This is a genomic window from Streptomyces sp. NPDC005799, from assembly GCF_040630525.1.
Classification (GTDB): Bacteria; Actinomycetota; Actinomycetes; order Streptomycetales; family Streptomycetaceae; genus Streptomyces; species Streptomyces griseorubiginosus_B.
Genome location: NZ_JBEXXQ010000007.1, coordinates 57672 through 114956, shown reverse-complemented (window position 1 = coordinate 114956; position 57285 = coordinate 57672). Strand labels below are relative to the sequence as shown.

Sequence of the window (57285 nt, the reverse complement as noted above, 5' to 3'; positions counted from 1 at the left end):
GAGGCGCGTGGCGAGTTCGCCGGGGCGCAGTGGCTCGGAGTCGGCGACCTGCCGCAGCAGCGCCACGGCGGCGCGGTCGAGGGGCACGCCGGCCAGTGCCATCAGCCGCTCGTGCTGGCGGGCGCGGGTGCTCAGGTAGGTGATGCGGGTGAGCGCGCGCTCGATCTCGATGACCTCCTCGGACGCGGGACTGTCGGGGAGTTCGGGCAGCGGTGGAGTGGCCATGCGATCCACTTTACCATCTTGTTGCGTAACTCAAGTAACCTACTGCGTACGTTCGCTTCGTGTACTACGGGCGCATGATGCCGACCGTACGTCGCCCCTTCGGTCAGTCCGGGCATTCGGTGTCGGAGGACCGGATCTCGCGGCCCTCCGCGGCCGTGACGGTGACGGGCAGGGGCCCGACTCCGGGGGCGCCGACGCGCTCGGCCGCGAGGGCCGTGCAGATGAGCTGTGCCGCGGCGAGATCGGTCTTGCCGCCCATGGCGACGGTGAGCCGGATGTCCACGCGGTCCCTGCGTGAGGTGACCTGCACCCACTTCGACGCCTGGGCAGCTGCACGCTGGTCCAGGGTGGGCGCTTCGGTGGGGAACAGAGCCGTGGGAGGCGACGCCACGGAGGGCAGCAGCGACTTCAGGCCCGCGGACTGTTCGCCCGGGCTGGGACCTTTGAGCAGCACCTGGATCGCCGACCCGACGTCGGGTGGCGCCGCGGTCCGGCGGGAGACGCCGTAGAGGACGTCGCCGGTGACGTAGTAGACCCGGATGGTCGGCACGAGCCCGCTCGCGGGGACGCCGGCCTGCACCACCCCGGTGGTGGGTATGCCGCAGGAAGCGACCAGGCCCACGGCCGGTATCAGCATCACCGACGCCCAGCGGCGTACGGGTTTGGTCACCGGTTCTCCTCGTTGTGCAGCGGGAGTTCGACGGTGAAGACCGCGCCGCCCTCCGGCCGGTTGGCGACGCGCACGGACCCGCCGTGGACGCGGACGTTCTCGGCGGTGATCGCGAGGCCGAGTCCACTGCCCTCGGTACGGGTGCGGGCGGCGTCGGACTTGTAGAACCGTTCGAAGACATGGGGCAGGACGTGGGCGGGGATGCCGGGGCCGCTGTCCAGCACCTCGATGACGGCACGGCGCTCCGTCCCGGTCGAGCCGGTCAGGCGCAGCCGGACCGGGCGGGCGCCGTGCCGGAGGGCGTTGCCGACCAGGTTCGCCACGACCACGTCGAGGCGGCGCGGGTCGACGCGTCCACGCAGGGTGTCGGGCGGCGGAAGTTCGGTGTCCACCAGGTCGGTCCAGGCGCGGGCGGCGAGCGTGCGGCGCAGTGACTCGGCGAGGTCGATCTCGTCGAGGAGCAGGACCGCGGCGCCCGCGTCGAAGCGGGAGATCTCCATCAGGTCGTCCACCAGGCGGGCCAGTTTCACGGTCTCCTCGCTGATCAGGCGGACCGCGGTGGCGGTGTCCGGGTCGAGGCGGACGGCGTCCTCGTCGAGGACGTCGGTGACCGCCGACATGGCGGCCAGCGGGGTGCGCAGTTCGTGCGAGACGTCGGCGGCGAACCGGCGGGCGCGGGCCTCCATGCCCCGCAGTTCGGCCACCGACGCCTCCAGGGCGGCGGCCGTCTCGTTGAACGTGTGCGACAGGTCGGCCAGTTCGTCGGAGCCGTTGACGGCGAGGCGGGTGTCGAGGCGTCCCTCGGCGATGCTGCGGGTGGCACTGCGCAGCGCGCGCACCGGGCGCAGCACCCCGCGGGCGGCGAGGAGCGCGAGGAGCACGGCCAGTACCAGGGCGGGCACGGTGGCCCGTTCGACGGCCGTGACCAGGGCGTCGACATAGGCCTGTTCCGTGGCCTGGGGGACGGTCAGGAAGATCCGCAGGCCCGACGCGGCGCCGGTCGTGAACGCCACGGACATGCCGACGACGAGGGAGGTGTGGTCGCCGGTGCGGACCCGCTGGAAGACGGTCGCCACGCTGGACCGCACGGCCTCGCGCAGCGCGGGCGTCAGTTCCGCGAACCGGTCTCCGGCGGCGGACGTCGCGCTCGACTCGCCGTAGGTCACCATGACCCGCCAGGCGCCGGACGGTTCGGAGGCCGCGACGTCGGACGCGAACCGCCGCAGCCCGTCCTGGGTGGGCGGTATGTCGAGGTCGGGAGCGAGCCGGTTCGCCTGGGCGCGCAGCTGTGAGATCACCGCGTCCTGGCTCTGCTGGAGCACACCGGTGCGCGCCTCGCGGAAGGTCAGGGCGCCGGTCGTGGTCGCGGTGAGCGCCGCCACGAGCGCGAACGCCAGAACCAACCGGGTGCGCAGGCCGAGCAGTTGGGGCACTCTGGAGCGCCGGGCGGACAGCCCGCGGACGCGGGCCCTGCGAGCGCGGGTCACCGTGCGGCGAACCGGTAGCCGAAGCCGCGCACGGTCTCGATGTAACGGGGCTCGCCCATCTTGGCGCGCAGCCGCTTGACGCAGGCGGCCACCAGACGTGCGTCGCCGTGGTAGCTGTGTTCCCAGACAGCCTCCAGCAGTTGCTGCCGGCTGAAGACCTGCCCGGGCGAGGCGGACAGGGTCAGCAGGAGGCGCAGTTCGGAGGCGGCGAGCGCCACGGGCACACCGCGCAGGGCGACCGAGAAGCCGGCCCGGTCGACGGTCAGGTCCCCGTACGTGTCGAGTTTCGGTATGCCGCCGTCGCCCGGCGCCTGGGCCGCCCGGCGCAGCACGGCGCGGATGCGGGCGTCCAGGACCCGCGCCTGCACGGGCTTGACCACGTAGTCGTCGGCTCCCGCCTCCAGCCCCACGACGATGTCCTCGTCGTCGCCCCGCGCGGTGGCCATGATGATCGGCAGCGTCTGGTCGAGGTCACGCAGCGCACGGCAGACGTCCAGACCGGGCATGCCGGGCAGCATCAGGTCCAGCACCGCGACGTCCGGCCGGAAGGAACGGGCCTGTTGGAGCCCTTCCTCCCCCGTCACGGCGGTACCGACCTCGTGACCCTGCCGACGCAGGGCCAGGGCGACGCCCTCCCGCACGGCGCGGTCGTCTTCGATCAGCAGTACACGTGGCATGGGCTCAGTATCGGCACGTCCCGCGCCCTGCTGGGGGTTCTGTTACCGGATGATCACATGAGCACCCGACCAGACCGGCGTTATCTTTTCGTTATCCATCGGGCCAGGTTCGATCACAAAACGGTCACAACCTAAGCCACCATGACCGCTCACAAAGCAACTCGATCCAGCAGCCGCCGCCGTCCCAGTGGCCCCGCCCACGCCGTGGTGAGCGGACGGAAGGGACGGCTGTGGGGAGGTGTCGCCGCGATCGCCGTGCTGGGCGCAGCTTGCTTCGCGGCCGTGGGCTGGACCGCCCCCGGCCACGGCGACGACCAGGCGGACGCCCGGCCCCGCGAACACATCCAGGCCGGGTCCAAGCCCCCGGCGCCGTCCCACAACAGCAAGCCCTCCCCCAGCCACAGCCCCTCGGCATCTGCCTCCCCGAAGGCGATCCCGGCCACGGGCCCGGGCACGATCACCACCGCACCCGGCACCAGCCCCAAGGTCGGCACCGGCAAGGTATGGCGTTACCGGGTGGAGGTGGAGGACGGCCTCGACGTGTCCTCCCGGGCCGCCGCCGAGGAAGTCGAGCGCGTCCTCGCCGACCGGCGCGGCTGGACGGCCGACGGCCACTCGGCGTTCCAGCGCGTCTCCGACGGCACCGCCGACTTCGCCGTGAAGATCGCGACACCCCGGACCGTGGACAAGATCTGCGGTGCGTACGGACTGCAGACCGAGGGTGAGGTCAACTGCAGTGTCTCCAACGACGTGATGGTCAACCTCAAGCGCTGGCTGCTGGCCACCCCCGTCTACGCCAAGGACGTCACCGCCTACCGCGCACTGATCATCAACCACGAGGTCGGCCACTTCCTCGGCCACGGCCACGCCGGCTGCCCGGGCCCCGGAAAGCCGGCCCCCGCGATGATGCAGCAGATCAAGGGCATGCACGGCTGCGTCCCCAACGTGTGGCCGTACGACGAGCACGGCCGGTACATCACCGGCCCCGCCGTCTCCTGAGCCCTGACCCGTCCGGGGGACGTCGGCTGGACCACGGCTGGACCTCGGCTAGATCCGCATCGACGGCACGTGCCGCGGTTCGGCCAGCAGGCCGAAGATCACCAGGACGGAGATGGCCATGGTGGCCAGCGACCACCAGGGGAAGGTGGGCAGGAACATCATCTGGCCGACCAGACACAGCGAGGCCAGCACGATTCCCGTGCGCCGCGCCGCCCGGGAGCCCGCCAGGACCCCGACGCTCGCGAGGATCTGCGCGATGCCGACGAGGACCCAGATCCATCCCCAGGCGGTGTAGTTGAAGATGAGCAGGCGGTTCCCGTGGTCCGCCACCGTCTCGTAGTAGCCGTGGTCCAGGATCGCGACGAAACCGTTCAGGAGATCGAACAACCCCGCGATCATCAGCAGGGTCCCGGCGAAGGCCACCCAGTGCGAACGTTCCATGGGCGGCACGGCCTCATCCTGCGAAGAGATGTCTCTCTGCATGAGATCCATTCAGGGACGGTGGCGGCGCGCACCGCAAACAGTGCTGGCCCGTTGGTGTCAGGGGCTTGGCAGGCCTCGGGGCCCACGGCCCGCCGTCAGCAGGACGACCGTGTCGCCCGGGAGGGACGGCGGCTTCCTGTCCTCCAGGGCCGGAACCAGACGGCCGTCACGACGTACCAGGAACAGCACGTCGCTGCCCGGCGGCAGATCACCTTCGGTTGGCCGCGCCAGGACGGCCGCTCCGTCCTCGTACCTGCGGGTCAGGGCCGACCATGTCAGCCCCCGGCCGAACAGGACTTCCCCGCCGATGAACGGCCCCACGGCTCCCTGGCTGTCGGGCGGTGCGCCGAGTCGCCGTGAGGAAGTACACCGCCGTGACACCCTCCAGCTCGGCGGCTCCGCCCGGTGGCCGCCAGCATCTCACCGGACGCGAGTTCGATCCCGGCATGCCCGATCCGTTCACGCTGCTCATGCTCCCCCGCCCACATCAGCACCTCCAGCCCCGCCGCTCGCAGTGCCACGCCCAGGTCGACCACCCAGGGGTCGCCCCCCACCAGCAGCGGACGCGAACGGGCGGGGCGTACGACGCCCAGACGCCGGGCCACGGGCACGGCGGTCAGACCGTAGAGCGAGACGGTGGCCACGATGACCAGGAACGTGCCGCGGCGACCCGAGCACCGGTCCTGGCGCCGCGGTCCGCGCCTCCTCGGCTGTGTCGAGCGCGGGCTGCGGCCGCGGCGAAACCCGTCGGAGAGCGGCTCGCTCGGTGGATCCGGCGCCGTCGAACATCACTCCGGGAGAATCGTGACGCCGTGGGCGGCTCCCCACGGCGTGATCCCCCAGCGGACCGTGTGCCGCTCGCCGGGGCCGAGGCTGATGAGTCCGGTGCCGCTGCGGAAGGCGTCCGGCGGGCAGGTCATCGGCTCGATCGCGACGGCGCGACGACGCTCGTCCGACGGAAGGGTGTCGCCCGTGTAGAGCTGTACATAGTCGGCGCCCTCCCCGAGCCACACGTCCGTACCGGACTCACCCGACGGGTGGGCCAGGCGGACGACGGCTCGCCCGTCCGCATCCCGGTCGAGGTCACCGAACGGTGTGTCCAGCCGGAGGTCTCCTACCACCTTCGGCGCACGCAGGTCGTACGCCGTCCCGGCCACCGGCTCGGTGGCGACCGGCAGTCCGCGCTCGTCGGTGCGCAGCCACGTCCGTGCCGGGACGGTCAGCATCGCCTCGTCGACGACTGCCGTGCCGGCGGTGACGTAGGGGTGCTGGCCAAAGCCGTACGGCGCGGCCCGAACGTCGAGGTTGCGCGCTGTCACGGCGACCTCGAGACCGCTCTCGCCCAGGACGTACGCGGCGCGGACGGCGAGGTGGAACGGATAGCCCGGCTGGGGCCACAGCGTGACTTCCAGAACGGCCCGGCTGTCGGTCGCCTCCACGACACGCCACGCGACCCAGCGGAGCAGTCCGTGGATGGCGTTCCCGGCGGTCGGTTCGTTGAGCGGCAGTTGCAGGGCCTCCCCGTGCCAGGAGTACCGGCCGTCACCGATCCGGTTGGGCCACGGCACCAGGATCTGGCCGCGCCCGCCGGTGATCAGGGCCTGCTCGCCGAACCCGGCGATCACGGCGCGTTCACCTACGGCATACGACCGCAGAGCCGCACCCAGCTCGACGATCACCGCACGCTGTGCGCCGCGTCGAAGCGTCACCTGCCGTCCGGTGCGGCTCTCCTGCACGCGTGGCCTCCTCAGCCCGCGCGGGTGGTGCCCTCGTTCGCGGGTGTTGTCGTCGTGTCAGCGCCCCTCGTCGGAAGGGTGCGATCCTGCCTCGTGCCGGTCAAGCGCGACACGTCGCGGTGGACGCGATCACCCGGGACGTTCGTCCGGGTGGGGCACAGCAGCGGGTGGCGTCCCCCACGCCCTCGACCGGCCGGCCGGTTGGAATCTGAGCGTCAGCACGCCCATGAGGCTCAACAGCACGATGTTCGGCAGGAGTTGGGCCAGAGACCCGCATGCCTCACTGCCCACGGCGCGGCGCGCGGCACCCGCGCACCGGTGCCCGAGCCGCGTCGGCCACGGCCAGTAACGCCCGGTCGGTCATCGTCCTGGCCCGGATTGCCCTTCGCCGAGGTGCAGCGGTCGTCGGGGTAGCCGATAGTGGGCTGGGGGGCTCCTCTCGCCTAGGAGCAGCCATGGATCGCTACCCGCCCATCGGGGAACACGGCCTGGTGGGTGAACTGCAGACCTCAGCGCTCGAGTCCTCCTGGCTTCGACTCGCCCAGCGTTCCTCTCGCAGGTCGCCACCGGGACTACCGGTTCACTCGGGTGCGGGACGCCGCGCTGTCCGTGCGGGTGATGCTCGACTTCGGCTTCGCCGAGAAAGCGACCGCCTTCGTCCCACTGGCCGGTGGACAGGCCGCACGAGCGCGCGGGCAAGGGGGAGGAGCCGCTCCAGACGACGGCAACCAACCCTGGACGAGGCACTCGACGCGGAGGAGGGCACTGATCGATGGTCACGCACACCCGTCCGGCAGAGCCGCCGCGGCTGACCGAGAACGAGTTCAGCGCGCTGTACCGGCGCCTGGCAGCGCGCGCCGCCTGGGCCGCCGGTGACCGCGGTGCCCTGGTCGCGCTCACCGCCTCGCGGGTCGCGGCCGCCACGCGCGAGGTGCGTACCGGCCGCACGGTCTCGCTCGCGGCGCCCGTGGAGACACTGCGGGGGCCGGACAATCCCACGCCCGCGCGGCACCGGATGAGCGGGCAGCCGGGAAACGACGCCTCGGACGGCCTGCACTTCGCGACGGACAGCTTCGCGATGCACGTGCACGGCGACGCGGACAGCCACATCGACGCGCTCTGTCACGTGATCTACGAGGGCACACTGCACGGCGGAGTGGCCGCGAGCACCGTCACGACGGGCGGGGCGACCGCCCTGTCCATCGAGGCAGCCGGCGACGGGATCGTCGGACGCGGCGTACTTCTGGACATCCCGCGGCTGCGTCGCGTGCCCTGGCTCGAACCGGGTCAGGACGTCACCGTCGACGACCTCACCGCCGCCGAGACCGAGCAGAACGTCCGCGTGTCCGAGGGGGACCTGCTGTTCGTCCGCGTCGGCCACCGACGACGCCGCAGCGAACGGGGAGCGTGGCACGCGGCGAGCAGCCGCTCCGGACTGCACCCCTCCGCTCTGGAGTTCCTGGCTGACCGGCGGGTGTGCGTGCTCGGCGGCGACGGCAACAACGACACCGCGCCCAGTTCCGCCGAGGGCGTCGACTTCCCCGTCCACGTGCTGGCGATCCACGCCATGGGTCTGCACCTGCTGGACTATCTGCAGTTCGAGGACCTGGCGGCGGCGTGTGAGGCGGAGGGCCGCTGGTCGTTCCTCTGCGCGATCGCCCCGCTGAGACTGCCGGACGCCACCGGCTCACCGGTCAATCCGATCGCTGTTCTGTGACATGAAAGCCACGGTCCGGACCCCGCTCAAGGTGAAGGCGCACACGACGGCACCCACCGGACCTCGTCGGAGGAACTCATGGGACCAACCATCTCCACCCCCACGGTCGTTGTGGTGATGGGTGTCGCGGGATCGGGGAAGTCGACTGTGGGACGGCTGCTCGCACAGCGGCTCACGGTGCCTTTCCTGGAGGGCGACGAACTCCACCCGGCAGCGAACCGCGCCAAGATGGCCGCGGGCCGGCCGCTGGACGACGACGACCGCCTGCCGTGGCTGCGATCCCTCGCCGGCTGGACAGCGGAGGCGACTGAATCCGGCCGGGGCGGGGTGATGTCCTGCTCGGCTCTCAAACGCGCGTACCGGGACCTGCTGCGCGGCGCGAACGCAGGCGTGTGGTTCCTGTATCTGGCAATCGACCGGACGACCGCCGACCGACGAGTCTCGCAACGCACCGGCCACTTCATGCCCGCCCGACTGGTCGACTCCCAGTACGCCGCGCTCGAACCACTGCGGCCGGACGAGCCCGGCCTGACCGTGGACGCGGCCGCAGACCCGCTGACCATCGTCGACGAGGCCGCGAGCGCCATGCCGCCGAACCGCATTCGCCCGAGACTCTGACCGGCAACGACCCAGAACGGAACCACGCCATGGCCGGCGATCAGCACTACGACGTCATCATCATCGGTACGGGAGCAGGCGGCGGTACCCTCGCGCACCGGCTGGCCCCCACGGGCAGGCGGATTCTGATCCTGGAACGCGGCGGCTACCTGCCGCGGGAGCGCGACAACTGGGACTCCACGGCCGTCTTCGTCAAGGGCAAGTACCGAGCCCCCGAGTTCTGGTACGACAAACACGGCAAGGCCTTCCCGCCGGAGGTGAACTACTACGTCGGGGGCAACACCAAGTTCTACGGCGCCGCGCTCTTCCGGCTGCGGCCCGAGGACTTCGGCGAACTGCGTCACCACGACGGCGTCTCACCGGGGTGGCCGATCCGCTACGAGGACATCGAGCCGTACTACACGCAGGCCGAGCACCTCTACCTGGTGCACGGCCACCACGGCGAGGACCCCACCGAAGGGCCCGCCGGCGCGCAGTACGCCTATCCGCCCCTCGAGCACGAACCGCGCATCCAGCAGCTCAGCGACGATCTCGAGAAGGCCGGGCTGCATCCCTTCCACCTGCCGATCGGAGTGAACCTCACGCAGGACGACAGGGGCCGGGCCACCCATGACAGCGTCTGCATACGCTGCGACCGGGTCGACGGCTTCCCCTGCCTCTTGGGCGCCAAGTCCGACGCTCAGGTGATCTGCGTCGACCCGGCGCTGAAGCACGACAACGTCTCGATGGTGACGGGCGCCCATGTACGACGCCTGGAGACCGACACGACCGGACGCACCGTCACCGGCGTCGTCGCCGAACTCGACGAAAGCGGGACCACCGAGACCTTCAGCGCCGATCTCGTGGTGGTCGCCGCCGGTGCGGTCAACTCCGCCGTCCTGCTGCTGCGTTCGGCCAATGACAAGCACCCCGGCGGCCTGGCGAACAGCTCGGACGTGGTGGGCCGCCACTACATGCGGCACAACAATCTGGCGCTGATGGCGGTGTCGAAGGAGCCCAACCCCACCAGTTTCCAGAAGACCTTGGCACTGCACGACTGGTATCTCGGCGCGGACGACTGGGACTACCCGCTCGGCGGCATCCAGATGCTCGGCAAGTCGGACGCCGACCAGATCCACGGCGAGGCACCGCGATGGGCCGGGGCGGCGGCGCCCGACATGCCGTTCGAGGTGCTGGCGCACCACGCCGTCGACTTCTGGCTCTGCGGCGAGGACCTCCCGCTGCCGGAAAGCCGCGTCACCGTCGACGACGACGGAGCCGTCCATCTCACCCTCGACGAGAAGAACAACATGGCCGGACTGAAGCGCCTCAGGCACAAGCTGCAGGACATGCTCGGTCACTTGGGCATGCACGAGCACCGGCTGCTGTCGCACAGCATCTACCTGCACAAGGGCATGCCGATCGGCGCGACCGCGCACCAGGCCGGCACCGTGCGGTTCGGCGACGATCCCAGGAGCTCGGCCCTCGACGTCAACTGCAAGGCCCACGACCTCGACAACCTCTACGTGGTGGACACGAGCTTCTTCCCCAGCATCGGGGCGGTCAACCCGTCCCTGACGGCCATCGCCAACGCGTTGCGGGTGGGCGACCACATCGCCGCCCGGCTGGGCTGACGAAGCACCGTCCGCGGCGAAGGAGCCACCCGCCGCTAGTAGTTGTCCCCCTGTGCCCGCGCGGCGTGGGTGTCGGCGTCGGTGAGCGGCTCCAACTCGCCCATGGTGTCCAGCCGGTAGAGCACCACCAGCGCCGGACCGACCAGGACGATCGCGATCACCGTGACGATCACCAGCCAGCGCAGCGTGTGCGCGGCACCGGCTGCCTCGGCCACCGACAGCGAGGTGGGCAGCACGTAGGGCCGCTGCGCGAAGCCCCAGGCGCCGACGGTCAGAGCGACGCTCGCCACCGCGGTGTGCCGGGACCAGCGGAAGGACCGCCGTGCCAGGAGCGCCACCGTGGCCAGACCGCACACCGCGGCCAGGACGATCAGCAGCAGGCCCGCGCCCCGGGTGAGGCCGTCCCACACGTACCGGGCGTCGTGGTGGGTGACGGGCAGGCCGATGAGTGCCAGCACGACGACGGCGGCGAAGGCGGGCAGCGCCCGGCGGCGGAAGTAGTCGACCAGGTCGTGCGCGCCGAACCGTCGGGCATCGGAGCAGAGGAAGACCGCCCCGAGGAAGGCGCTGGCGGCGATCGCCAGCAGGCCCGCGAGGACGGAGGTCGGATTGGCCCAGGCGTCCGGGGAAGCGGTCGTCCCGACCTTGACGCGGCCGGAGGCGATGCCGCCGAGCACCGCCCCGAGGAAGAACGGGGTGAGCAGCGAGGAGACGGCGAACATCGCGCCGTAGACGCGGCGTCGGGCGAGTCGGCGGGAGGGCTTGCGCAGGGCGAATCCGGCGCCCCGCAGGACCAGGCCGACGGCGGCGAGAGCGAGCGGCAGCCACATGGCCGCGAAGACGGCCTGGAACATCGTCGGGAAACCGGTCCACATGACGACCAGGACGAAGATCAGCCAGACGTTGTTGACCTCCCAGACCGGCGCCATGGCATGGTCGATCAGCCGGCGAGGCCGCTTGCCGCGGTCCGCGCCGCCCGCCAGCAGGTCCCAGAAGCCGGCGCCGTAGTCGGTACCCCCGGCGCACGCGTAGGCGGCGATCGCCGCCACCAGGACCCAGGCGATGGTGTCGGCCATCATGACGCACCCCCGGAATCACGGTCGGAGCGGGTACCGGGTCCTGCCCCGGTGATCGCGGGCTCGGGTTCGCCCCTGGGTCCGTAGGGGGTGTCGGTCTCCGGCGGCAATGCGGCGCGCCGGGTGGCCGAGCCCTCGTCCGCGATGCGCCAGCGGATGCGCATCTTCAGAACGACCGCGAGAAAAGCGCCGAGGACGACCACGTACACGGCCATGACGATGCCCAGCATGGTCCACAGCCCGGCGGCTTGGGTGGGGGTGACGGCCTCGGAGACCCTCATGTGCCGGTAGACGATCCACGGCTGACGACCGACCTCCGTGGTGATCCAGCCGCACTCCACCGTGAACAGGCACGCGACTCCGGCGACCGCGGCGCAGCGGTAGAACCAGCGACCGCGCGGATTGTCCCGATGTCTCCACCAGGACCAGGCGTACCAGAGGGCCAGGAGGATCAGCAGGCTGCCGATGGTGACCATGAGGTCGAAGGCCCAGTGGGCGATGGTGGCCTGGACGACGGTCGGGCGGTCGGCCGCCGGCACGGACGTCAGACCGGTGACCTGGGTACTGGGTTCGAACCCGGCGAGGATCGAGTCCAGTTGAGGGATCTTCAGTCCGCCGGAGACCGACCCGCCGCTGTTGAGCCGTCCGAACATGTACTCGGGCACATGGGTGTCGGTCTTCCAGACGATCTCCATGGCGGCGAACTTGACGGGCTGTTTGTGGAAGACGGCGCGAGCGGCGGAGTCGCCGAGCATGAACTGAACCGGGGTGAGGATCGCTGCGACGGTGAACGGCAGCGTGAAACCAAGCCTGTGGTAACGGTCACGGCGTCCCCTCAGCCAGCCGACCGCGTACACGCCGGCGACGACGTAGCCCGCGGTGAGGAACATCGCGACCACGAAGTGCCAGTACTCGGGGCCGAACATCGGCGTGAAGACCGCCTGCCGCACATCGACGTCGACGGGATTGCCCTGCGCATCGAGGCGGAACCCCTGCGGCGTGTTCATCCAGGAGTTGGCGGCGATGATGCCGAACGCTCCCATGAGGGCGGCCGGCGGCAGCGGTAGCGCCAGCCAGAAGTGCGTCCAGGGCTTGAGCCGCCGCCATCCGTACAAGTAGACGGCGATGAGCACGGCCTCCAGGAAGAACGCCCAGGCCTCGACGCCGAACCCGAGGCCGAACACGTCTCCCCAGCGGCCCATCATGCCTGGCCACAGCAGACCGAACTCGAAGGACAGCACGGTTCCGGTGATGACGCCGATGGCGAACTGGACGGCCATCACCGCCGACCAGCGCCGGGCGAGCTGAAGAGCGACGGGGTCGTTGCGGCGAAGACCCCGATGGTGCATGAGGAGCGTGATGAACGGCAGTGCCACACCGAACGGAACCAGCAGGATGTGCGAGGCCAGGGTGAAGGCCATCAGCTCCCGGGCCGGCAGAAGCTGGGCGGGTGTGGTCGCCAGTTGGGCAGCGGTGGTGAGCATGCGCGCCTCGATCGGTCTGCCGCGCGGGGAGCGGGCCTGAGGAGGGACAAGGTGCCGGGTCGGTGGCGGAGAAGCCGGCCGGTGCCTTGTCAGGGCGGTGGTGCGGAGGCCTGTGGCGTAGCCGCCCGGCCGGCCGACGCTCCGGCCTCGGGCAGGTTGAAGGCGCGCTCGCGTCGCGAACCCGTCACGAACACGACGGCCCAGCTCAGCACCGCGCCCATCCTGCTGCGGAATCCGGTGAGGAACGCCAGGTGGACGAAGAGCCAGACGAGCCAGCCCGGCAGTCCCGACAGGTGCAGTGGGCCCGCCTTCACGACCGCGCGGCCGCGTGCGATGTAGGCGGCGCTGCCGAGGTCCAGGTACTTGAAGGGCTTCGGCTGCTTCGTCCTGCCTTCCACGCTGTGACGCACGACCCGGCCCGCGTAGGCGCCGGACTGCATGGCCACCTCGGCCAGGCCCGGCAGCCGGTTCAGGCTCATGACGTCACCCGTGACGCGGATCTCCGGATGCCCGGGGACGGTGAGATCGGGTTCGACGAGGACGCGTCCGGCCCGATCCTGTTTGGCACCGGTTGCCCGGGCCAGCGCCGCGATGACCGGCGGCGCCTCCACGCCCGCCGTCCACAGCACGGTGCGTGCCGCGACCCGGGTCGTCGTACCGTCCTGGCCCCGTACCGACAGACCTCGCTCGTCGATGTCGGTGACCCTGGTGCCGAGACGGAGTTCCACGCCGAGGTCCGTCAGCGTGCGGGCCGCACGATGGGCGAGCCGCGGGCCGAACGCCCCCAGTACCGCGTCGGACCCCTCGAACAGCAGCACCCGCGCGTTGGCCGAGTCGATCCTCTGGAACTCCCGGTCGAGCGTGTGGCCGGCGATCTCCCTGATCTGTCCGGCGAGTTCGACACCGGTCGGCCCCCCGCCCACGAGCGCGAACGTCAGCCATTCCCGCCGCTCCCGGTCGTCCGCGGCGGTCTCGGCCATCTCGAACGCCCGGTAGATCCGCCGACGGACTTCCAGAGCGTCGTCCAGGGTCTTCATTCCGGGGGCGTGCGCGGCGAACTCGTCGTGTCCGAAGTAGGACTGCCGCATGCCGACCGCGACGATCAGGTCGTCGTACGGCAGCCGAAGATCACCGCCGTCGGGGCGTCGGGCGTGGACCAGCCGGGCACCGGTGTCCACGTCGGTGGCCTCGGCGAGCACGCATCTCACGTTGTGGTGCCGGCGCAGCACCCCGCGGAGCGGTTGCGCGATCTGCCCCTCGGACAGGATTCCGGAGGCGCACTGGTAGAGCAGCGGTTGGAAGAGGTGATGAGCCCGGCGGTCGACCACGGTCACCGCGACCGGTGAGCGCCGCAGGGCGCGGGCCGCGAACAACCCGGCGAACCCGCCGCCGAGGATCACCACCCTGCGGGGTGTGACGTGGTCCTGCATCGGCGGTCAGCCCCCGGTGGCGAAGCCGGGGAAGAGCGTCATTCCGCCGTCCACGAAGAGCGTGGTGCCCACGACGTAGTCGAGCAGGTCGGAGGCCACGGCGACGACGGCGTTGGCGATGTCCTCCGGATCGCCCACCCGACGGTAGGGGATCAGACGCAGCAGGTCGTTCTCAGCCTCGGGAGTGGACCATGCGTCGCGGTTGATCGGCGTCCGGATCGCGCCGGGCGCCACCGCGTTGACCCTGATGCGATGGGGCGCGAGTTCCTGGGCGAGGGTCTGCATCATCATGCCCACGCCGCCCTTGGAGGAGGCGTAGTTCACATGCCCCGACCACGGCACGATCTGGTGGACCGAACTCATACAAATGATCTTCCCGGCCGACCGGGACACCTCCTCCACCACGCCGCGCCGCATGAACTCCTTGGCGGCCTCCCGCGCGCAGAGGAACTGGCCGGTGAGATTGACGTCGATCACCTTCTGCCACTGCGCGAGGGTCATCTCCGCCAGGGGGGCGTCCCGTTGGAGGCCCGCGTTGGCCACCATGATGTCGATGGTGCCGAACTCCTCGACCATCCGCGCGACCATGGCGACGACCTGGTCCTCGTCGGACACATCGGCCTGGTGGGCGTAGGCGCGGACCCCGAAGTCCTCGATCCGGGCCACGATCTTCTCGGCCTCGTCACCTCCGACGACGTAGTTCACGACGACGTCCGCGCCCGCCCGGCCCAGGGCGATCGCGGTAGCCAGGCCGATACCCGAGTTGGCTCCGGTCACCAGCGCTTTCTGGCCCTTGAGAAGCTGCGCGGACACTGGTTCGCGATCATCGGCATTCATCGCCACCACGGTCACTCCCTCGGCGTTTCGGACGTCATGGTCACCAGGACGGGCGGAACGCGTGAGGACGAACGAGTGCCGGCGGTCCACCAGGACGGACACACACGTGCCAAGCGGTGCCCAGCCTTCCCAGACGAAACCATCCTGAGCGGCGGACGGGAGAAACCGGCACGCCTGGGAAAGGTGTTCCGCCCCGGGATGTACACGATCGGACTATGAGCCCCTGCGGGCAGCCGCCGACCGCGCTGCTCCGCACGCCCGCGCCGGCTCAGCCGGAGGTCGGCGTCTTGTCCGGGTTGCCGTAGTAGGCGTTGGGGCCGTGTTTGCGGGTGTAGTGGCGTTGGAGGAGGTGGGGTGGGGGTGGGTTGGTGGGGTTGAGGGAGAGGGTGTGCAGGGCGATGTCGGCGACGGCCTCGCAGATGATGGCGTGTTCCAGGGACTTGCGGGCGTTGGTGCCCCAGGTGAAGGGGCCGTGCCCGGCCACCAGCGCGGCGGGGACCTCCGCCGCGCGTTGGTCGTCGCCGTGGAGGAGGTCGACGATGACGCGGCCGGTGTTGTACTCGTAGTCCGTCGCGCACTCGTCGGGGGTGAGGTCGCGGGTGACGGGGATGGGTCCGTTGAAGGTGTCGGCGTGGGTGGTGCCCAGGACGGGGATGTCGCGGTGGGCCTGGGCGAAAGCGACGGCGTGGGTGGAGTGGGTGTGGGTGATGCCGCCGATGGAGGGGAAGGCGAGGTAGAGGCTGCGGTGGGTCTCGGTGTCGGTGGAGGGTCGCAGGTGACCTGCGACCACGGCGCCGTCGGAGAGGCGCACGGTGACCAGGTCTTCGAGGGTGAGGCGGTCGTAGGGCACGCCGGAGGGCTTGATGACGAACACCCCGGCCTCGCGGTCGACGCCGCTGACGTTGCCCCAGGTCAAAGTGGCGAGGCCGACGTGGGGGATGGTGAGGTTGGCGGCCAGGACCTCGTCGTGCAGGCTTGCCATCACAGGGCCTGGGCCAGTCGGTGGTAGGCGGCGTTCCAGCGGATCTCCTTGGCGAACTGTTCGATGCTGGTGTTCTCGTCGATGGTCAGCAGCTCGACGCCGGTCATGGCGGCGAAGTCGCTCAGCGTCTCCAGGTCGACGGCGGAGGACAGGACGGTGTGGTGGGGGGCACCGGCCAGCAGCCAGCTCTCGGCCGATTCCGCCAGTGACGGACGCGGCTTCCACACGGCGCGGGCGACGGGCAGTTGGGGCAGGGGCCGGCTGGGGGCGACGACGTCGACGGCGTTGGCGGTCAGCCGGAAACGGTCGCCCAGGTCGGCGAGGCCGACGACGAGGGCGGGGCCGGGGGCGGCGTCGAAGACCAGGCGGACGGGGTCCTCGCGGCCGCCGATGGACAGGGGGTGGATCTCGCAGCTGGGCCGGGCGGCGGCTATGGAGGGGCAGACCTCGAGCATGTGGGCGCCCAGGATGCGGGGCTCTCCGGGGCCGAGGTGGTAGGTGTAGTCCTCCATGAAGGAGGTGCCGCCGGGCTGTTGGTGGCCCATGACCTTCAGGGTGCGCAGCAGCGCGGAGGTCTTCCAGTCGCCCTCACCGCCGAAGCCGTAGCCGTCGGCCATCAGCCGCTGCACCGCAAGCCCCGGCAGCTGGCGCAGGCCGCCGAGGTCCTCGAAGTTGGTGGTGAAGGCGGTGAAGCCACCCTCGGTGAGGAAGGCGCGCAGGCCCAGCTCCTGGCGCGCCGCGTACAGCAGGGCGTCGTGGCGGATGCCGCCGGGGCGCAGGGCGGGGACCACGTCGTAGGACTGCACGTACTCCTCGGCCAGTTCGGCCGCCGCCTTGGGCTCGACGGCATCGACGACGGCGACCAGGTCGTTGACTCCGTAGGTGTTGACCGAATAGCCGAAGCGCAGCTGGGCCTCGACCTTGTCGCCCTCGGTGACCGCGACCTCGCGCATGTTGTCCCCGAACCGGGCCAGGCGCAGGGAGCGGGCCGCGTGCCGTCCGGCGGCGGCGCGGGACCAGGCCGCGATGCGTCCGACGACCCGGGGATCGGTGGCATGCCCGGCAACGATCTTCCGGTTGACACCCACCCGCGCCTCGATGTGGGCGAACTCCCGGTCGCCGTGGGCGGCCTGGTTGAGGTTCATGAAGTCCATGTCGATGCTCGACCAGGGCAGCGACAGGTTGTACTGGGTGTGCAGGTGCAGCACCGGGCGGTCCAGCGCGCTCAGCCCCGCGATCCACATCTTCGCCGGGGAGAAGGTGTGCATCCACACGATCACCCCGACGCAGGTGTCGGAGACCGTGGCCTCCTGGCACATCCGCCGGATCGACTCCGCGTCGGTCAGGACGGGCTTGGACACGATCCGCAACGGGATCTCCCCCGCCGCGTCGAGGCGGTCGGCGATCTGCCGGGACTGCTGGGCCACCTGCGCCAGCGTCTCCTCCCCGTACAGGTGCTGGCTGCCGGTCAGGAACCACACCTCGTGGCTGTCATAGGGCTGCGGTTGCGTCGTCATGGCGATGTCCTTTCACAAGGGTGGTTCAGGCGGAGGCCTCGGCGCGCAGACGGCGCAGACGGTGCATCACGTCGTTGGTGCCGCGCCCGAAGTAGTCGTGCAGCAGGCGGTATTCGTCGTAGAGGCGGTCGTAGGCCAGGGCGCGTTCCGGGTCGGGCTGGTACACGCCCCGGTCCGCCTTGCCCATCGCCGCTGCGGCGGCCTGGATGTCGCCGTGGGCCCCGGCGGCGACCGCCGCGTGCATGGCGGCACCGAGGGCGGGGCCCTGGGTGGAGCCGATGATGCTCAGCGGGCGGCGGCTGACGTCTGCGTAGATCTGCATGAGGAGTGCGTTTTTCGTCAGACCGCCCGCGATGATCAGCTCGTCGACCGGCACCCCGGACTTCTCGAAGGCCTCGATGATGGTGCGGGTGCCGAACGCGGTGGCCTCCAGCAACGCCCGGTAGATGTCCTCCGGTCGGGTCGAGAGGGTCTGGCCCACGATGACACCGCTGAGTTCGTGGTCGACCAGGACGGAGCGGTTGCCGCTGTGCCAGTCGAGGGCCACCAGGCCGTGTTCACCGACCTTCTGCCCGGCTGCGAGATCGGTCAGGTACTCGTGCGGACCCTGGCCGGCCGCGGCGGCCCGCTCGGCATACCCGGCCGGGAAGCCGGTGCGCACGAACCAGGCGAAGATGTCGCCGACCCCGCTCTGTCCCGCCTCATACCCCCACAGGCCCGGCAGGATCCCCCCGTCCACCACCCCGCACATGCCCGGCACCACACCGTGCTGGTCGGAACTCATCACATGGCAGGTCGAGGTGCCCATGATGGCGACCATCTGCCCCGGCTCCACGGCGCCGGCGGCGGGTGCGGTGACATGGGCGTCGACGTTGCCGACACACACCGCGATGCCCTCCGGCAGCCCCGTCCAGGCCGCAGCCTCGGCGGTCAACGTGCCAGCCGCGTCGCCGAGTTGGCCGATCGACTGCTCCAGCTTGTCGGTGACGAAGCCCGCGAAGTCGGGGTTGAGTGCTTCCAGGTAGGCCGGGGAGGGGTACCTGCCGTCCTGGTACTGGCCCTTGTACCCGGCGGTGCACGCGTTGCGGACATACCCCCCGCACAGCCGCCACACGATCCAGTCCGCCGCCTCCACCCAGCGCTCCATACGCCGGTAGATCCCCGGATCCTCCTCCAGCACCTGCAGCGCCTTGGCGAACTCCCACTCCGAGGAGATCTTCCCGCCGTAGCGCTCCAGCCACGGCTCCATGCGCTCCGCGGCCAGCGCGTTGATCCGGTCGGCCTGCCCCTGCGCGGCGTGATGGCGCCACAGCTTCACATAGGCGTGCGGACGAGCGGCGTACTCGGGCAGATCACACAGCGGCGTGCCGTCCGCCAGCACCGGCAGGACCGTACAGGCGGTGAAGTCCGTGCCGATGCCGACGACCTGCTCCGGCCGGACGCCGGCGGCCGCGAGCGCCGCCGGCACCGCGTCGCGCAGGACGTCGATGTAGTCCGAGGGCACCTGCAGCGCCCAGTCCGGGGGCAGCCGCGTGCCGTCCGGCAGCTCACGGTCGAGGACCGCGTGCCGGTACACGTGCTCCGCCGTCCCCAACTCGGCCCCGTCGCGCACCCGGACCACCACGGCACGGCCGGACAGGGTCCCGAAGTCGACACCCACGACGCAGGGTTCCGGGTTTCCGGATGTCTCGTCCCCGTTGTTCACCATCAGCCTCCTCCTCTGTACAGGCGTATTCGATATGTCGACCGTCGTTCGAGTTTCTGAAGACGCCGAGAGGGCGACCGCGTCGTAGGCGGCGGACTCGCCCGGCGCGCCGGGCGCTCAGGCCCGGCTTCTGCCGAAGTAGCGGGCGCGCACCCGGTCGAGCAGGATGGCGACGCCGAGCACCGCTCCCTGGACGACCTGCTGGTCGTACGGGCTGACCTTGAGCGCGAGCAGTCCGTTGGTGATGAACTCCAGCAGGATCGCGCCGGCCGCGATGCCGGCGATGCGGCCCTCGCCGCCGGAGAGGGACATCCCGCCGACCACCGCGGCGGCGATCGCGGTCAGTTCCCAGCCCGCTCCGACCGAGGGGTCGGCCACGTTCATACGGCCGATCACCAGGATGCCGACCACACCGGCGAGCACGGCGCTGGCGATGTAGGTGGAGGTGATGCGGCGGGCGGTCGGGATACCCGCGAGACGGGCGGCTTCCTTGTTGCCGCCGACCGCGTAGATCTGGCGCCCCACGTAGGTGCGTTCGAGGACGAACCAGGCGACAGCGGCGGCGCCGACGAAGAACAGGGCGGGGACCGGGATCTGGCCGATGTAGTACTGGCTGAGGTTGCTGAACATCGGGTCGAGGTTGTTGATGGGCGAGCCGCTGGTGATGGCGAGCGCCATGCCCTGCGCGACGGTGTAGGTGACCAGGGTGATCACGAACGGCGGCACGTTGAGGCGGGTGACCATGATGCCGTGCCACAGGCCGACGCAGGCCGTGATCACCAGCGTGAGAAGGATCGCGAGGGGCGCGGGCATGCCCTCGTTGACGTTCATCCAGGCGGCGAGGATGCCGGCCAGGCCGGCCAGCGCGCCCACCGACAGGTCGATGCCGCCGGTGAGGATGACCAGCGACTCGCCGATGGCGAGGATCCCGACCTGCGCCAGGTCGCGCCCCATCACCTGGAGGTTGCCCACCGCGGTGTAGGTGTCGGCGTTGGCCGCGATCCCGACGAACACCAGAACGCAGGCGATGATGACTCCGGCCTCCGGAGAGGCGGCGAGCTTACGGGCGAGAGTCGCCGCGGCCGGGCGCGACTTGGGCGCGGCCTCCTCGGGTGCGAGCGTGCTCTGCGCGCTCATGCTGTGGCTCCGTTCGTCAGTTCTTCCTGGTCGGGGGTTTTCCGGTCGAGCGCGGACGTGCCGGCCGCGGCCGTCATGATCCGTTCCTTGGTGGCGTCGGCCCGGTCGATGACCGTGACGACCCGGCCGTGGTTCATCACCGCGATGCGGTGGCAGATCCACAGCAGTTCCTCCAGCTCGGAGGAGGCGGCCACCACCGCCATGCCCTGTTCGGCCGCCCGGTCGATCAGCTTGTAGATCTCGGCCTTCGCGCCCACGTCCACGCCGCGGGTGGGCTCGTCGAGCAGCAGCAGGCGCGGTTCGGCGGCGAAGGCCCGGCCGAAGACGGCACGCTGCTGGTTGCCTCCGGACAGGGAGCCGATCGGCTGCTCCACCGACTGCATCCGGACGTTGACGTTCTCGGCGATCTTCCGGGCCTCGGCGCGCTCGCGTCCCGGACCGAGCAGGCCCCGGGTGCTGATCCGTTTGAGCACCGAGACGAGGACGTTGGAGCGGATCGACGCGAACAGTACGAGGGACTGTTCCTTGCGGTCCTCGGGAATCAGGGCGATCCCGGCCGCCACGCCGTCGCCCGCGCCGCGCGGGTGGTAGGACTCGCCGCCCAGCAGCATCCGGCCGCCCGTGGAGGGCTGCGCGCCGGCGATGGTGTGGACGAGGCGGCTGCGGCCGGAGCCCATGAGCCCGGCGACGCCGAGGATCTCGCCCTCGCGCACCTCCAGGTCGACCGGTCCCAGACCGTCCGCGGTCAGGCCCTCGACCTCAAGCAGGACGGGGCTGGTCGCGGGCGGTGCCTTCGGCTCGCCCTGGGCGACCTCACCGCCCACCATCTCCCGGATCAGCCGTTCCTCGGTGGCCTCGGCCGGTTCGAGGTCGGCCACCAGCTTGCCGTTGCGCAGCACCAGGACGCGGTCGCTGATGTCGCGGACCTCATCCAGACGGTGCCCGATGAACAGCACCGTGCCGCCGCGCTCGGCGAGTTGCCGGGCCAGGCCCAGGACCATCTCGGCCTCGACCGGGCCCAGGGAGGAGGTCGGTTCGTCCAGGATCAGCAGCTTGGGTTCGCGGCCCCAGGCCTTGGCGATCTCGATCATCTGCCGGGTCGGCACCGGAAGGGTGCGCACCTCCCGGCTGACCGGGATCGTCCTGGCGGACAGGCCGATCTCCGCCAGCATCGCCTCCGCCTCGGCCCGTTGTGCCGCACGGTCCACCAGCAGCCGCCGCTTCGACTTGCGCGGTCGGCGGCCCAGCAGCAGGTTCTCCGCCACGGACAGCTGTCCGACCAGTGGGAACTCCTGCGAGACCATGGCGATGCCGAGCTGCCCGGCCGCCTCGGTGGACCCCGCGACGAGAGGTTGGCCGTCGACCAGGATCTCGCCGCCGTCCCGGTGGACCGAGCCGGCCAGCGTCCCCATCAGCGTGGACTTTCCGGCGCCGTTCTCGCCCACCACGCCGATCACCTGACCGGCGTACAGGTCGAGTTCGGGCAGGTCCAGGACGCGGACCGGCCCGTAGGACTTGTGGACTCCCCGCAGCCGCGCGGTGATCGCGCGGCCCGGGGCGTTGTTGGTGGCCGTCATGCTCAGCCGATCCCGAGCTGCGACTCGAGGGACTGGTAGGCGCTGAGGTCGGACTTGGTGACCAGGCCCACGCCGGAGCTCAGGGTCGAGCCGTCCTTCTCCAGGTACGGCTTGACGATCGCCGTGGTCTTGGCCTTGCCCAGCACCTTCTCCGCGGCGAGGAGGTACGCCCCGGTGTATCCCTGCTGGTACGGCATCTGCACGACGGTTCCGGAGATCACGCCGGACTGGATGAACTTCAGCGTCTGGGCGTCGGAGTCGTCGGAGACGATGTGCACGGACGCGGACTTGCCCGCCGAGGTGACCGCCTGCGCGAGTGCGGGTCCGTCGTAGGAGTACACGCCGTACAGGCCGTTGACGTCGGGGTTGTTGGCCAGGATGGTCTCGGCGTCCGAAGTCGCCGTGCTGGCCTGGAGGTTGTCGTTGACCTTCTGCGCGACCGTGATCTGGGTGCCCTTGAGGGCGGCCTCGAAGCCCGCGATGCGCTGGGTGGCGTTCGACGCGGTGAGCGAGCCGACCAGGATCGCCACCTTGCCCTTGCCGCCGAGCACCTGCTTCATCGCGGTGCCCGCCTGGAAGCCCGCGGTGTAGTTCGGGGTGCCCAGGTAGAGCGAGGCGGCGTCGGTGCCCGGCAGCGGCGAGTCGATCGCCAGGACGTCGATGCCCTTCTGCACGTCGGTGTGGATGGTCCCGGCGGCGGAGGTCGGGTCGATCGCGGAGATCGAGTAACCGGTGACGCCCTGCGAGCGCAGGGTCTCCAGCTCCGAGTTCTGCTCCGTCAACTTGCCGTTGGGCGGGGCGAAGTAGGTGCACTTGCTCTTCGCGATGCCGAGGTCGGAGCAGCCCTTGAGGAAGCCGACCTGGCCCGCCTTCCAGTAGTCGGCGGCCACGTTCACGACCATCGCGATGTCGACCTTGGACAGGTCCTTGCCGGCCAGGGCGGACTTCAGCGCCGCGTCGAGCTTGGCCAGGCTCGTCTGGTTGAAGGTGACGGACCCGGACAGGGCGACCGGGGCCGCGCTGGAGCTCGCCGAGCCGGCGCCGGCCTGGCTGGAGGAGCTGCCGGAGTTCTTGGAGCAACCGGCGGCGGCGAGCGAGATGAGCACCGCTGTCGCGGCGATCACGGTGCGGGACCTTCTGCTACGGATCATCATTGATCTGCGCCCTTCTAGGCGTTTTCGGGGTGGCGGAGCCCACTGCCGGAAGCGGAGGTGGGCAGGTGGGGATGACGGGGCCGCGAACGGGCATGCCGGAGCGTCCCGGCGAGGGGGATGGGTGGGTCCACGGCGGAGCGGTACGAGGCTCAGGAGGCGCTCGTCGCGGCGGTGGGGCGGGGCCGACGGCGCAGTGACAGGTGCCTGACGGTCAGTCAGGCAATTCGCTCAACTGGCAATGGCAACAGCCGAGTTGAGGTTGGGTCATGCTGATTGGCAGCAGTCCATACGGACTCCCTCATTCAGGGTCGGGGGCGGGTCGCCGAGGTGCGCACCACGAGGGTGGGCGGGATGACGATGTGGTGCGTCTCGTCGGCCATCTCCAGCCCCGCGTCGGGGTCTCCGACGATCTCGATCAGTAGCCGCAGGGCGCGCCGGCCGAGTTCGTCGAAGTCCTGGCGGACGCTGGTCAGCGACGGGCCGAAGTACTCGGTCTCCGGCATGTCGTCGAAACCCACCACGCTGATGTCCTCGGGCACCCGCAGCCCGGCCTGCTGCAGGGCCCGCAGCAGGCCGAGTGCCATGTGGTCGTTGGCGCAGAACACCGCCGTGACATCGGGGTCGGTGGCGACGCGTCGGCCGAGCTCGTATCCGGTGCGGGCCGTCCAGTCGACACCCGCGAGCGGCTCGGGCACCGGGGCGCCCCGCTTTTCCAGGGTGCCGCGCCAACCGGCCTCGCGTTCCTGCGCGTCGAGCCAGGAACGCGGTCCGACCAGGTGGTGCACCGTGCGATGGCCGAGGTCCAGCAGGTAGTTGGTGGCGAGTTCGGCACCCGCCTCGTTGTCCACCGCCACCGAGGCCAGCGCGGCGTGGGTCCCGCAGCCCACCGCGACCAGGGGCACGTCCGAGGGGACGTTGGCCAGTGCGGCGATCGCGGAGGTCTGCGGCGCGATCACGATGATTCCTTCGACGCCCTGGTCGCGCAGCCGGTCCACGGCGTCCAGCACGGACCGTCGGTCGAGTGTGCCGACGGCGGCCACGGTGACGAAGTACTCGTGCTGTCGGGCCGCCTGCTCGATGCCGTAGAGCATGCAGGCGGGGCCGTACAGCGTGGTGTTGAAGCTGATCACACCCAGGGTGCGGGTGCGGCGGGTCGCCAGGGTGCGGGCGGCCGCGTTGGGGCGGTAGCCGAGCTCGCGGACCGCGGCCAGGACCCGGTCGCGGGTGGCGGCCCGTACGTTCGGGTGGTCGTGGAGGACCCGCGAGACCGTCTGGTGCGACACGCCCGCGAGCCGGGCCACGTCCGCCATCACCGGTGCGCGTTCCGTGTCCATGCTCCACCTCCTCACTGGCTGTCGTGGGAATTGTTAACGCACACAATCCGGAGGGGTCAAGGCATGAGACAGACCTGTCGTCGAATGCTCCGACAGCGTTGCCATGGGCGGGGAATCCCTCGCGAACTGCGGGTTTCCCCCGGTGCAATCCGCCGCAGAGCCCTCAATGCACGGCAGAGGAAGCAGAGTTCAAAGCTTTTGTTTCCACTCTCTTGACCGTTCAGGAGAGTTGACCGGCTATTCATCGAAGCGTAGAAAGACGGAGTCGCGAGACCGGGCGATCACCCCATCCGCCCGAGTACAGAGCCGCACGTGAACCGCCACAGCCGCACCCCGCACCCCCGCTCCCCCGACGCTTCCGGATGAGTGACGGCGTCTGACGTGCTCGCTTGTTAACGCTCACAATCCCTCGTCCGCAGACAGCGGACCTCCCCCTGCCCCTGCGCACGCCGCGGGACCGGCACGCACGACGGAAGAGGTTCACAGTGACAGTCAGACACCTGAGAGGTCTCCGGCTCAGGGTGGTGGGCGCGGTCCTCGCCCTCCTCGCCGGCATCCTGGCCGCGGCCATCGGTACCGCGGGCACGGCCCAGGCCGCCTCGTCCCTCCCCTGTGACATCTACTCCGCCGCGGGCACGCCCTGCGTAGCCGCGCACAGCACCACGCGGGCGCTGTTCGCCTCGTACAGCGGCGCGCTCTACCAGGTCACGCGTCTGTCCGACAACACGACGACGAACATCGGGACGCTCACCGCCGGCGGCTACGCCAACGCGGCGGCCCAGGACTCCTTCTGCTCCGGCACGGAGTGCGTCATCACCGAGATCTTCGACCAGAGCGGCAAGGGCAACAACCTCACCGTCGAGGGCCCGGGCGGCAACGGCGGGCAGGACGTCGGCGCCATCGCGAACGCCCTGCCCGTCACGGCGGGCGGCCACAAGGTGTACGGGGTCTCCGTGCAGGCCGGCGTCGGCTACCGCGACAACAGCACCACCGGGATCGCCACCGGCAGCCAGCCGGAGGGCACCTACATGGTCACCAGCGGCCACCACGTCGACGGCAACTGCTGCTTCGACTACGGCAACGCCGAGACCAACAGCAAGGACACCGGCAACGGCCACATGGACGCCGTCAACTTCGGCACGGAGTGCTGGTTCACGCCCTGCTCCGGCTCCGGCCCCTGGGTCATGGCCGACCTGGAGAACGGCCTGTTCGCCGGCGGAAACGGAACCAACAGCAACAACACGGGCAACTCCAGCACGTTCGTCACGGCGCTGGAGAAGAACAACGGCACCACCACCTACGCCATCAAGGACGGCAACGCCCAGTCCGGCACCCTGAAGACCGACTACAACGGCAGTCTGCCGACCACCACCGGCTACATGCCGATGCACAAGGAGGGCGCCATCGTCCTCGGCACCGGCGGCGACGACAGCAACTGGTCCGACGGCTCGTTCTTCGAGGGCGTCATGACCTCCGGCTACCCGACCGACGCGGCCGACAACGCGGTGCAGGCCAACATCGTCTCCGTCGGCTACACCCAGGCCGCCCAGACCTTCCCGGTCACCGGCACCGCCTACCGGCTGACCAACCCCAACAGCGGCAAGGTGCTGGACGCCGTCAACTGCGGCACCGCCAACGGCACCGCCGTCGACCTGTGGTCCTCCCTCGGCAACACCTGCCAGCAGTGGAAGTTCGCCAGCGCCGGAAACGGCCACTACACCATCACCAACGTCAACAGCGGCACGGTGCTGGACGACAAGAACTGCGGCATCGGCAACGGCACCGCGGCGCAGCTGTGGGCGTCACTGGGCAACACCTGCCAGCAGTGGGACGTCACTCCGGCCGGCGGGCACTACACGATCACCAACGTCAACAGCGGCATGACCCTCGACGTGGCGAACTGCGGCACCGCCAACGGCACATCCGTGCGCCAGTGGGCGCAGCTGGACAACGTCTGCCAGCAGTGGGACATCGCGCCCTGACCTCAACGACCGCTCACCGACGGCCCGTCGGTCCTCCCCGCCGACGGGCCTGCGCGCCCCCGCCCTTCCCTCCCCGACCACGTCCCGGCCGATTCGTCTCACAAAGGAACCCCACATGCCTTCGGAAGCCGGACTGCCCCGCAGAACCGTTCTGACCGCCCTCGGCGCCGCCTCCCTGGCCGGCACCTTCGCCGCCGCAGCTCCCGCCCGGGCCGCCGAGCGCTCCGCCCCAGCAGCGGACGCAACCGCCACGGACCTGCCCACCGCGGCCGCACACTGGACCTTCGACGAGGGCTCCGGCACCTCCGCCGCCGACGCGTCCGGCAACGCCCACACCGTGACCCTCCAGGGCGGGGCGGGCTGGGACACCGGCAAGGTCGGCGCCCACAGCCTGAGCCTCACGGCGGGCGGCAACGCCACCGCGTCCGGGCCCGTCCTCGACACCTCCAAGGCGTTCACGGTGGCCGCCTGGGTCAACCTGGGCCAGCTGGGCGGCTACCAGACCGCCGTCAGCATCGACGGCAAGGTCGTCAGCGCCTTCTACCTGGGGCTGCGCGACGACACCGGCACCTTCGCCTTCGCCCGGCTCGACTCCGACGCCGATCAGGGTGCCGCCGTGGCGGCCGCCGCCTCGGCTCCCACCACCGGCACCTGGACCCACCTCGTCGGCGTCAGCGACCCCTCGGCCGGCGTCACCCGCCTCTACGTCAACGGCGTGCTGGAGGGCCAGGCCGACTACACCTCCGGCTGGGCCGGCACCGGCGACACCGCCGTAGGCCGGGCGCTCTACAGCGGCGGCCACGTCGACCAGTGGCACGGTCTCATCGACGACGTATGGCTGTTCCCGACCGCCCTCGCCTCCGACCAGGTCGCCACGCTGGCGGGGGTGCCGGTGGAGAGCACGACACCGCTGCTGAGCGTGGACGTCGCCAACCCGGCGCACGCCGTCTCCCCCATCCTGCCCGGCCTGATGTTCGAGGACATCAACCACTCCGGCGAGGGCGGCATCTACGCCGAACTCGTGCAGAACCGCTCGATGATGGCCGGCGACACCTCCCCCGTGCACTGGTCCGCGGTGGGCGGGACGACTCTGGCGCTGGACACCTCCACGCCGCTCAACGACGTCCTCACGCGGTCCCTCAAGGTCGTCCTGCCGACCACCACCGGAGCCGGCGGCCGGGCCGGGGTGGCCAACGACGGCTTCTGGGGCATCCCCGTGCGGCCCCGGACCACCTACACCGCCCGGCTGTTCGCCAAGGCGACCCGACGCCTCGGCCCGCTCAGGGTGGCCATCGAGTCCTCGGACGGCTCGACCGTGTACGCCTCGGCGCGCCTTCCCCACGTGGGCACCGCGTTCCGGGACCGGCCCTTCGAGCTGACCCTGCGCACCCCTTCGGGCGTTCCCGTGGTCGGTGACGCGCGGCTGACCGTGACCACCGACGACCCGTCCGCCGCCGGCCAGACGCTCTGGCTGCAGCACGTCTCCCTCTTCCCGCCCACCTACAACAACCGCCCGAACGGTCTGCGTGTCGACCTGATGGAGAAACTGGTCGCCCTCAAGCCGAAGTTCCTGCGTTTCCCCGGTGGCAATTTCCTCGAGGGCAACACCATCGCGACGCGGTTCAACTGGAAGAACACCGTCGGCCCGGTCTGGGAGCGGCCCGGCCACATGGACGACGCCTGGGGCTACTGGTCCACCGACGGCCTCGGACTCCTCGAATACCTGGAGTGGGTCGAGGACATGCGTGCCCAGCCGGTGCTCGCCGTCTTCGCCGGTTACTCGCTGCGGGGCGAACACGTCACCGGCGACGCCCTCAAGCCGTACATCCAGGACGCCCTCGACGAGATCGAGTACGTCACCGGTCCCGCCAGCAGCACCTGGGGCGCGAAGCGGGCCGCCGACGGTCACCCCAAGCCGTTCCCGCTGGAGTTCGTGGAGATCGGCAACGAGGACTGGTTCGACTCCTCGGGGTCCTACGACGAGCGCTTCGCCGCCTTCTACGACGCGATCAAGGCCAGGTACCCCCATCTGAAGCTGATCGCCTCGACGACGGTGACGAGCCGCACGCCGGACCTGATCGACGAGCACTACTACCTCGCGCCGTCCGCCGCCCAGGCCGCCACGCACAAGTACGACAACCGTGACCGCGGGTCGACGAAGGTGTTCGTCGGCGAGTGGGCCGCCCAGGAAGGCCGCCCCACCCCCGACCTCAACGCGGCGCTCGGCGACGCCGCCTGGCTGGCCGGACTGATCCGCAACTCCGACCAGGTCCTGATGGAGTGCTACGCACCCCTCTTCTCCAACGTCAACGACAACGTCTGGGCGACCAACCTGATCGCCTACGACAACCTGACCAGCTACGCCTCACCCAGCTACTGGGCGCAGCACATGCTGACGAGCCGGCTCGGCGACACCGTCCTGCCGGCCACCGCGCGTGCGCTGCCTGCCGTCGCCACGGTCGCCACCCGCGCCGGGAGGCGGCTCTGCCTCGCGATCGTCAACTCCGGCACGCAGAGGGCGAGCGTGCCCATCGAGCTGAAGGGGCTGGCCAAGGGGGTGAAGAGGACCGCGACGGCCACCGTGCTGAGCGGAGCGTCACGCACCACCACCAACACCCTGGCCGACCCGCATGCCCTCGTGCCCACCACGAGCACGGTCACCGGCGCGGCAGCGGCGTTCACCAGTACGTTGCCGCCGTTGTCCGTCACGGTCCTGGAGCTCACGCTGACCTGACGGAAGGGAGTGTCCCCGCCACCTGTCGCAGCGGGCGCGCCGCTCACCCGGTCGCCGGTGCGGTACGCGGCGACGAACCGCCGCTCGGCCGAGTCGCCGTCCACGACGGCGACTTCGGCGTGTCCGCACAGACAGCCGTGCGGCATGTCGGCCACCCTGTCGTTCTGCTTGCCTGACTCAGGTGGAACCTCTATTGCTTGACTCAAGTAATCTACCTGTGCTTGCCTGACGCAAGCAACCCCTTGTCGGACAGGACCCGCGTCCTGCCGTCCGACCGGGGCCGCCTAAGCGGAGGCGACCCCGCGTGCCGTGCACCGCCCCCGAAATCGGTGCACGGCGCGGTGCCGGGCCCGGCGCCGGACTCCCCCCGTCCGGTGCCGGGTCCAGGGCTCCGCCCCCGCCCACTGCTCGGTTGTCCAGCCGCCCCTCCCCCGGCCGAGCGACGCTCCGGCCACGTCCGCACGCGCCTCACCGGACTCGAGAGAGATGAAGGACAGGACACCGATGAAGATCTCCGTACAGGCCCTGCTGGCCGGGCTGCTCGCCTTCGGGGCGCTGGGCATCACGCTCGGCGTCACCCACCACGGCGACAGTCCCGGCCAGGCCCCGCCCAAGGGGCCGTACGTCGCCCTGGGCGACTCCTACACCGCGGGCCCCGGAATCCCGGATCAGCACGGCAGCCCGGCCGGCTGCGACCGCTCGGACCGCAACTACCCTTCGCTGGTGGCCCGCCGACTGGGCCTCGACGCGGCCGACTTCCGCGACGTCAGCTGCAGCGGCGCCACCATCGGCGACCTCTCCCTGGCCCAGGGCACCGACGACGGGGCCAACCCGGCACAGTTGGACGCCCTTTCCAGACGTACACGTCTGGTGACCCTCGGCATCGGCGGCAACGACATCGGATTCAGCTCGATGATCAAGCAGTGCGTGGAGCGCGGAGTCGTCTACTACACGCTCGGCGGCACCCGGGCCTCGAACGGCGCACCCTGCCGCGAACAATATGGAGCCGACGGCACCGACCAGCCGGAGGAGAGGATCCGCGCGGCGGGCGAGCGGCTCACCGGCGCACTGAGCGAGATCCGGCACCGGGCCCCGCGGGCCCGGGTGTACGTCGTTGGATATCCGGCGATCCTGCCGGCCGAAGGATCGAACTGCGGGCGGGCGATGGGGCTGGCGCCCGGAGACGTCGGCTATCTGCGTACCAAGGAGCGGCAGCTGAACGCGATGCTGCGGGCGCACGCCGAAGCGGTGGGGGCGGGCTATGTCGACACGTACACGCCCTCCGTGGGACACGATGCCTGCTCGGCCCGTGACACCCGCTGGATCGAGCCGCTCGTCCCGCTCGCCCCGGCCGCCGCCGTCCACCCCAACGAGCGCGGGGAACGGGGCATGGCCGAGGCGACCCTGTCGGACTTCGGGGTCACGGGGTGAACGGGCTCCCGTCAGGAACGGGACGAGATCGGGGCCAGCCACAGGCCCACGAGTGCGTCGGCGAGGCCACTGGCGGCATCGTCCCAGTTGGCGCGGGGCGTGGCCCGGTTCTCGGCGATCGCGCGCTCCCGCTCGGCAGGCATGTGCACGATGAGATGGCGGGCCATCTCGGCACGCTCGGCCCGTACGTCGGGGGGCAGTTCGGGCAGGCAGCGCGTCAGCCCGTCGATGATCTGGCGCAGGGTCGGGGAGGCGAGGGACTCCTCGACGAGGATCTCGTGCAGCGCGGGGTCCGTGACGACCTGCGCGCAGAACCGTGCGTACCAGGTCGGTCCGCCCAGCGCGCCGAGGTGCTCGGGGATGGGCCGCACCAGGCAGTCCACCCAGTCGCGTACGTCCGTGGAGTCGCCGATGCCGGCCAGCAGCCGGGCGCGGATCTCCTCGATGCGGGTGGCGTGCTTGCGGACGATCGCACGGACCAGGTCGGCCTTGGTGCCGAAGTGGTATCCCACGGCCGTGTTGTTGCCCTGGCCGGCGGCCTCGCTGACCTGACGGTTGGAGACCGCGTTGACGCCCCGCTCGGCGAACAGCCGCTCCGCCGCGGTCAGGATCAGTTCACGGGTCGCGCTGACCTGTTCCGCCCGTGCCGTCCTGCTCGCCATGCTCACCACCGCACCGGGACTTAGCTCAGCCCTCCGACGGCCAGCCCCTCGAGCCGTCGCAGGTCCGCCGTCGGTGCGGCGAGTTCCAGCGACGGAAGCCTACGCAACAGCACATGGAGGACGGTCCACAGCTCGGTACGGGCGAGTTCCTGACCGAGGCAGGCGTGCGGGCCGGCGCCGAACGCCAGATGGGGGTTGGGGCTGCGGTCGAGCCGCATCTCGCCGGGTGCGTCGAAGACGGTCTCGTCCCGGTTGGCGGCGGCGGTGCTGCACAGCACCGTCGTACCGGACGGCGGCAAGGCGCCGGCGACCTCGGCCGGCCGGTCGAGGTAGCGGGGTACGCCGATGCCGGGCTCGGCGCCGAAGCGCAGCGCCTCCTCGACCGCGAGCGGCACCAGGGAGGGGTCGGCGAGCAGGCGCTCCCAGCGGCGGCGGTCGGCGAGCAGCAGGGCCTGGCCGGTGAAGACAAGTTCCCGTTCGGACAGGGGCGGTTCGTCGGCGTCCCACGCGGTCGCCAGATCGCTGAGCAGGTCGACGCTGGGGGCGGTGCGCTTGGCGTACACGTGCGTGGCCATGTAGTCGACGAAGTCGTCCTGCGCCTGGTCGGTCTCGTCCTGGGCGTAGCGGGTGAGGTTGAGCATGACGTCGGACCAGTAAGCGAACCGGTCGTGGTAGGCGGCGGGGACACCGAGGAGATCGCAGATCACCCACACGGGCAGCGGGAAGGCCAGGCGCGCCCGCAGGTCCGCGGGGTGACCGTGGGACACCATGTCGTCGACCAGCTTCTCGGCCATGGCCTCGATGCCGGGCTGCTGCGCGGCCATGCGCTCGGCGGTGAACCACCGGCCCACGGTCCGCCGCCACCGCGCGTGCCCGCTGCCGTGCGCCGGGATGGCCATCGCCATGTCGCTGCCGAAGACCCCGCCCGCCTCCTCGTCGGCGAGGCGCGCGGCGCCGTCCGCGCGCAGCACATTGCCGAACCGGGTGTCGGACAGCAGCCGCCGGACGTCCTCGTGGCGGGTGAGCAGCGTCGCCTCGTTCCCCGCTGGGCAGGCGTACGCGCGCGAGGGGGCACCACCGCTGCCCCAGCGCGGCCCACTCGCCAGGGGCCTCCAGTGCCGTATCGCCGTGGAAGGGATACCTCGGAAGCAGATCGTCCTCACGCGGGTGCATACGCCCTCCTGAGATCCGCCGGTCCCGGCGCGATCCGGCAAACCGAGCCCTTACAGTAAGTCAGGCGCCTGCCTTAAAACTGGCAAGCTGTTCGCCTGCCCCGTTGTGCCTGGAGGCTATTTCATGTCCGACGCCCTTCCCAGACCCGCGAACGCGGCCGATCCTGCCGCTCCCCGGTCGGGCGCCGTGGTCGCGGTGCTGGCCTTCGCCGGCATCGTCGTCTCGCTGATGCAGACGCTGGTCATCCCGATCGTCCCGGAACTGCCCAAACTGCTGGACGCGCCCGCGTCGGACACCGCCTGGGCCGTGACCGCCACGCTGCTGGCCGCCGCGGTGGCGACCCCGGTGGTGGGCCGGCTCGGCGACATGTTCGGCAAGCGGCGGATGCTGCTGGTCAGCGTGGTGCTGCTGGTGACCGGGTCCGTCCTGTGCGCGCTCAGCGACTCGCTCGTACCGATGATCGTCGGCCGGGCGGTGCAGGGTCTGGCATCGGCCGTGGTGCCGCTGGGCATCAGCATCATGCGGGACGAGCTGCCGTCCGAGCGGCTGGCGGGTGCCACGGCGCTGATGAGCGCCTCGCTCGGGGTCGGCGGCGCGCTGGGCCTGCCGACGGCGGCCCTGATCGCGGACCACTTCGACTGGCACGTGCTGTTCTGGAGCTCGGCCGGCATGGGCGCGGTGGCCCTCGTCCTGGTTCTGCTGTTCGTGCCCGAGTCCAAGGTGCGGTCGGGCGGCCGCTTCGACGTCGTCGGCGGCCTCGGCATGGCCGCGGGGCTGGTCTCCCTGCTGCTCGCCATCTCCAAGGGCGCCGACTGGGGCTGGACCAGTGCCACGACCCTCGGCCTGTTCGCGGCGGCCGTCGTGGTGCTGCTCGCCTGGGGCTTCTTCGAACTGCGCACCACCGAGCCGCTGGTGGACCTGCGCACCACCGCCCGCCGTCAGGTGCTGGTGACCAACCTCGCCTCCATCGCGATCGGCTTCTCGATGTTCGCGATGTCCCTGGTTCTGCCCCAACTGCTGCAGCTGCCCACCCAAACGGGCTTCGGCCTCGGCAAGTCGCTGCTGACCGCCGGCCTGGTGATGGCGCCGTCGGGTCTGGTGATGATGGCCTTCGCGCCGGTCTCGGCCGCCGTGTCCAAGGCCAAGGGACCGAAGGTGACCTTGATGATCGGCGCCCTCATCGTGGCCGCCGGGTACGGACTGAACATCGTGCTGATGTCACAGGTCTGGCACCTGGTGCTGGTTTCCTGCGTGATCGGCGCCGGCATCGGCTTCACGTACGGCTCCATGCCCGCCCTGATCATGGGCGCGGTGGACCCCTCCGAGACCGCCGCCGCCAACAGCCTCAACACGCTGATGCGGTCGATCGGTACGTCCTGCGCCAGCGCCATCGCCGGGGTCATCCTGTCCCAGATGACGATCAGCCTGGGGGGTTACGCGCTGCCCTCGGAGAGCGGCTTCAAGTCCGTCATGGCCCTCGGCGCGGGCGCCGCCCTGCTCGCCTTCGCCGTCGCGTCGTTCATCCCGCGCCGACGCCCCGTCACGGCGACCGCGCCGGTCCCGGCCGCCGAATCGTCGGCCGACGCGTCCCCGGTCAACTGACCCCAGCCGCCTGAGGGCCGACCAACGGCGGCCCTCAGGCCGCCGGCCTTCTCCGCGTCCGCAGCAGGCTCACACCCGCGCCGAGGGCGACGGCACCCAGGCCGACGCAGGTCAGAACGCCCTGGGTGCCGTCGACGGCGAAGGGGGCCACCACGGCGACCGCCAGGTTGAACACGAACAGAAACCAGAGCACGGGCCGCGAGACCAGCGGGGAGTTCATCGGTTTTCCTTCCAAAACGGTGATGGTCGGACCCAGAACGGTGACGGTGGGAACGCGCTCAACACTGCCGTCCGCGCCCCACTCCCCGCGATGGAGCGCACTCCCGGACCCGGGGTGTAGCCCGCTGCACCATCGCGACGCCGATCCCGCCTTCCTGCTCAGGGAGGAGAGCGTCCGACCTCGTACTGCGTGCTCAGTAGCGGCGATTGTCGGCAGCCGGATGACGACGTGGCGAGCCCGCTCGGAGAGCCTGAGGTATCCGTGTGCCCGGGCTTTTGACATCCCCCTGAGAGGGTCTCCCGTCGTTTCCGGCGGGCATCGCCCACCATGACGTGAGGACCACGACCGGAGAGAAGCGATGAGCATCCCCTGGCAGCGCTACGACGACGAGCACGTCCGCGTCGTCGACACCATGGCGGCGGCGCTGCTGTTCGCCGCGTTCCTCTTCGGCAGCGAGATCCAGGTGCCCGGCACCCGGCACTCCGACCGAGTCATGCCCACCCTCGCGCTGGCGGCCGTCTCCTGCGGAGCCCTGTTCTGGCACCGCCGCCACCCCCGCACCGTCGTCGCGGTCACCGCGCTGGGGGCCGCCGGAGCGGGCGCCCTGGGTCATCTGCTCACCCCGCTGATGCTGGGCCCGGTCATGCTGGCGCTGTTCCGGCTGGCCGTCAGCACCGATCGCCGCACCACCCGGACCTTCTTCCTCGCCACGCTCGTGGTCGTGGTCGTCCCCGCCTTCGCCGTCGACCCCAACGACAACCCCTGGCCCCTGAAGACCCTGGGACCTGCCGCCTGGCTGCTCCTGCCGGTCGCCACCGGCAGCACGGTCCGGATGAAGGGCGCGTATCTGCAGGCCGTCCAGGCGCGCGCCGAGTACGCCGAACGCAGCCGCGACGAGGAGGCCCGGCACCGGGTGGCCGAGGAGCGCATGCGCATCGCCCGTGAACTGCACGACGTCGTCGCCCACCATCTGGCCCTGGCCAACGCCCAGGCGGGTACGGCGGCCCATCTGGCGCGCACCCATCCTGAACAGGTGCAGAAGATACTCACCGACCTCGCCGGTACGACGTCGTCGGCCCTGCGGGAGATGAAGGCCACCGTCGGCCTGCTGCGCCAGAATGACGACCCCGACGCTCCTCTCGCCCCGACGCCGGGACTGGGCCAACTCGGCGAGCTGACGGACGCGTTGCAGTCCACCGGCCTGACCGTGCAGGTGAGCACGGAAGGCGTACCCCGGCCGCTCACACCCGGCGTGGACCTCACCGCGTACCGCATCGTGCAGGAGGCGCTGACCAACGTCACCAAGCACGCCGCCGCCCGGGCCGCGTACGTCCGGCTGCGCTACGGCGACGACCACATGACCATCACCGTCACCGACGACGGCAACGCCACCGCCTCGGCCGCGCCCGCGCCCGGCAGCGGTTTCGGGCTGATCGGCATGCGCGAGCGCGCCCACTCCGTGGGCGGCGCCCTGCAGGCCGGGCACCGCCTGGAGGGCGGCTTCGAGGTCACCACCCGCCTGCCTCTGTACCCGGCAACGCCATGAGGCGTTATAACGATGAGACGACAGAAACGGACCCGATGACCATCCGCGTGCTGCTCGCCGACGACCAGGCCCTGCTGCGGGCCACCTTCCGCATTTTGATCGACTCCTGCGACGACATGGAGGTGGTCGCCGAGGCCGCCGACGGCCGTGAGGCGGTGGCGCTCACGCGCGAACACCGCCCCGGCCTCGTGCTGATGGACATCCGCATGCCGGGCACCGACGGGCTCGCCGCCACGTCCGCGATCTGCGCCGACCCCGACCTGGCGGACACGCGCGTGCTGATCCTCACCACCTTCGAGATCGACGAGTACGTCGCCCAGGCACTGCGGGCCGGCGCGAGCGGCTTCCTCGGCAAGGACGTGACCGCCGACGCGCTCCTGGACGGCATCCGGACCGTGGCCCGCGGCGACTCCCTGCTCTCGCCGCTCGCCACGCGTGCGCTGATCACCCGTTTCCTGACCACCCCGGCCCGCGGCCACCGGCTCCCCGGTTCCGACGACCTGACCGGCCTGACCGCCCGTGAACGGGAGGTCATGGCGTGGGTGGCCGAGGGCCACTCCAACGAGGAGATCGCCGAGAAGCTGTACGTCAGCCCGCTGACCGTACGCACGCACGTGCACCGGGCGATGACGAAACTGGGCGCCCGCGACCGCGCCCAGCTGGTCGTCATGGCTTACCAGTCGGGGTTGGTGCAGGCTGCGCAGGGCGGGGAGCGGTAGGGCCGGCGGGGCGGGTGCCGATCGGGGGTGGTGAGGGCCTGACGCGCCGGGGTGCGGCAGCCCGGCCGACGGTCCGGCGGTCGGGAGGGTGCGGGCCCGTCGGCAGGTGAAAGCCGCTCCTACGCGGCCCGACGGTCGGGATTGGCGCATGCCGGCCCCGGCCAGGGACCCCAGCCGTGGCGCCGGCCCCCGGCTCACCCAGTCGGACCGGTGCGGCCGCCGTGCCTTGGAACGCCGAGCACGGCCGGCACTCCACCACCTGCCGCTCAGCCTGCCGACAGCTTGTCCAGCCACTGCTCCAGCAGGGCCGACTCGGCCGGGGTGAAGACCGTTGACTGTTCGGCGCGCAGGCGGGCGGCGAGGGTGGCGGCGGCGGCCGGAACCGCCCTGCCCTGATCGTCCCGCTCGGCGAGCTCGTCGGTGGCGGCCGGACGCGTCACCGAGTCGAGAACGGCGTCACGCAGCCGCTCGGCGAACTGCGGGTCCGGGTACTGCTCGGGCCGGGTCAGCATCGACAGGGCCGCGCCGACATTGGCCGACATGATCATCTGCGTGGCGAGCGCGGGCGGCACGGTGAGCCGGCCGGCGGCCGCACAGCGCTCGAGGACCCCGTGCAGCAGGGCGTGCGCCTCCTGCGCCGCGGCCGGCGGGACCGTCAACTCGGGTGAGTACATCAGGCGGTAGTGGTTGGGGTGCTCCAGCGCGAAGCGCATGTGGTTGTCCCAGCCGCTCCTGACGTCGGCGACCGGATCGTCGCTCGGCCTGGCCGCCCGCTTGGAGGCGAGGTACGCCTCGAAACCCCGGTCGACGACGGCCGCCAGCAGCCCCGCCTTGTCGCCGAAGAGCCGGTAGAGCATCGGCGCACCCACCCCGGCCGCCTCGCACACCGCCCGCGTGGAGACATCGGCGACCGAGGCCTTCGCCAGCAGGTCCGTGGCCGCTTCCAGGATCTTTTCCCTCGCATCCATGAGTCTACCGTACGCCATTCGTATCGCCGATACGAATTCGGGGGTAGCGACGCTACGAAACCGTGTTATCGTCGATACGAGCAGAACGTAGCAGCGCTAACAAAGGACGCAGTCATGACCACTCACACCACCACCTCCGCGGACCGGCGCGTCGCGATCGTCACCGGCGGATCGCGCGGCATCGGACGGCAGGTCGCCGAGCGCCTCGCCGCGGACGGCTACGCAGTCGTCGTCGGATACGCGGGCAACAAGGAGGCAGCTGACGAGGCCGTCCGTGCCATAGAGGCCGCCGGCGGCACGGCACAGGCAGCCCGTGCGGACGTCGCCGACGAGCACGAGATCGCCGCCCTGTTCGACCTCGCGGAGACCACCTACGGCGGCGTCGACGCGGTCGTGCACGCCGCCGGCCGCATGCCGCTCTCCCCCGTCGCCGACCTCGACCTCGCCGAGCTCGACTCTCTGTACCGCACCAACATCCGCGGCACGTTCGTCGTCGACCAGCAGGCGGCGCGCCGGCTGCGCCAGGGAGGAGCGCTGGTCAACTTCTCCACCTCGGTGGTCGGGCTGGCCTTCCCCGGCTACGGCGCCTACGCCGCCAGCAAGGGCGCGGTCGAGGCGCTGACGCTGATCCTCGCCCGCGAGATGCGGGGGCGTGACGTCACCGTCAACGCCGTCGCCCCCGGCCCCACCGCGACCGAACTCTTCCTCGACGGCAAGGACGAGGAGACCATCGCCCGCCTCGCCGCGCAGCCGCCGCTGGAGCGCCTTGGCACGCCCGAGGACATCGCCAACGTCGTGTCCTTCCTGGTCGGCCCCGAGGGCCACTGGGTCAACGGCCAGGTACTGCGGGCCAACGGCGGAATCATCTGACGGCCGGCTCTGATACAGGAACGGAAGGAATGCCATGAGCGACAGCAAGGTCATCCTCGTCACCGGCGCCTCCAGCGGTTTCGGCGCCCTCAGCGTCCGCGCACTCGCCGCGCGCGGCCATACGGTCTACGCGGGCATGCGCGCCCTCGCCACCCGTAACGCGTCAGCCGCTTCGAATCTGGCCGCACACGCCGAGGAGCACGGCGTCGATCTGCGCGCCGTGGAACTCGACGTGACCGCGCAGGACAGCGCGGACGCAGCAGTCGAGCGGATCGCCGCCGAGCAGGGACGGCTGGATGTCGTGGTGCACAACGCCGGGCACATGGTGCTTGGCCCCGCCGAGGCCTTCACCGCGGAGCAACTGGCGGACGTCTACGACACCAACGTCCTGGGCACCCAGCGCGTCAACCGCGCGGCACTGCCACAGCTGCGCCGGCAGGGCCAGGGCCACCTCGTGTGGATCGGCTCCTCCAGCACCCGCGGCGGCTGCCCGCCCTTCCTCGCCCCCTACTTCGCGGCCAAGGCGGCGATGGATGCCCTCGCGGTGAGCTACGCCGCCGAGGTCATCCGGTTCGGGATCGACACCTCGATCGTCGTGCCGGGTGCCTTCACCTCCGGCACCAACCACTTCGCCCACGCCGGCACGCCCGCCGACGTGGAGCGGGCCGCCGCCTACGACGCCCGCTACAAGGCTCTGATGAACGATGTCAACGAGCGGCTGGCCGGGCTGATACCACCGGACGCCGATGTCTCCGAGGTGGCCGACGCGGTCGTGCGAGTAGTGGAACTCCCGTCCGACAAACGGCCGTTCCGCGTCCATGTGGACCCCAGCCGGGACGGCAGCGAGGTCGTCTCGGCGGTGGCCGACCGCATCCGGGTGGAGTTCTTCCGCCGAGTGGGCCTGGAGGACTTGCTGACGCCTGCGAGCAGTCTGTAGGTCGCGCCGTTGCGGGACGGCGAGGGGGTGGGCGGGGGTGAGGGTAGTGGCGTCTGTCATGCACAGGGGCTCGTCAGGTCGCCGGCGGAAGGCAGCGCCGCAGCGGGCCGACTTCTGAAGCAGGCAACATCGTTCAGGCGGGGCGGGCCGGGGAGAACACGCCGGCCGGCGGACGGGCGGTCAGGTCGCCTGGCGGAAGGCAGCGCCGTTCAGGCGAAACCGGTCGGGTGGGTGCGTGGCGGGGCGCCGGGGTGTCGACAAGTGACCCCGTGACGCTCCCCCTGATCCCGCCCATGCTCGCCACGCCGGGCAAGCTGCCGCCGGTCGCCCAGGACGCCCGCTGGGCCTATGAGACCAAGCAGGACGGCCAGCGTGTGGTCGCCTATCTGGAAGGGGACGGCACTGTGCTGCTGCGCGCCCGGTCCGGCGAGGACATCACCGCCGCCTATCCCGAGCTCCGGCCACTCGGCGCGGCGCTGGGGAGGACGGCAGCGGTACTGGACGGGGAGGTGCTGGCGCTGGACGAACGGGGGCGTGCCGACTTCCAGTTGCTTCAGTCCCGGATGGGCCTGGCGCACTCGCCCGGAAAGGCGGCACGGCAGGCGACGAAGGTGCCCGTCCATCTCGTCCTGTTCGACGTGATGCACCTGGCCGGGCAGGACCTCACGGGGCTCCCCTACACCCGGCGGCGCGGGCTGCTGGAGGAACTCGGTCTCGGCGGGGCCCACTGGTCCACGCCCGCCGCGCTCGTCGGCCACGGCGAGGAGGCCCTGCGGGCCACCGTCGAGCACGGACTGGAAGGTCTGGTCTGCAAACGGCTGGACTCGGTGTACGAGGCCGGGGTGCGGTCGCGGGCCTGGATCAAGATCCGCAACATGCGCAGCGAGGACGTGTTGGTGGGCGGGTGGCTGCCGGGCAGGGGACGGTTGCAGGGGCTGCCGGGTGCCGTCCTCGTCGGACAGCGGGCGGCGGGGCGGCTGCGGTATGTGGGCGGTGTGGGGACCGGCTGGAGCGAGGCCGAGCGGGTGCGGCTGGCCGAGCTGTTGCGGGCCGCGGAGACCGACGTGTGCCCGTTCGATCCGGTGCCGCATGTGGCGGGCGCGCACTGGGTGGTACCGCGGCTGGTCGGGGAGGTCCGGTTCAGCACCCGTACCCGGGCGGGCATGCTGCGCCAGCCGTCCTGGCTGCGGCTGCGGCCCGATCTCGCGCCGGAGGATTCGGCGGCCGACCTGCCGGACGACCTCACCTGACCACGTGCCACCGCACATCGTCGGCCCTGACCACCCGCCACTGCACGCCGCCGCCCCTGACCGCCCGCCAACGCCCTTCGCCGCCAGACCGCCCATCACCGCACGACAGGCCCCGAACCTCCCGCTATCGCACGTCGCCGCCCCCTGACCGCCCCTGACCGCCTGACCGCCTCCGACTGCCCCCTCTGCTCCTCACCCGCCCGCCCCTCACCGCTTCTCCCCGCCCCTCCCCGATCGAGTATTGGGCTGCGCTTCACCGCCGGTACGCCTGGGACGTCTTGGCCCGGAAGTGCAAACCCGGGATGCTGAACTCCCTTGGCCCCCACAGCCGTTGGGCTGCGCCCCGACCAGGAGGAGGACGCAGTGTCGTCACCGAAGCTGAAGGCACACCGCAGGAGATGGCTGACCGGGCTGGCCGGTTCAGCCGCGCTCGTTCTCGCCGTGCCCACCGCCGCCTTCGCCGCACCGCCCAAGGCGCTGCCCGCCAACGCCGAGGCCGCCGAGTTCACCTACCAGCCGGCCTTCGACTACGACACGGACGGCTGCTACCCGACGCCGGCCATCGGCCCGGACGGGACCATCAACGGCGGACTCAAGCCCACGGGTTCGCTCAGCGGGGAGTGCCACGACGCCTCCGACCTGGACAACACCAACAGCTACTCGCGCTACAAGTGCAACAACGGCTGGTGCGCCTATATGTACGGCCTGTACTTCGAGAAGGACCAGGCCCTCGCGAACAGCAGCATCGGCGGGCACCGCAACGACTGGGAGCACGTCGTGGTCTGGGTGCAGGACGGGCAGATCAAGTACGTGTCGACGTCGAACCACGGTTCGTTCACGGTGCACGCGGCGTCCGAGGTCCGTTTCGACGGCAGCCACGCCAAGATCGTCTACCACAAGGACGGCATCGGCACGCACGACTTCCGTCTCGCCAACGCGAACGACGAGCCGCCGGAGAACGACAAGCACACCTGGCAGTACCCGCCGCTGGTGGGCTGGAACGGCTACCCCGCGGGCCTGCGTGACAAGCTGAGCGCGTACGACTTCGGCAGCGCCAACTTCGGTCTGAAGGACGCCAACTTCACCGCGCACCTGACCTCGGCCAAGCCGTCCGGAATCGCGTTCGACCCGAGCGCCTGATCCCGCGACCGCCGACCGGTTCGCTCGTTCCACAGCTCCCGGAGTCATCCTGTCTCCGGGAGCTCGGGAAGGGCGGAGCATGCCGGCGGGAAGACGGATCGACCGAGGGCGGCTGACGCGGCGCAGCTTTCTGGCCGCGGTGGCGGCCCTCGGCACGGCGAGTGCGCGGGCCACAGCCGAGGGGAACGGCTACACCATGCCCTCCCTCACCTTCAGCGATCCCACCACCCAGCGCAGGCTCGGCGATCTGTACGCCAGGGCTCTGACGGCTCTCGCGGACACCCACACGATCGCCGCCGACCCTGCGGTCTACGACAAGGCGGGGCTGCTGACCTACCCGCCCGGCACGGTCGTTCGGGCCGGGGGCGGGTATCCCGCTCCGCAGCGATGGACCCGGGACGCCGCCGTCAACGCATGGAACGCGGTGAGCCTGCTCGCGCCGGACGTCGGCCGCAACACGTTGTGGTCGGTGGTCGACCGCGGCCCGGACGGGCTCGTCGTTCAGCAGGACGACCAGTGGTGGGACCAGGTGGTGTGGATCCTGGCCGCCCGGCACCACTACCGGGTCACCGGCGACCGCGTCTTCCTGACCCGCGCGTACCGGACCGCCGCCCACACCCTCGCCGTGCGCACGGCCCTCGACCTCGACACCTCCTACGGACTCTTCCGCGGGCCCGGTTTCATGAACGACGGCATCTCCGGCTATCCCAGCCCGCCCGCCTCGGCCTGGGTGCGTTCGTCCTTCGTACTGGACCATCCCGGCACCGAGCGACTGATGTGCCTGTCGACGAACTGCCTCTACTTCGGCGCCCAGTCGGCGCTCGCGGACATGGCCGACAGCATCGGCGAGCCGGCTCGGGCCACGTCCCTGCGGGCGGACGCGCGACGCCTGCGCCAGGCGGTCGACCGGTATCTGTGGCGTGCGGAGGCCGGGACATACGCCTACCTCCTCAAAGACGACGGCACGGTCGACGACTCCCAGGAGGGGGCTGGTCTCGCCCTCGCGCTGCTGTGCGGGCTGGCCGATGAGCAGCGGGCGCAGCAGATCCTCGAGAACACCCACTGGCAGCCCCACGGCGTCGTCAACGTCTGGCCGCACTTTCCGCGCTTCGACGACGCCAGGCCGGGACGGCACAACGTCATGCTGTGGCCGATGGTGCACGGCCTCTTCGGCAACGCGGCCGCGAGCGCGGGCCGCGGCGACCTGTTCGCACGGGCCGTCGAGCAGCTCGCCACGCTGGTCGTGTCGAGCGACGGCTTCTACGAGCTGTACGACCCCGTCAGTGGTGCCGTCGACGGCGGCTGGCAGGAGGGCGGCAGCGGGCGGGCCGAGCACTTCGTGTCACAGCCCGACCAGACGTGGTCCGTCACGGCGTACCTGCGCCTCATCCACGACGGCCTGTTCGGTCTGGACCTCGCCGAGGACGCCCTGCGACTGCGACCGTGTCTGCCGCCGGAGTGGGGCGCGGTGAGCCTGCGCGGACTGCGCTACCGGGGCATGACGCTCGACATCGAGCTGAGCGGGGGCGGCGGCCGGGTGTTGGAGTGCCTGGTGGACGGGCGGCCGGCTGAAGCCGTCGTACCCGCCGAGGGGACGGGACACCACACCGTGGAGCTGGTCCTCGGGGTGTAGTGGGGTCTGCCGGGCCGACTGGCCCGGCAGACCTGTTGCGCCACTGGCGGCTAGCTACGGCGTCCGGCCGGGTCGTGGGCGACGGTGTCTCCACTGGCGGCGGACTCCGGTCCGGCATCGATGGATCCGGTGTCCGGGACGGCGCCTTCCTGCGCCCGGTCGGCGTGCCCCGGCCACCAGGCCGCGTGTCCGATCAGGGCGGTGAGGCTGGGCGTGAAGAACATCGCCATCACGAAGGCGGCGACCGCGATGCCGAAGGAGACCGCGAAGCCCATCTCCGTCAGCAGCGAGTTGCCGGCCAGCATCATCGTGGCGAAGGTCGCCGCCAGGATGAACCCGGCCGCGGCCACCGTCGGCCCGGCGTGCCGGAGTGCCATGCCGGCCGCCTCCCGGGGTTCGCGGCCCTCGCGGGCCTCTTCCCTGAGCCGGGCGATCATGAGGATGTTGTAGTCGGTGCCGATCGCGACCACGAACAGATACATGATCACCGGGAGCATGAACATCAGGCCGGACTTGCCCTGCGCCTCCTGGAAGAGCCACACGGTGGCACCGAGGGTGGCACCGAAGCCCAGACCCACCGAGGCGATCAGGTACCAGGGCGCGACCACGCTGCGCAGCAACAGCCCCAGGATGACCATGATCAGAATGGCGGCGACGGGGAAGACGGTGCGGTAGTCGTGGTTGACCGCCGTGTCGATGTCCTTGTAGATCGAGGACATGCCACCGACCAGTGCCTTGGTGCCGTCCGGAGCGTTGGAGTGGGCGACGTCGCGCACCTCGCTGACGGCGCCGATCGCCTTGTCCGTGGACGCCTCGTACTTGAGGGTGACCGTGAAGTCGGCGGTCGTGCCGTCCTTGTTCAACTGGTTCATCCGCGCGGAGGCGACACCGTCCACCGCGCCGAGCTTCTGCGCGTAGGCGGTGAAGCCGGACTTGTCCAGCGGCTTGCCGTCGGTGCTCGACAGGTAGACGTCCGTCGGCGCGGCGGCACCCGCCGAATACGCCTTCTGCATCTGGTCCTGGACGACCATCGACTCCTTGGTCTTGGGCATGGAGCCCGAGGCCAGGTCGAAGGTGGCGTGGAAGCCGAGGATGCCGGACGACAGGGCGAGCAGAACCAGACCCGAGAGGGCGGCGGTCAGCGCCGGGCGGCGCTGCACCCCCCGGCCCAGGGCCGCGAACCTGGCGTTGTCCGGCTCCCGTCGCCAGGACTTGGAGGGCCAGAACACCTTCGGCCCGATCAGCGAGACCACGGCCGGGATCAGGGTCAGGCCGGCGATCAGCGTGACGGTGACCGCGATGGCCAGGGCCGGGCCCATCTGCTTGAGGAAGCCCAGCGTGGACAGCGCCAGCGCGAGGAAGGCGATGATGACCGCGCCGGCGGCGGAGGCGATGGCCTCACCGACCCGGCCGACCGCGTTGACCATGGCCTGCTTGGGTTCGTCACCGGCGCGCAGGCGTTCTCGGTAGCGGAACATCAGGAACAGGAAGTAGTCCGTGCCCACGCCGAACAGCACCACGATCAGGATCGACGAGATGGAGCTGTTGGCCTGCAGATCGAACAGCTTGGTGGCATAGGCGATCAGACCGTTGGCGATCGCCGAGACCAGGCCGATGGTGATCAGTGGCAGGATGGCGAGAATCGGCGCACGGAAGATGATCAGCAGCGTGACCAGGATGATCACGAAGGTGCCGATGCCGATCAGCGCCTCACCGCGCTTGGAGGAGTCCTGCTGGTCGAGGGCCTGAGCGGCCGACCCGCCGAGCTTCACCTCCAGGTTGGTGCCTTTCGCCAGCTGTTTGACGTCGTCGCGCAACACCTTGGCGGCGTCGGCCTGTTTGGGCTGGCCGGCGTTCTTGCTGTCCATCTGGACCAGGGTCAGGTCATACCTGCCGTCCTTGGACGGCTGGCCGGGGACGACCTTCTGCACCTGGTCGATGTGCTTGTTGCCCAGTTCGGTGGTGATCCGGGCGACGTCCTGCTTGTCTTCGGCGGTCAGCTTTCCGCCGTCGGTGCGCTGGTAGAGCGCGATCGCGGACGGGGTGAAGGCGCTGGGGAACGCCTTCTCCTGCAGGTCCGCGGCCTTGATGGACTCATAACTCTTGGGCAGGAAACTGCTCTCGTCGCTGTTCGAGGGCAGACTTGGAGCGGTGGCCACGATGGCCACCGCCGCGATCAGCCATGCCACGATCGTCCAGACGGGATGTCGGACGACCGCGGTGCCAATACGTCGGAACATGCGGAAGGTCCTCCTGGGGCAGGAAGATCACCGCAGCCCGGGGAGCGGACCCTGGCATCGGCGACCCCGACCGGCACGCAGGGCACTCCCCCCAGTGCACCGGTCGCTCGGTTGTCTTCTGTCACATCGTAGTGACCTTGGAGAAAGATCTCTCGTGGGATTCGGCCGCGTTGTGACGCGGACCTGGCCAAGGACGCCGACGCGCTGGTGCTGAGCGTCGGCGGACCGCAGGCGCGTTTCTGTACACCGACGCCGTGTCGACCGTTACCGCGGCCGTAGGCGCCCTGGGTCCCGTCGGCCCGCGCGGCCTGCACATGGTCGGCGGCGCGAGCCTGCTGAACGGGGACGGTGTGCGCTTCTTCGACTCGCCCGCTTTCCGGAGGCGTTCAAGCCGGCGACCGCACCGGCACCTATAGCGCCGGCCTCGACCGCCCGGTCACCGGCGAGGCCCGTATCTCGTACGAGGACTACGCGGTGGCCCTGGTGGACGAGATCGAGAACCCGCGACACCTCAACAGGCGGTTCGCCGTGGGGTATTGCGGTGCGGTGGTCCGCATACCCGTCAGCTACGGACAGTTTCCCAGTCGAGGCAGAACTCGGTGCCCTCGGCTCTTGACGACCTTGCCCTCGGGGACGCGCTGCAAGAACAGTCGCGGGCCGACACCGGTGGAGCCGGTGCAAAGGTCACCTCGAACTTCTTGATCGAAGACATCGGCGCGCTATAGCAGGGCTTTCGGACCGCCTCGATCAGAGGACGACCAGGTGTCACTCGCCGAGCAGCCGCCGCAGCCACCGCAGTCGTGCCGCTTTCGCGTCCCGGGAGAGCGCGGCCTGCGGGACCATGCCGTCGAAACCATGGAATCCGCCCGGCCACACATGCAGTTCGGCGATGCCGCCCGCCTGCCAGATGCGGCTCGCGTAGGCGACGTCCTCGTCTCGGAACGTCTCGGCCGAGCCGACGTCGATGAAGGCCGGAGGCAGCCCGGAGAGGTCGTCGGCGCGGGCGGGCGCCGCGTACGGGGAGACGTCGGCGCCACCCCGCGCCTCGCCCAGCAGCGCTCCCCAGCCCGTCTCGTTGGACGTGCGGTCCCACACGCCCATGCCCGCCATCTGGTGGGCCGAGGGGGTGTCGTTGCGGTCGTCGAGCATCGGGCACATCAGTACTTGCCCGATCGCCTGCGGTCCGTTGCGGTCGCGGGCGAGCAGCGCCACGGCCGCGGTGAGCCCTCCGCCGGCACTGCCGCCCGCCAGGATGACGCGGTCCGGGTCGCCTCCGATCTCCTTGGCGTGCTCGGCCGTCCACAGCAACCCCGCGTAGCAGTCCTCCACCGGGGCCGGGTGCGGGTGTTCGGGTGCGAGCCGGTACTCCACGGACACCACGACGAGATCCAGTTCCTCCGCCCAGTCGAGGGGTATGCCCAGCCGGTGGGAGCCCGCCACCATCCCGCCCCCATGGATGGTGTAGACGATCGGGCGTGGTTCGGTCGCGGTGGTGGGCCGGCAGATCAGCAGTGGCACCTCCGGCGCGCCCGGCGGACCGGGGACGGTCCGTTCCTCGACCTCGAAGCGGCCGCCGCAGGCCAGCTCCTCGTTGGCCGGCGGCGGGAACGGACCGTCCGTGCGCCGTCCGGCCTCGATCATGTCCGGCGTCATCGTGGGTGGCAGCCAGGCACGGATCGCCTCGAGCTCCGGGGCGAGTTCTGGGTCGAAGGGCGGGGGGCGCATGACCATCCGAGGTCCTCCTCATGGCGGGTACGGTGCCGCGGTCATCGCGGGCTTCCGACGCGGCCCGGGTGATGTCGTCGTGGCGGCGACAGCGTCCAGGGCCACGTCGACGACTGCCCCCGATCGTTGCGAGCAGGCCGACGCGTCAGGCGGCTGAAGCGGTCGGCCCGGTCGGGAGGGCGTCGGCGAGCGGCGAGGGCTCCGTCGTTGACACGGGCTTCTGCCAGGAACCTGGAGCCTTCGGCAGCCGACGCACCCACGCCAGGCCGATCACCGCCGCGAGCAGCATGAGCGCCTCGAACGGGCCCTGTTCAGACGGGTTCCGGCGATGTTCGCTGGCGTGGGCCTCGGCTGACGTAGGCGACGGTTCCGGCGGTGGCGAGAAGGGCCGCGACCATGGCCGCCGGTCGGCTGTCGGAGGCCTGCGTCTGCCAGGTCAGCGTCTCCCCCACCATGCCCACGCCCGGGAACACCACCGCACCGAGTGTCCACCCGAGGGGCAGGAACCATGACCGAGCGGTGCCGATCGTGGCCGCCCCCAGAGCGGTCAGTCCCAGCAGGCCGGCCGCGTCACGGACCACGCATCCAACGGGACCGAACCGCGTGCCGGTCAACAGCGTGACCAGCAGGAGCATGAGTACGCATGTCAGGGCGGCGGCCAGGTGGGACATCCGCAGACTTGCCCATGGCCTCGCCGCCGTACGGTCCAGGTTGTCGTCGGGGCCGCCGAGGGTGGTGGTGGCGACGGAGACCAGGAGCAGGACCGTCAGAACGAGTACGGTCCGCCCGACCTCGCCCTGGCCGCCGAAGACGGTTGCCAGCAGCCATGCGATGACGGTGCCCGCGGTCGCCGCGCCGAGCGCCGCCGGCACCAGGCGTGAGCGGACGTAGAGCGTCAGCCCTCTCATCGGGCACCTCGGGTCAGAAGGTCCGTCGTGACCCGGCATTTCTGGGCAGCCTGATAGACGGCGCTCACCCGGGCTGCGGCCTCGGCCCGCGGCAGGGTCTGCAGCGCCGTCCAGAGTTTGACGGCGTCCGGGTCGACGTATTCGAGGCCATCGGGACCAGCGGTCGGCTTTCGGTCGAGCAGCCAGAAGGCCGCAGCGGTGGCGACTGGGAAGTTCGACCTGTCACCGCAGCTGCGGGGGCCGGTGAACGCTCCGGTGAGCATGGTCTGTTCGAGTCGGCCCGGGTGGGCGAGGTGGCCGTGCTGGTCCACCGTGATCCTCATGAGCACGGTGTCGACCCGCGACTTCGGTGAGGTGGGCGGGAAGAGTGTGGTGGTGTCCTCGTGTGCTTCGACGGCCGATGTCCTCGAAAGGAGGGTCAAGGCGTGCCGTGCCTTGGGGGCGACCTCGGGCAGCAACGCTTCGTGGGCCCTGCTGAGGCAGACCCGTGGGGCATCGGCGGTGCAGACCAGTTCCTGGGCGACGGGGTCGAGCCTCCCGCGCTCGTAGGCATCGCCGGTCGGCACGACCAGGGCCGTGGCGGTCGCCCCGACGGCCAGCGGCACCAGCGCGGCGAACGCGAACGTACGGTTCTGGACGGCGAAGAGCACGACGGCGCCCCCGGCGATCGCGGCCATCCACAGCCCCTGTGCCGCGCTGACTTGGCCGTCGACGGTGTCGTAGTCGCTGAAGAGGCTCATTCCCATGCTCGGGGAGAACGCCGCCGTCATCCCGCCGTCCGGAAGGGCATGGGGGGCGAAGATGAGCAGCGCGAAGCCGATCACGGCGAGCGCGGGCGCGGTGGCGAGCGCCGGCACCTGCCGTCCGACGGCCAGCCCGAGCCAGACGGAGGCGATCATCGCGACCAGTCCGACGGCTACGACGAGATAGGCGGCCGGCGGCAGGTAGCGTGCCGTGTCGGCGATCCGTGGTGCCGCCGTGAGGAGCGTGACCAGGTACGCGACGATCACCGCCAGGCCGGTCGTGACCAGGATCGGCACCATGCGCTGCGGCCGCGGGCGGGACGCGCTGGCGAACAGTTCGTCGACGTTGGCCCGGTGCACGCGATAGGACTGCCAGGCACCGGCGGCCATCGCGAGGGGCGAGAGCAGCGCGAGGTACTCGCGCTGCGTCATGGCCAGCGCCATCCACCCGGTGGACCATCGTGCTGCGGTCGCCTGGAGGAGGATCGTACCGGCGACGGTGATCAGGAACGCTGCGCCGAGAGCGGCCGACCGCCGGAACTCTATGCCGAGGATACGGTTCACGCGTTGCTCCGGTGCCGGCGCAGGAGGGCGGAGTAGCCGCGTTCCGCCGGGCTGTCGCCCGCGTCGCTCTCCCCGCCTCGGGCGATCAGATCGTCGGGGGTGCCCTGGAAGAGGAGTCGGCCTTCGTTCATGAGGATGACGTCGGTGCAGGCGGCGACGACATCCTCGACGAGGTGGGTGGAGACCAGCACACAGCTGTCGGCGCCCAGGTCACGCAGCAGGTCGCGGAAGTCGAGACGCTGTTCGGGGTCGAGTCCGACGGTCGGCTCGTCGAGGAGCAGCAGCTCGGGGTCGTTCACGATGGCCTGGGCGATGCCGGCCCGGCGCACCATGCCGCCGGACAGTGTCTTCATCTTCTTGTCGGCCTTGGCCGTCAGACCCACTCGGTCGATCGCGCGTTGCACGCCGTCGGGGGTCGCGGTCCTCGGCATTTCCTTGAGCCAGGCCATGTACGCAACGAACTCGCGGACGGTGAAGCGCGGGTAGAAGCCGAACTGCTGCGGCAGATACCCCAGTCTGCGGCGTATCCCGCGCAGGTCGGCACGGCCGTCGGCCTGCGCGCCGAGCAGCGTCAACGAGCCGGCGGCGGGTTTGACGACGGTGGACAACGCGCGCATCAGTGTGGTCTTGCCGGCGCCGTTCGGGCCGAGCACACCATGCACTCCGGCGCTCAACGTCAAGTCGAGTCCGTCGACGGCCAGATGCCGGCCGGCCCGGACCCGCAGGCCTTTCGCGTGGACTGGCCAAGGATGAAGGGTGGGGGCCGTTTCGGCAGCATTCATCGCCCGCATGGGTCTCTCCTGTTGGTCCTGGTGGTTCTGTTGGTTCTGTGGTTTTGTTGACGGAAAGTCAGTTGCCGCTGCGCAGGCGGCGGAAGGGGGAGGCGGCGAGCGGGGTGAACGTGGCAAGAGCCACGGTGGTCACCGCCCAGACGACGGTGCTGCCCGGCTGCAGTACCGGTGACAGGGACCGCGCCGCCACGCTCGGCAGCAGGACTGCCGCGCACCAGGTCAACGCAAGGGCGATCGCCGCGCGTTGTACGCCGATGAGGGCGCCGAGCACGAGGGTGGCCGCCGTGAACGCCAGGCACGGCAGGAGGGTGAGGGCCAGCGAGGTTCCGGTACTCGCCCCCGCCACCAGCAACGCCGGAAGCACGACGAGGAGCACCGCGAGTGTCCGCCGTAGAACCATGGCCAGGCCGGCCGCGGGTGTGGCGGCGATCAGTTCCCAGGCCGGATCGGTCCGGCGGCTCCAGGCCACCGCGACGCCGGGCAGCGGGGCCACCGGGGCCAGCAGCAGCACGAGCGACGGCAGGCTCGGCTCGGCGGCGTCGAGGAGCACACCGCAGCCCAGCACGGCGGCGGTCACCGCGAGCCATGGCAGCAGCGTCCAGGCGAGCCAACGTCGGTGGACGGCCCCTGCGCGGGTCCGTCGCCGGGCCGGCGACGGGCTCGCTTCGAGCGCCCGGTCGAGCGAGACGGCGACACGATCGAGCAGATCCCTCGTGGCAGGGGTGGCGTGGGCGGCCAATTGGGCACGGCAGTCGGCGCACACGTCGAGATGGACCTCGATCGACCAGAGCGCGGCGTCGTCGAGCCCCGAGCCGCCGTCCGCGTAACGGGCCAGAAGCATGGTGGTGGGATGAGTCATGACAGCGCCTCCCGCAGCGCGATCCGGGCCCGGCGTGCGCGGGTCTTGACCGTGCCCTCCGGCACGCTGAGCAGCACCGCCGTCTGTCGCACCGACAGGTCGTCCAGCACCATGGCCTGCAGTACCTGCCGCAACTCCGGCGGCAGCCGCAGCAGCGCCTGTTCGAAGTTCTGGTCGACGCGGGTGGCCATCACCTCGTCCTCGGCGGCCGGAGCGGTCGTCTCGAGCAGGGCGACGGTCGGCACCCGCTCCTGGCGGGCGCGCCGACGGAAGGCGTCGACGAGTCGGTTCGCAGCGATCGTCCAGAGCCAGCCGACGGCGCTGCCCTCGGTCACGGAGCCCGCATAGCTGCCGGCCGCGCGCCACACCGCCAGATAGGTTTCCTGGAGCACGTCGGCGAGGACGTCCTCGTCCGCGCAGCGACGGCGCAGCCGCACCGTCAACCAGGGTGAAGTACGTCGATACAACTCGTCGAACGCCGCCCGGTCACCGTCCGCGACGCGACGCACGAGTTCCGCCTCTTCGAGGCCTGTCATGCCTTTCACGATCAGGGAGACGAAACGATCTTCCATTCAGGTTCTCGCACGCCTCGCCGCTGAAGAGACGCGCCCATCACGGAACCAAGCCCTCGCTGCGCGACAGCCAAGTCACCCCGCGGGAGTGTTGTAGTTGACGATCCCCTCCACCATGAGAGCGACCGCACCGGCCAAGGGGTTCGTGCCTGTGCCCACGACGTCCGGCAGCCTGTGCGCCTCGCTCTCGGTGACGGCCACCATGCCCCAGAACGCGTTGAAGCCCGAGGGATCGGCCGGCTTGTCGGTGGCCGCCCCCACGGTCAGCACCCCGCCCGCCTCGGCCACCGCCAACGCGCCCATCTGCCGCAGCGTGTCGTGATCCCGTTCCTCGGCGGCCACCACGCTCCAGCCCGCCACCTCCACCTGCCGTAAGGCGTCGAGGAGTTTGCCCGGCGTGTCCGACCCGGCGACAACGATGTCGGGCAGGACGAGAGCCACCGGTCCCTGCGTCATCGGCAGGGCGGAGCGGATCGCCCCGTCGAGACCGGGTCCGAACGACTCGTCCTGGTAGACGAAGACCATCTGGAAGGTGTCGGCATAGCGGGCGAGATAACTCACCGTCTCCAGCTTGTGCGTTGCGAACACGACGACCAGGCGTACGTTGAGTCCGCTCTTGGCGAGTTCCACCACGGCTTCCAGGCTGCGGTCCAGCACGGTGACCCCGGGAGCCAGACAGTGCAGTTCCTTCGGATAGGGAGACCCGAAACGCGTTCCGTATCCGGCACAGGGCAGGATGACCGAAACATCGGGTACGGATGGGGACGAACTCTGCATCGCGTAGCACTCCGGTCGTGTGGACGATGGGTGACCTTGCACAACTCGCCGAGCACAGACTGCCCAGGGCCGACTGACGCCGAACCTCCGGCATCACATGCACCGGCACGCGACCGCAGCCACCGAGACGTTGGCTCCCGGTAACTCCCGAAGGTCCAACTGTGAGGCGGAATCGTCGAGTTGACCAGAGCGATCAAGCGCGATGAGGTGAGGTGACCACCGCGGAAGACCCGACGAAAGAGGACTCTCCATGCGGGTGCTGTTGTCCACATACGGGACACGGGGCGATGTCGAACCGCTGCTGGCCCTCGCGGTGCGGTTACGGGCGCTGGGCGTGGCGGTGCGGATGTGCGCCCCGCCAGACGAGGAGTTCGCCCAGCGGCTGGCGGGTATGGGGGTGGAGTCCGTGCCGGTCGGGCCACCTGTCCGGGAGTTGATGCGCGGCAAGACCCTGCCCTCGGCGACGGATCTGGCCCGCTACCGGAACGAGTTGGTCGAGACCCAGTTCGCCGCCTTCCCTGCGGCCTTCGACGAATGTGACGTGGTGGTGGCGGCCGGCCTGGGGCAGGTCGGCGCGCGGTCCGTGGCCGAGGCCGCGGGAATCTCCTACGTGTACGTCAGCTATGCGGCGGTCCACCTGCCGTCGCCGCACCATGCGCCGCCTCCGCGGCCGGGCTGGCCGGAGTCCGAGGTCGCCGACAACCGGACCCTGTGGGAGGTGGACGCCCAGAACGTCAACGCGCAGTTCGGCGAGGCGCTCAACCGCCACCGGGCGGAGCTCGGTCTGCCGCCGGTGGACAACGTGCGCGATCACATCCTCACCGACCGTCCGTGGCTCGCGGCCGATCCCGTACTGGGGTCGTGGCCGGAGACTCCCGGCCTCGACGTCGTACAGACGGGCGCATGGACGCTCCCTGACGAACGCCCCCTCCCGGCGGACCTGGTGAGGTTTCTGGACGCGGGCAGTCCGCCGGTCTATGTCGGCTTCGGCAGCATGTCCCCGGCCGAGGGCATCGGCGGCATGGCCGTCGAGGCGATCCGCGCTCTGGGGTACCGCGTGCTCGTGTCCCGGGGCTGGGCGGGCCTGGATCTCGTCGACGACGGGGACGACTGCTTCACCATCGGCGAGGTCAGCCATCAGAGTCTGTTCGGCAGGGTGGCGGCCGTGGTCCACCACGGGGGCGCGGGTACCACGCTGACGGCGGCGCGGGCGGGCGCGCCGCAAGTGGTGATACCGCTGCAGCTGTCGGACAACCCGTACTGGGCCGGCCGGGTGGCGGCACTGGATCTCGGTGCGGCCCTCGACGCTTCGGCGGCGACCGTCGAATCGCTGGGCATCGCGCTCAAGAGCGCTCTGTCGCCAGAGACCCGGGCGCGAGCGAAGTCCCTGGGGAGCCGTATCCGCCATGACGGAGCGGAGGTGGCCGCACATCGGTTGGTCGACCGGTCGCGGTGACCGGCACCGGTCTGCGGTGCGCGGTTGATCACTCCGGGCGCCGATACCGCGCCCTCGATTGCTAGCGTTCGCGTTCATGGACGACGGTGTGTATGTAGGCAGTGCCGGCAAGGACGCGGCGATGGACCGGGGGTGGCTGCTCGGGCACTTCAAGGAGCAGGGCGATCCCCGGCACAGTGACGCGGTCGAGGTGAAATGGGGCGTCCATTCGCGCGGTGAGCAACGCGCGCAGTGGGTGAAGGGCGAGATGCGGACAGCTCTGCTGGTCCTCATCACGGGACGCTTTCGTCTGGAGTTCCCCGGCCGCAGCGTGGTGCTGGAGCGCCAGGGCGACTACGTCGTCTGGGGCCAGGGGGTGGACCACTCCTGGTTCGCCGAGGACGACTCCGTGGTGATCACCGTGCGATGGCCTTCCGTGGCTGGATACGCCGTCCCCGACGGAAAGAGCGAGGAACGACCGAAGTGAACCATTGGCCGTGTGTGGTCCGCTATCTCATGCAAACCCCTTAATGTCGCTTGCCGAGCGCAAACAGGGTTCCATCGGTTATTGGTTGTGGCGTTGGTCACCGTTGACCGCTTAATCGGAGCACATTTAGCATCACGGAAATGATCCCGTCTACTGGGGTTGCAACGCCTGCATTTCCGGACGTCAGCTGATACTCCGGTAACGCCGCGACCGACGTCCGTCGCGTTCTCTTCTCGTGAAGGGTAATCCGTGAATTTACCCCGAATCGCAGTCAGTAATCATTCCGGCGAAGAGACAGAATCCGCGCCATTGTCGCTGGCGCAGGAGCGTCTGTGGGTCATGGCACGCATGGACGGAGACGCCAGCACCGCCTACAACGAGCCGATGCCGTTCGACATCCGGGGACCGCTGGACCGGGACCTGCTCATCAAGGCCCTTCATCTGCTCGCGGCCCGGCACGAGGCCCTGCGCACCCGACTGGTCCCCTCCGAGGGTTCGGCTCTCCAGGTCGTCGATCCGCCGGACACGGGGTTCCCGGTGACCTTCGAGGATCTGACCGAACTGCCCGACGCGGCCGAACAGTTCACGCGCATACGGCTGGAGGTGGAGGGCACCCCGTTCCGCCTGGGCGAGGAACCCATGGCACGCGGCTGCCTGATCGCGCTCCAACCGGACCACCACGTAATGATCCTGACAGCACATCACATCATCTTCGACGGCTGGTCCCGGTCCCTGCTGCTGAAGGAGCTGGGCCTGGTGTACGACGGCCTTCAGCGGGGGCAGGCCGTCTCGCTGCCCGAACTGACCTGGCAGTACAGCGATTACACACGGTGGCAGTGGGAGTGGATGTCGGGGGACGAGCCCACCTCACAGGCCGACTACTGGACCGCCGCGCTGGCTGACAGCCCGGCCGTGATCACCCTTCCCACCGATCGACCCCGGCCGCCCGAACAGGACTTCCACGGCGCCCGGTTGGCCGTGACGGTCGACGAGGACCTGACGCGGGCCCTGCGCGCGCTGGCGTCCGACAACGATGTCTCCCTCTACGCGACCGTCCTGACCGGCTGGTCCGTGCTGCTGTCCCTGCTCTCCGGGCAGGACGACATCGTGGTCGGCGCTCCCACGTCGAACCGGCGACGCGGGGACGTCGAGGGTCTGATCGGCTTCTTCGTCAACACCCTCGCCCTGCGCGCGGACCTCTCCGGCTCCCCCACCGTCAAGGACGCCCTGAAGCGGGTGAACGAGCGGATACGTGACGCCCTCAAGCACGTCGACCTCCCCTTCGAGCGAGTCGTCGAACTGGTCAACCCACCGCGGAGCCCCGCCTGCACGGCCCTGTTCCAGACGATGTTCGCCTGGGTCCCCTCCATGCGGAAGGAACTCGAACTCCCGGGGCTGGAGGTCGAGTTACGAGAGGACGCCGCCCACGTCCCCGCGAAGTTCGACATGGTCCTGGCCCTGGCCGACGAGGGCCGGCAGCTCACCGGCGAGATCGACTACGCGGTGGCACTCTTCAACCGGGCCACGATCGAACGGTATGTACGTCAGTTCCAGCGCGTGCTGCGGCTGATGACCGAGCGGCCCGATGCCGAGATCGCCGACCTGACACTGCTCGACGAGAACGAGCAGCGGGCACTCCTCGCCACCTTCAGCACCGGGCCCGCCGTGACCGGCCCGGCATCGACGGGAGTGCTGGAACGCTTCGCCGCGCAGGTCCGTGAACGACCGGGCCAGTGTGCGGTGGTGGCCGGTGGCGTCGAGCTGGACTACGCGACACTCGACCGCCGAGCCAACCGTCTCGCCCACGCTCTGATCGCCCGCGGTGCCGGTCCTGACCGTGTCGTGGCCCTGCACTCCGGACGCACCACCGACCTCGTCGTCGGTGTGCTCGGGATCCTCAAGTCCGGAGCCGCTTACCTGCCCCTCGACCCCGGGCAGCCCCCGGAGCGGCTCGCGGCCATGGTCAGCGACGCGGCACCGGTCCTTGTACTCACCGACCAGAAGAGCGCCGCCGACGACGGACAGCTCTGGGAGCGCCTGGCGACCGTGGAAGCCGAGGGGGCCCACGACCATGCGCCCGCCGTCGGCACGGACGCGGCGCGGCTCGCCTACGTCATCCACACCTCGGGATCGACCGGCCGACCCAAGGGGGTGGCGGTGACCCACGGAAGCGTCGTCAATCTCTTCGACCACTGGCGCGACCTCATGGGGGACGCCCCCGGCGAGGCCTCGTCGGCCTGGTCCAGCATCGGCTTCGACGCGTCGGTGCACGAACTCCTCGTCCCGCTGACCACCGGCGCAGTCCTCCACCTGGTCCCCGACGAACTCCGCGGAGATCCCGGGGCGTTGCTGGAGTGGATGCGCGAACGCAAGGTCACCCAGGCGTTCCTGCCTCCGTCCTACGTCCAGTGGATCGGCGAGGACCCGGCCGCGCGCCTCGCCGGATCGAGCCTGCGTCAGCTCCTCACCGGTGTGGAGTCCCTGCCGGAGACCACCCTGCACCGCATGCGTGAGCTGCTGCCCGGCCTGCGCATCTGCTTCGGCTACGGCCCGACCGAGGCCACCCTCTACGCCACCGCCTACACCGACCCCCAGCCCTACGAGCGGTCGTGTCCCATCGGGCGGCCGCTGCGCGGCACCCGGCTGTACCTGCTCGACGACCGGATGCGTCCGGTACCCGTGGGAGTCACCGGAGAGGTCTACCTCGGTGGAGCGAGTCTGGCCCGCGGCTATCTCAACCGCCCCGACCTCACCGACGAAGTCTTCGTGCCCGACCCCTTCGTCCCCGGTCAACGCCTTTACCGCACTGGCGACTTGGCACGCTGGCTGCCGGACGGCAACGCCGAATACGTCGGCCGC

At 70.5% G+C, this 57285-nt stretch carries 48 protein-coding genes (2 of these 48 running past the window's edge); 18 read left to right on the top strand and 30 right to left on the bottom strand.

The window, feature by feature from the left end; all coding sequences use genetic code 11:
- The 4 genes from ABZ453_RS09220 to ABZ453_RS09205 form a co-directional block, all read right to left on the bottom strand.
- On the bottom strand, nucleotides 1–225 hold the 5' end (the start) of the coding sequence (locus tag ABZ453_RS09220; protein ID WP_359013176.1) for a MarR family transcriptional regulator. It extends 288 nt beyond the left edge of the window; only the first 225 of its 513 coding nucleotides appear in the window; its start codon is at nucleotides 223–225; its stop codon lies beyond the left edge, outside the window.
- 103 nt (nucleotides 226–328) lie between these two features.
- Nucleotides 329–895, bottom strand: coding sequence for a hypothetical protein (locus ABZ453_RS09215; RefSeq protein ID WP_359013174.1), 567 nt, complete (start codon nucleotides 893–895; stop codon nucleotides 329–331).
- The gene (locus ABZ453_RS09210; RefSeq protein ID WP_359013393.1) at nucleotides 892–2328 is read right to left on the bottom strand and encodes an ATP-binding protein; all 1437 of its coding nucleotides are present in this window, start codon (nucleotides 2326–2328) and stop codon (nucleotides 892–894) included. Before ABZ453_RS09210 ends, ABZ453_RS09215 begins: the two co-directional genes overlap by 4 nt.
- 50 nt (nucleotides 2329–2378) lie before the next feature.
- Nucleotides 2379–3059 carry a response regulator transcription factor gene (locus tag ABZ453_RS09205; protein ID WP_359013172.1) on the bottom strand — a complete coding sequence of 227 codons (681 nt, stop codon included), beginning with the start codon at nucleotides 3057–3059 and terminating at the stop codon, nucleotides 2379–2381.
- Nucleotides 3060–3200: 141 nt separating this feature from the next.
- Between ABZ453_RS09205 and ABZ453_RS09200 the strand changes: the two genes are divergently transcribed.
- Nucleotides 3201–4058, top strand: a complete 858-nt coding sequence (locus ABZ453_RS09200) for a DUF3152 domain-containing protein (protein WP_359013170.1) — start codon at nucleotides 3201–3203, stop codon at nucleotides 4056–4058.
- A 48-nt stretch (nucleotides 4059–4106) separates the two neighbouring features.
- Here the strand turns inward: ABZ453_RS09200 and ABZ453_RS09195 are convergent, their stop codons facing one another.
- The 3 genes from ABZ453_RS09195 to ABZ453_RS09185 form a co-directional block, all read right to left on the bottom strand.
- Nucleotides 4107–4499, bottom strand: a complete 393-nt coding sequence (locus ABZ453_RS09195) for a hypothetical protein (protein WP_359013168.1) — start codon at nucleotides 4497–4499, stop codon at nucleotides 4107–4109.
- 317 nt (nucleotides 4500–4816) lie between these two features.
- Nucleotides 4817–5185: a hypothetical protein gene (locus ABZ453_RS09190; protein ID WP_359013166.1), complete on the bottom strand. Its 369-nt coding sequence runs from the start codon at nucleotides 5183–5185 to the stop codon at nucleotides 4817–4819.
- Nucleotides 5186–5329: 144 nt separating this feature from the next.
- Entirely contained in the window at nucleotides 5330–6277 is a 948-nt protein-coding gene (locus tag ABZ453_RS09185; protein WP_359013164.1) for an aldose 1-epimerase family protein, read from the bottom strand.
- A 772-nt stretch (nucleotides 6278–7049) separates the two neighbouring features.
- Between ABZ453_RS09185 and ABZ453_RS09180 the strand changes: the two genes are divergently transcribed.
- From ABZ453_RS09180 to ABZ453_RS09170, 3 genes are all read left to right on the top strand, one after another.
- Nucleotides 7050–7994: a cyclase family protein gene (locus ABZ453_RS09180; protein ID WP_359013162.1), complete on the top strand. Its 945-nt coding sequence runs from the start codon at nucleotides 7050–7052 to the stop codon at nucleotides 7992–7994.
- A 78-nt stretch (nucleotides 7995–8072) separates the two neighbouring features.
- On the top strand, nucleotides 8073–8612 hold the full coding sequence (locus ABZ453_RS09175; RefSeq protein ID WP_359013160.1) for a gluconokinase: 540 nt from the start codon (nucleotides 8073–8075) through the stop codon (nucleotides 8610–8612).
- A 29-nt stretch (nucleotides 8613–8641) separates the two neighbouring features.
- Nucleotides 8642–10225, top strand: coding sequence for a GMC family oxidoreductase (locus tag ABZ453_RS09170; RefSeq protein ID WP_359013158.1), 1584 nt, complete (start codon nucleotides 8642–8644; stop codon nucleotides 10223–10225).
- Nucleotides 10226–10260: 35 nt separating this feature from the next.
- Here ABZ453_RS09170 and ABZ453_RS09165 read toward each other — a convergent pair whose 3' ends face one another.
- The 11 genes from ABZ453_RS09165 to ABZ453_RS09115 form a co-directional block, all read right to left on the bottom strand.
- Nucleotides 10261–11304, bottom strand: a complete 1044-nt coding sequence (locus ABZ453_RS09165; RefSeq protein ID WP_359013156.1) for a cytochrome d ubiquinol oxidase subunit II — start codon at nucleotides 11302–11304, stop codon at nucleotides 10261–10263.
- A complete protein-coding gene (locus tag ABZ453_RS09160) occupies nucleotides 11301–12785 on the bottom strand; it encodes a cytochrome ubiquinol oxidase subunit I (protein ID WP_359013154.1) in 1485 nt (494 codons plus the stop codon). Before ABZ453_RS09160 ends, ABZ453_RS09165 begins: the two co-directional genes overlap by 4 nt.
- An 89-nt stretch (nucleotides 12786–12874) precedes the next feature.
- Nucleotides 12875–14215 carry an NAD(P)/FAD-dependent oxidoreductase gene (locus ABZ453_RS09155; protein ID WP_359013152.1) on the bottom strand — a complete coding sequence of 447 codons (1341 nt, stop codon included), beginning with the start codon at nucleotides 14213–14215 and terminating at the stop codon, nucleotides 12875–12877.
- 6 nt (nucleotides 14216–14221) lie between these two features.
- On the bottom strand, nucleotides 14222–15052 hold the full coding sequence (locus ABZ453_RS09150) for an SDR family oxidoreductase (protein WP_359013150.1): 831 nt from the start codon (nucleotides 15050–15052) through the stop codon (nucleotides 14222–14224).
- Between the two features lie 268 nt (nucleotides 15053–15320).
- Nucleotides 15321–16034, bottom strand: coding sequence for an L-ribulose-5-phosphate 4-epimerase AraD (araD, locus tag ABZ453_RS09145; RefSeq protein WP_359013148.1), 714 nt, complete (start codon nucleotides 16032–16034; stop codon nucleotides 15321–15323).
- Nucleotides 16034–17551 (bottom strand): L-arabinose isomerase, encoded by a 1518-nt coding sequence (araA, locus tag ABZ453_RS09140; protein WP_359013146.1) that lies wholly within the window; start codon nucleotides 17549–17551, stop codon nucleotides 16034–16036. The genes araD and araA overlap by 1 nt, the downstream gene beginning before the upstream one ends.
- A 25-nt stretch (nucleotides 17552–17576) precedes the next feature.
- Nucleotides 17577–19259, bottom strand: a complete 1683-nt coding sequence (gene araB, locus ABZ453_RS09135; protein WP_359013144.1) for a ribulokinase — start codon at nucleotides 19257–19259, stop codon at nucleotides 17577–17579.
- Nucleotides 19260–19373: 114 nt separating this feature from the next.
- Nucleotides 19374–20393, bottom strand: coding sequence for an ABC transporter permease (locus tag ABZ453_RS09130; protein ID WP_359013142.1), 1020 nt, complete (start codon nucleotides 20391–20393; stop codon nucleotides 19374–19376).
- Entirely contained in the window at nucleotides 20390–21970 is a 1581-nt protein-coding gene (locus tag ABZ453_RS09125; protein ID WP_359013140.1) for a sugar ABC transporter ATP-binding protein, read from the bottom strand. Before ABZ453_RS09125 ends, ABZ453_RS09130 begins: the two co-directional genes overlap by 4 nt.
- 2 nt (nucleotides 21971–21972) lie before the next feature.
- Nucleotides 21973–23094 (bottom strand): substrate-binding domain-containing protein, encoded by a 1122-nt coding sequence (locus tag ABZ453_RS09120; protein ID WP_359013138.1) that lies wholly within the window; start codon nucleotides 23092–23094, stop codon nucleotides 21973–21975.
- Nucleotides 23095–23426: 332 nt separating this feature from the next.
- Nucleotides 23427–24458, bottom strand: coding sequence for a substrate-binding domain-containing protein (locus ABZ453_RS09115; RefSeq protein ID WP_359013136.1), 1032 nt, complete (start codon nucleotides 24456–24458; stop codon nucleotides 23427–23429).
- Nucleotides 24459–24943: 485 nt separating this feature from the next.
- Between ABZ453_RS09115 and ABZ453_RS09110 the strand changes: the two genes are divergently transcribed.
- The 3 genes from ABZ453_RS09110 to ABZ453_RS09100 all read left to right on the top strand — a co-directional run bounded on the left by ABZ453_RS09110 (nucleotide 24944) and on the right by ABZ453_RS09100 (nucleotide 30605).
- Entirely contained in the window at nucleotides 24944–26440 is a 1497-nt protein-coding gene (locus ABZ453_RS09110; RefSeq protein ID WP_359013134.1) for an arabinofuranosidase catalytic domain-containing protein, read from the top strand.
- A gap of 115 nt (nucleotides 26441–26555) precedes the next feature.
- Nucleotides 26556–29174: a LamG-like jellyroll fold domain-containing protein gene (locus ABZ453_RS09105; protein ID WP_359013132.1), complete on the top strand. Its 2619-nt coding sequence runs from the start codon at nucleotides 26556–26558 to the stop codon at nucleotides 29172–29174.
- 504 nt (nucleotides 29175–29678) lie between these two features.
- Nucleotides 29679–30605, top strand: coding sequence for an SGNH/GDSL hydrolase family protein (locus ABZ453_RS09100; protein ID WP_359013130.1), 927 nt, complete (start codon nucleotides 29679–29681; stop codon nucleotides 30603–30605).
- A gap of 11 nt (nucleotides 30606–30616) precedes the next feature.
- On the opposite strand, the gene ABZ453_RS09095 is transcribed toward ABZ453_RS09100, so the two are convergent.
- Nucleotides 30617–31267 carry a TetR family transcriptional regulator gene (locus ABZ453_RS09095; protein ID WP_359013128.1) on the bottom strand — a complete coding sequence of 217 codons (651 nt, stop codon included), beginning with the start codon at nucleotides 31265–31267 and terminating at the stop codon, nucleotides 30617–30619.
- Between the two features lie 20 nt (nucleotides 31268–31287).
- Complete coding sequence (locus tag ABZ453_RS09090) at nucleotides 31288–32430, bottom strand: cytochrome P450 (protein ID WP_359013126.1); 1143 nt, start codon at nucleotides 32428–32430, stop codon at nucleotides 31288–31290.
- Between the two features lie 133 nt (nucleotides 32431–32563).
- Between ABZ453_RS09090 and ABZ453_RS09085 the strand changes: the two genes are divergently transcribed.
- A complete protein-coding gene (locus ABZ453_RS09085; protein WP_359013124.1) occupies nucleotides 32564–34042 on the top strand; it encodes an MFS transporter in 1479 nt (492 codons plus the stop codon).
- A 34-nt stretch (nucleotides 34043–34076) separates the two neighbouring features.
- Here the strand turns inward: ABZ453_RS09085 and ABZ453_RS09080 are convergent, their stop codons facing one another.
- Nucleotides 34077–34262 carry a hypothetical protein gene (locus ABZ453_RS09080; protein ID WP_359013122.1) on the bottom strand — a complete coding sequence of 62 codons (186 nt, stop codon included), beginning with the start codon at nucleotides 34260–34262 and terminating at the stop codon, nucleotides 34077–34079.
- Between the two features lie 358 nt (nucleotides 34263–34620).
- On the opposite strand from ABZ453_RS09080, the gene ABZ453_RS09075 reads away from it, so the two are divergent.
- Entirely contained in the window at nucleotides 34621–35808 is a 1188-nt protein-coding gene (locus ABZ453_RS09075) for a sensor histidine kinase (protein WP_359013120.1), read from the top strand.
- Nucleotides 35809–35843: 35 nt separating this feature from the next.
- Nucleotides 35844–36527: a response regulator transcription factor gene (locus ABZ453_RS09070; RefSeq protein ID WP_359013118.1), complete on the top strand. Its 684-nt coding sequence runs from the start codon at nucleotides 35844–35846 to the stop codon at nucleotides 36525–36527.
- Nucleotides 36528–36793: 266 nt separating this feature from the next.
- Here the strand turns inward: ABZ453_RS09070 and ABZ453_RS09065 are convergent, their stop codons facing one another.
- Nucleotides 36794–37495 carry a TetR/AcrR family transcriptional regulator gene (locus ABZ453_RS09065; RefSeq protein ID WP_359013116.1) on the bottom strand — a complete coding sequence of 234 codons (702 nt, stop codon included), beginning with the start codon at nucleotides 37493–37495 and terminating at the stop codon, nucleotides 36794–36796.
- 114 nt (nucleotides 37496–37609) lie between these two features.
- Between ABZ453_RS09065 and ABZ453_RS09060 the strand changes: the two genes are divergently transcribed.
- From ABZ453_RS09060 to ABZ453_RS09040, 5 genes are all read left to right on the top strand, one after another.
- A complete protein-coding gene (locus ABZ453_RS09060) occupies nucleotides 37610–38365 on the top strand; it encodes an SDR family oxidoreductase (protein ID WP_359013114.1) in 756 nt (251 codons plus the stop codon).
- A gap of 34 nt (nucleotides 38366–38399) precedes the next feature.
- Nucleotides 38400–39302 carry an SDR family oxidoreductase gene (locus ABZ453_RS09055; RefSeq protein WP_359013112.1) on the top strand — a complete coding sequence of 301 codons (903 nt, stop codon included), beginning with the start codon at nucleotides 38400–38402 and terminating at the stop codon, nucleotides 39300–39302.
- 269 nt (nucleotides 39303–39571) lie between these two features.
- Nucleotides 39572–40552, top strand: a complete 981-nt coding sequence (gene ligD, locus ABZ453_RS09050) for a non-homologous end-joining DNA ligase (protein ID WP_359013110.1) — start codon at nucleotides 39572–39574, stop codon at nucleotides 40550–40552.
- 363 nt (nucleotides 40553–40915) lie between these two features.
- Entirely contained in the window at nucleotides 40916–41692 is a 777-nt protein-coding gene (locus ABZ453_RS09045; protein WP_359013108.1) for an NPP1 family protein, read from the top strand.
- A 79-nt stretch (nucleotides 41693–41771) separates the two neighbouring features.
- Nucleotides 41772–43325: a glycosyl hydrolase family 65 protein gene (locus tag ABZ453_RS09040; RefSeq protein ID WP_359013106.1), complete on the top strand. Its 1554-nt coding sequence runs from the start codon at nucleotides 41772–41774 to the stop codon at nucleotides 43323–43325.
- 50 nt (nucleotides 43326–43375) lie between these two features.
- Here ABZ453_RS09040 and ABZ453_RS09035 read toward each other — a convergent pair whose 3' ends face one another.
- The 8 genes from ABZ453_RS09035 to ABZ453_RS09000 form a co-directional block, all read right to left on the bottom strand.
- Nucleotides 43376–45565, bottom strand: a complete 2190-nt coding sequence (locus ABZ453_RS09035) for an MMPL family transporter (RefSeq protein WP_359013104.1) — start codon at nucleotides 45563–45565, stop codon at nucleotides 43376–43378.
- 765 nt (nucleotides 45566–46330) lie between these two features.
- Nucleotides 46331–47296 carry an alpha/beta hydrolase gene (locus ABZ453_RS09030; protein ID WP_359013102.1) on the bottom strand — a complete coding sequence of 322 codons (966 nt, stop codon included), beginning with the start codon at nucleotides 47294–47296 and terminating at the stop codon, nucleotides 46331–46333.
- Nucleotides 47297–47601: 305 nt separating this feature from the next.
- Entirely contained in the window at nucleotides 47602–48198 is a 597-nt protein-coding gene (locus ABZ453_RS09025; RefSeq protein WP_359013100.1) for a hypothetical protein, read from the bottom strand.
- Entirely contained in the window at nucleotides 48195–49505 is a 1311-nt protein-coding gene (locus ABZ453_RS09020; protein ID WP_359013098.1) for a hypothetical protein, read from the bottom strand. Before ABZ453_RS09020 ends, ABZ453_RS09025 begins: the two co-directional genes overlap by 4 nt.
- Entirely contained in the window at nucleotides 49502–50296 is a 795-nt protein-coding gene (locus ABZ453_RS09015) for an ABC transporter ATP-binding protein (protein ID WP_359013096.1), read from the bottom strand. The genes ABZ453_RS09020 and ABZ453_RS09015 overlap by 4 nt, the downstream gene beginning before the upstream one ends.
- Nucleotides 50297–50354: 58 nt before the next feature.
- Entirely contained in the window at nucleotides 50355–51155 is an 801-nt protein-coding gene (locus ABZ453_RS09010; protein ID WP_359013094.1) for a hypothetical protein, read from the bottom strand.
- Entirely contained in the window at nucleotides 51152–51691 is a 540-nt protein-coding gene (locus ABZ453_RS09005) for an RNA polymerase sigma factor (RefSeq protein ID WP_359013092.1), read from the bottom strand. The genes ABZ453_RS09010 and ABZ453_RS09005 overlap by 4 nt, the downstream gene beginning before the upstream one ends.
- Before the next feature lie 111 nt (nucleotides 51692–51802).
- Nucleotides 51803–52504, bottom strand: coding sequence for an NTP transferase domain-containing protein (locus tag ABZ453_RS09000; RefSeq protein WP_359013090.1), 702 nt, complete (start codon nucleotides 52502–52504; stop codon nucleotides 51803–51805).
- Between the two features lie 250 nt (nucleotides 52505–52754).
- On the opposite strand from ABZ453_RS09000, the gene ABZ453_RS08995 reads away from it, so the two are divergent.
- The 3 genes from ABZ453_RS08995 to ABZ453_RS08985 all read left to right on the top strand — a co-directional run.
- Complete coding sequence (locus tag ABZ453_RS08995) at nucleotides 52755–53960, top strand: glycosyltransferase (RefSeq protein ID WP_359013088.1); 1206 nt, start codon at nucleotides 52755–52757, stop codon at nucleotides 53958–53960.
- Nucleotides 53961–54036: 76 nt separating this feature from the next.
- On the top strand, nucleotides 54037–54426 hold the full coding sequence (locus ABZ453_RS08990) for a signal peptidase I (protein WP_359013086.1): 390 nt from the start codon (nucleotides 54037–54039) through the stop codon (nucleotides 54424–54426).
- 249 nt (nucleotides 54427–54675) lie between these two features.
- A protein-coding gene (locus tag ABZ453_RS08985; protein WP_359013085.1) for an amino acid adenylation domain-containing protein crosses the window boundary here: on the top strand, nucleotides 54676–57285 show its 5' portion. The gene runs 1374 nt beyond the window's last position; the window shows 2610 of its 3984 coding nt (coding positions 1–2610); its start codon is at nucleotides 54676–54678; the stop codon falls past the right edge of the window.

What these genes read in the sequence shown, in the direction of transcription:
- ABZ453_RS09005 (WP_359013092.1), bottom strand. Translation starts at nt 51,691, where the DNA reads ATGACAGGCCTCGAAGAGGCGGAACTCGTGCGTCGCGTCGCGGACGGT.
- ABZ453_RS09080 (WP_359013122.1), bottom strand. Translation starts at nt 34,262, where the DNA reads ATGAACTCCCCGCTGGTCTCGCGGCCCGTGCTCTGGTTTCTGTTCGTG.
- ABZ453_RS09155 (WP_359013152.1), bottom strand. Translation starts at nt 14,215, where the DNA reads ATGCAGGACCACGTCACACCCCGCAGGGTGGTGATCCTCGGCGGCGGG.
- ABZ453_RS09115 (WP_359013136.1), bottom strand. Translation starts at nt 24,458, where the DNA reads ATGGACACGGAACGCGCACCGGTGATGGCGGACGTGGCCCGGCTCGCG.
- ABZ453_RS09165 (WP_359013156.1), bottom strand. Translation starts at nt 11,304, where the DNA reads ATGATGGCCGACACCATCGCCTGGGTCCTGGTGGCGGCGATCGCCGCC.
- ABZ453_RS09075 (WP_359013120.1), top strand. Translation starts at nt 34,621, where the DNA reads ATGAGCATCCCCTGGCAGCGCTACGACGACGAGCACGTCCGCGTCGTC.
- ABZ453_RS09160 (WP_359013154.1), bottom strand. Translation starts at nt 12,785, where the DNA reads ATGCTCACCACCGCTGCCCAACTGGCGACCACACCCGCCCAGCTTCTG.
- ABZ453_RS09040 (WP_359013106.1), top strand. Translation starts at nt 41,772, where the DNA reads ATGCCGGCGGGAAGACGGATCGACCGAGGGCGGCTGACGCGGCGCAGC.
- ABZ453_RS09150 (WP_359013150.1), bottom strand. Translation starts at nt 15,052, where the DNA reads ATGAATGCCGATGATCGCGAACCAGTGTCCGCGCAGCTTCTCAAGGGC.
- ABZ453_RS09035 (WP_359013104.1), bottom strand. Translation starts at nt 45,565, where the DNA reads ATGTTCCGACGTATTGGCACCGCGGTCGTCCGACATCCCGTCTGGACG.
- ABZ453_RS08995 (WP_359013088.1), top strand. Translation starts at nt 52,755, where the DNA reads ATGCGGGTGCTGTTGTCCACATACGGGACACGGGGCGATGTCGAACCG.
- ABZ453_RS09095 (WP_359013128.1), bottom strand. Translation starts at nt 31,267, where the DNA reads ATGGCGAGCAGGACGGCACGGGCGGAACAGGTCAGCGCGACCCGTGAA.
- ABZ453_RS09055 (WP_359013112.1), top strand. Translation starts at nt 38,400, where the DNA reads ATGAGCGACAGCAAGGTCATCCTCGTCACCGGCGCCTCCAGCGGTTTC.
- ABZ453_RS08990 (WP_359013086.1), top strand. Translation starts at nt 54,037, where the DNA reads ATGGACGACGGTGTGTATGTAGGCAGTGCCGGCAAGGACGCGGCGATG.
- ABZ453_RS09030 (WP_359013102.1), bottom strand. Translation starts at nt 47,296, where the DNA reads ATGGTCATGCGCCCCCCGCCCTTCGACCCAGAACTCGCCCCGGAGCTC.
- ABZ453_RS09205 (WP_359013172.1), bottom strand. Translation starts at nt 3,059, where the DNA reads ATGCCACGTGTACTGCTGATCGAAGACGACCGCGCCGTGCGGGAGGGC.
- ABZ453_RS09170 (WP_359013158.1), top strand. Translation starts at nt 8,642, where the DNA reads ATGGCCGGCGATCAGCACTACGACGTCATCATCATCGGTACGGGAGCA.
- ABZ453_RS09100 (WP_359013130.1), top strand. Translation starts at nt 29,679, where the DNA reads ATGAAGATCTCCGTACAGGCCCTGCTGGCCGGGCTGCTCGCCTTCGGG.
- ABZ453_RS09130 (WP_359013142.1), bottom strand. Translation starts at nt 20,393, where the DNA reads ATGAGCGCGCAGAGCACGCTCGCACCCGAGGAGGCCGCGCCCAAGTCG.
- ABZ453_RS09000 (WP_359013090.1), bottom strand. Translation starts at nt 52,504, where the DNA reads ATGCAGAGTTCGTCCCCATCCGTACCCGATGTTTCGGTCATCCTGCCC.
- araB (WP_359013144.1), bottom strand. Translation starts at nt 19,259, where the DNA reads ATGGTGAACAACGGGGACGAGACATCCGGAAACCCGGAACCCTGCGTC.
- araA (WP_359013146.1), bottom strand. Translation starts at nt 17,551, where the DNA reads ATGACGACGCAACCGCAGCCCTATGACAGCCACGAGGTGTGGTTCCTG.
- araD (WP_359013148.1), bottom strand. Translation starts at nt 16,034, where the DNA reads ATGGCAAGCCTGCACGACGAGGTCCTGGCCGCCAACCTCACCATCCCC.
- ABZ453_RS09175 (WP_359013160.1), top strand. Translation starts at nt 8,073, where the DNA reads ATGGGACCAACCATCTCCACCCCCACGGTCGTTGTGGTGATGGGTGTC.
- ABZ453_RS09180 (WP_359013162.1), top strand. Translation starts at nt 7,050, where the DNA reads ATGGTCACGCACACCCGTCCGGCAGAGCCGCCGCGGCTGACCGAGAAC.
- ABZ453_RS09195 (WP_359013168.1), bottom strand. Translation starts at nt 4,499, where the DNA reads ATGGAACGTTCGCACTGGGTGGCCTTCGCCGGGACCCTGCTGATGATC.
- ABZ453_RS09060 (WP_359013114.1), top strand. Translation starts at nt 37,610, where the DNA reads ATGACCACTCACACCACCACCTCCGCGGACCGGCGCGTCGCGATCGTC.
- ABZ453_RS09105 (WP_359013132.1), top strand. Translation starts at nt 26,556, where the DNA reads ATGCCTTCGGAAGCCGGACTGCCCCGCAGAACCGTTCTGACCGCCCTC.
- ABZ453_RS09200 (WP_359013170.1), top strand. Translation starts at nt 3,201, where the DNA reads ATGACCGCTCACAAAGCAACTCGATCCAGCAGCCGCCGCCGTCCCAGT.
- ABZ453_RS09085 (WP_359013124.1), top strand. Translation starts at nt 32,564, where the DNA reads ATGTCCGACGCCCTTCCCAGACCCGCGAACGCGGCCGATCCTGCCGCT.
- ABZ453_RS09125 (WP_359013140.1), bottom strand. Translation starts at nt 21,970, where the DNA reads ATGACGGCCACCAACAACGCCCCGGGCCGCGCGATCACCGCGCGGCTG.
- ABZ453_RS09010 (WP_359013094.1), bottom strand. Translation starts at nt 51,155, where the DNA reads ATGACTCATCCCACCACCATGCTTCTGGCCCGTTACGCGGACGGCGGC.
- ABZ453_RS09065 (WP_359013116.1), bottom strand. Translation starts at nt 37,495, where the DNA reads ATGGATGCGAGGGAAAAGATCCTGGAAGCGGCCACGGACCTGCTGGCG.
- ABZ453_RS09025 (WP_359013100.1), bottom strand. Translation starts at nt 48,198, where the DNA reads ATGAGAGGGCTGACGCTCTACGTCCGCTCACGCCTGGTGCCGGCGGCG.
- ABZ453_RS09015 (WP_359013096.1), bottom strand. Translation starts at nt 50,296, where the DNA reads ATGCGGGCGATGAATGCTGCCGAAACGGCCCCCACCCTTCATCCTTGG.
- ABZ453_RS09070 (WP_359013118.1), top strand. Translation starts at nt 35,844, where the DNA reads ATGACCATCCGCGTGCTGCTCGCCGACGACCAGGCCCTGCTGCGGGCC.